We start from the raw sequence: 56,951 nt of genomic DNA, 5'->3' as shown, positions 1-56,951 counted from the left end.
TGTTGACCTCACCCGACCCACCGTATGCCGACCATCCGCCGTCTACGAATAGCTCTGCGCCGGTGATGTAGGAGGCCCAGTCGGAAAGCAAAAATGCGGCTGCCTGAGCAATTTCTTCAGGTCGCGCCATGCGTCCCAATGGTGTTCTGTTCACGATGCGCATCACGTCAGTTGCACCGCTATTGATGATACCTTGAGCCATCGGTGTGAGAACATATCCCGGGCCAATCGCATTGACACGAATTCCCGATTTGCCCCACTCCGTTGCGAAAGACCGGGCGAGATGGCCGACGGCGGCCTTGGATGTGCCGTAGGCACTGCGCCGTGGCTGCCCGTTATAGCCTGCGATGGATGTTACAACGACCATAGCGCCCGAACCCTGAACTTCCATGTGCCGTGCGGCGAGGCTGCAGACAAGCTGGGTTCCGCGCACATTCACGTCCATCACACGTTGCCAGATATTAATGTCCTGCTCTGTCGCTTTGCCGATATGATGGATGCCCGCACAGTGGAAAAGCCCATCCAGGCCGCCAAGCTCGGCAACTGTTTCGCTGATTAGCCTTTCCGCCTGATCAGGGACAGAGACGTCAGCGGCGACATGGGCCCGGGCTCCAGTTTCTGCGGCGGCTTCCACTATTGCATCGGCTTTGACGTCCGAAAGACAAACGTTTGCTCCGAGATCGGTAAAGATTTTACAAGCAGCTTTTCCGATGCCGCTTGCGCCGCCGGTAACGAGTATTCGCTTTCCGGACAGTCCGAATGATGGTCCTGATGAAATTCCTTGCATGTCCTTGAATCCCTTTGCAGAACAAGTCCGTCTCTGACGGATTGCCCTGTCCGTTTTCTGGCGTGAACTGATTTGCCACGCCCTCCCAGGCAATCATAAGCCTTGCGATGGCGGTTCGGCCTAATTTCGGTTGATGTTGATCGTCAGCGAAGGTGAATGACTGGGATGACAGACGTGGCGGGGGCGTCTTCTTCCCTTCATCAGTTTTTCTGAAGTCAGGAGTCAGGCGATCTTGCTACCCTTTCATCTTTTGCTTCCCTACCTTGTACCTCAGATCACAAGCGCCGAAGAGACCGCTCTGAACCTGAAGTCAGGCCAGGAGCGGCCGAGAGAGCATCATGGTCCGGGTGGAAATTCCGATCTGGGGAGAGAAATATGCGCGATATTAAATTTTCCGCGAACCGCAGGCGTGCAATTAAGGCCGCTGGCGCGACCGCAGCTTTGGGCGTTTACGGTTTATTGGGTGCGCCGGCGATCGCGCAGACCACTCCGTTGCGAATAGGAATTCTTGCTCCTCGCGGAGGTATGGCTGGAACGGCCGGGGAGGGGGGAATTCGCGCTGTCGAGTGGTCTGTGGAGCAGCTGAATGCGGCCGACGGAATCGGAGGCCGGAAGGTCGAGCTCGTCTTTCAGGAAGAAACGACGCCAAAGGAAACCATCGACCGTTATCGAAAGCTGGTGTTGCAGGACAAGGTCGATGCCGTCCACGGCATAATCTCCTCCGCTGTGAGTCTCGCACTGGCGCCTGCAGCTGAGCAGTCGAAGATGCTGACGATGTTGTGGGATGGCACGACACAGGACGGCGTCAAGGAGATGATGCCCAATCCGCAGTATGTTTTCCGCTCCATCGACAATGAAGTCGATGCCGTAATGGCGTCGCTGCTCGCGATCCGGCATTTCAAAGGCAAATTTGCACGGATCGCTGGTATCAATCCCGACTATACGTACGGCCGTAACACCTGGACAACATTTACCGCGCTTCTCAAGAAGTTCGGTATTGAGCACACCGTTGTTGCCGAGCAATGGATAAAGCCCGGAACGATGGATCTAACATCCAACGTGGCGGCTTTGAAGGCGGCGGCGCCGGATTTGATCTTCACTTCGATGGTATTTGCCGATTTGCCTGTGTTCATGCGTCAGGCCCACAATATGGGACTAACGGATGGCGTAAAGTTTGTCATGCCGGCGGCGGGGTGGCAGCAAACCTCGCTCAAGAAGGAGTTCACGCCTGAGAACATCGTATTCGGTCACAGCACATTGTACTTCGCCAACCCGGCAGCTTCCCCACTGCAAAAAAGCTTTGTGAAGTGGTACTTTGATAAATACACAGACTATCCCCATTGGGAATGTGACCGCGCGTACTACTGCCTTCATCTGTATAAGGCAGCCGTCGAGAAGGCGATGGCGGCGAAGTCCGGATCGTGGCCGACGTCCCTTGAGATCGCGGAGGCCATGCCTGGTCTCACGGTGGAATCACTAGGTGGTCCTGCCTCCATGCGGCGCGATCACATTTCCGATCAGATCATTTTCCAGGGTCTTACGACTCATAAAAATGATTATGATTTCGTCACGCTCGCCACGACCGAGTCGATGTCGACGAAGGAAATTCAGAAGCCGCCCGGCGCGGATTTCTGGGAATGGCTGCAGACAGCTGACCTAAAAATCTAGTCGCGTACAGAGAAGGGGCGCCGACCGCATGTCGTGGCGGCGATATCATCTATGGCTACAGCGGCTAGCATACTAATCGCAGGGCTCTTTCACGGAGCCGCGCTTTTCTTGCTGACATCCGGACTGCAACTCAGTTTCGGTGTTCAAAGAATCGTCAATCTCGCATGCGGCTCGATATATGCCCTAGGTGCGTATCTGGGCGTATCCGTGACCACATGGGCGCTGGCGCAGGGGCTTCCGGTCCCGCTGTTTCCCCTTGTTTTGTTGGCGTCCGGGCTGGTGGCGGGATTGATAGGATTGCCACTGGAGCGTGTTTTGAGCACGATTTATCGTCGTCCTGAGTCATTCCAGTTGCTTTTGACTTTCTCGCTCATCCTGATTTTCCAGGATGTGCTTCGCTTCTTTTGGGGTGCGTATCCTCGCCAACTGCCGAACGTATCGATGGTCTACGGTTCGATCAACGTGGGTGGCGTGCAGATGCCTATGTACAATCTCTTTGTCATTCTTGCCGCCGTCGTTATCGGTGTGGGTCTGACGTGGTTCTTGAGTCATACGACTTCGGGGAAAGTATTGCGTGCTACCGCCGAGAATCGCGAGACGAGCGCCGCAATGGGAGTGAACGTTCGGCTGGTATATTTGCTGGTCTTCACATTAGGGACAACATTAAGCACGGTCGGTGGAGCGCTTGTTGTGCCGACGGCCGCGGCATCGCTACAAATGGGCGTCGAACTGGTCGTCGATGCATTTGCGGTCATAGTCATTGGCGGTCTCGGCAGCATGAAAGGCGCCGCAGTAGGTGCGGTTATCGTTGGTCTGATCCGCGCCGCAGCACTCTTCATCTATCCTGAAGTCGATATCCTGGCGACCTACGCGGTCGTGCTGATCGTTTTGATCTGGTGGCCGACCGGCCTATTTGGAAAGGCGTTGTAATGAAGCAAACCGCATCAGCGCTGGATATGTCGGTGGAATCGGACGGTACCCGCAGTCGATCCGGAATCACCGTGAAGGTGATGTTGTTTGTCGCCGTCGTGGCGCTTGCCGCGGCGCCTCACGTTACGAATATCTATTACGTCAGCCTCGGTATCCCGTTCATGGCATACGCAGTTGCCTTGCTCGGGTTCAACCTGCTGTTTGGATATGGCGGCCAATTGTCTTTCGGTCACGCGCTGTTTCTGGCCATCGGCGCATATTCGTCTGCTTTGGCAGTTCGGCTCACCGGCAACGCGGCATTCGAATTGATGCTGCTGTTCGCCGTGGCGGCTGCGTTAGCGATCTCCATCCCGTTGGCATGGATCGCAAGCCGGTTCTCCGGCATTTTTTTCGGCATGCTGACGCTTTCGTTTGGCATGCTATTCTATTCGTTCCTCAACAAATTTTATGATTTGACGGGCGGGGACAGCGGAATGAATGTTCCGCAGCCATCGCTTCTTGGCATCGACTTCTCGCAAGTTGACAAGATGGGATTTCTGACAGGCCCGTTCTACTATTATTGCCTGGCTTTGCTGATCGTGAGTGCGTGGATTATGTGGCGTATAGTCCGATCGCCTTACGGGCTACATCTTCAGGCCTCACGCGATAATGAAGTGAAAGCAAGTTATCTCGGAGTGAAGGTTCGCCAAGTACGCGCGGTCGCCTTTGTCATCTCCGCGATCTATGGTTCCGTTGGGGGTGCGATGCTTGCGATAAGCACCGGGCTCGCCGATCCCGAACTATCGTACTGGCAGCAATCCGGTCATCTCGTTTTCATGGCGATTCTTGGTGGCTATCAGGAGCTCATAGGACCTATCGCAGGAGCTTTGATATTCATTCTGCTTCAGGACGAGTTACAGGCTGCCACCCAGTATTGGCGATTTTTTCTGGGCGTCGTGCTGGCGCTGCTCGTGATCGGAATGCCGGGAGGTCTTTTGGGTACTGCGAAGCAGATTCTGGCCAGATGGAGGCGTTGATGTCCAGTGACCATCTGCTCGTCGCGCAGAACATCTCCAAATCGTACGGGAGTTTCGTCGCCATGCAGGGCGTCGATCTCAATCTGGCTAACGGCGAGTTTGTGTCCGTGGTCGGACCAAATGGTGCTGGCAAGACGACGCTCGTCAATGTTCTCACTGGATTGCATTCACCCACGGAGGGGAGCGTGCGATTTATGGGGCGCGACATAGCGGGACTTAGTCCCGTAGATCTTTCGACGCGAGGTCTCGCGCGCGCGTTTCAGCTGGTGAGCGTATTTCCCGATCTCACCGTAAGGCAAGCGCTCACCGTCGCATCCTGCTCACGTCTTGGTTTGCGATGGAAAATGTTCGCGGACGCTTCGCGCTATCGTGAAGTGCGAGAAGCCGTCGCGGCGATTGCCGCAGCATTTCGACTGACAGATTCGCTTGAAAGTTCTGCAAATTCGTTGCCGCATGGCAAGCGTAAGTTGCTTGACGTTGCTAGCGCTTTTGCATTGCGTCCGAAAGTAATTCTGCTGGACGAGCCAACGGCTGGCGTTTCAACGGCTGACAAGCATGGTGTGATGGAAACTTTGTTGTCTGCTGCGAGCCAGATGGGAATTGGTGCAATTCTCCTGATTGAGCATGATATGGATCTCGTGCGGCGTTATTCGTCCCGGATCATTGCCATGCAGGGCGGACGAAAGATCGCTGATCTACCTACTGAGAAGTTCTTTGCTGATGAAGCCGTTCTCTCTGTCGTGATCGGCAAGGAGGCACATGCATGACGCTTCAAATCGAGGGGCTGAATGTATCGATCATGAGAAACCGCGTACTGCACGGTGTCTCACTGCGTGTGTCTCCTGGAGAGTTGGTGTGTCTTGTCGGGCGCAATGGCGCGGGGAAGACTACCACGTTCAGGGCGATCATGGGATTCGAAGCGATCGGAGGTGGGCAAATCTTGTGGCGCGGTAAAGATTTGAACAAGCTCGCGACGCACCGCATTGCTGCGGCCGGACTAGGCTACACGCCGGAGGGTAGCGATGTGTTCGGAGATCTGACCGTTGAGGATAATATCGCGTTGCCGACCTGGACACGCAAATCAACCAAATCGGCGGATGAGCGGATCGAAGCGGCCTACGCGATATTTCCGAAGCTGAGATCATATGCGCACCGGGGAGGGCAGCAGCTATCCGGGGGGGAGCGCAAAATGGTTTCAATCGCCCGCGCACTTGCGCTGGATCCCGAGCTTCTTTTACTGGATGAAGCATTTGAAGGTCTTTCGCCCGCGATCTTGCCTACCATCAGCAATGGCCTGCGAAGCATTCTTGACCAGGGTCGCTCCGTATTGCTCGCTGAGTCGAACTTTTACCACCTGCCTCGTTTTGCGGACCGGCTCTACGTGATCGAACGTGGAGCGATTATTTTCGAGGGGACGCGGGAGCAAGTGGAGGCCGATGGGGCAACTATGAAAGTGATAAAGGGAGTTGAGTAGCCGGATGGAACATCCACCGCAGCCCACTCTTGACTCGTTGGCAGAGATCGACCGGTTACTCGCACCAAATGTTGTGCCGGTTATTGAAGCCATCCGTGCCGCGAACCAGTCAACGATGGATCCGGCGACTTTGCCACTCGCCGAGGCTCGTGCCCGGTATGAGGACGTTCAAAGGGGATGGCGGCCGACGCTTCCCTCCGACGTCGCTATCGAACGCTTTTCTATCCCGTGCGCACCGTCGGATCTGTCCGCGGTAAGGATAGTTCCGGCTCAGACCAGAGAGTTGGTGGGCCAAATGCTCTATCTGCACGGCGGCGGATGGGTGTTCGGATCGATAGATACTCATCTTTCTCCCATGGCTCACCTCGCCGCGCGAACCGGATTGGAAGTGATTGGAATCAACTATCGGCTTGCTCCCGAATTTCCGTTTCCGGATGCTTTGAACGATTCCCTGGCGGCATGGCGCTCACTATCTTCGACGTGGCCGGGCGCGCCTTCGCTGCGATTTATCGGGGGCGATTCTGTGGGAGCGAACCTCGCGGTAGGGCTGATGCTCAGCTTGCGAAACGCCGGATCGACGCTGCCGGACGCGGCCCTGCTATTTTACGGTGCCTATGCGGCCGACGAGGAGACGCTGTCTCATCGCACATTCGGCGATGGAAGCTACGGACTCTCCAGCAGCCGCATGGCATGGTTTCGGAAGCTGTATCTCGAGCGTTCGCTCCCGCCAGTTGCGGTCACCGATCCCCTTGTGGCTCCGCTGCACGCGGATCTTCGAGGTTTGCCTCCTCTCTTTGTGTTGTCCGCGCAGTGTGATGTTCTGTGCACCGAAGGCGATCTGTTTGCACAACGAGCGAAAGAAGCTGGTGTCTCGGTCCAGGATTCGATTCAGCCGGGTCTTATCCACGGCTTCCTTCAGATGGTGGGAATCGTACCTGAGGTCATGACTGCTATAGATGAGGCAGCTGCATTTGTGCGTTCGCAGCGGCGAGCGCCTAGTCATTCCGGTTGACGCGCGTGAGCGATCTTGCTGAGGCGTTACTCACGGTCTCTGCTGTTCAACCTTTGCGGCATCCGCCTTTTCAGCTCGGATGGGTCGACGCACCGCATTACTCGGTCAGCCTTGGTGACTTCCCGCTGGATTCCGGCGGTGTTATCGAGGATTTCTCGATATCTTTTGCCGTGCACGGTGATTCGCGCGACGACCGGCTGCCGATCGCACTTGCATTATGTGCGATTGGAAGCACGCACCATAGAATGGATTTTATGATTGGCACCGGGCAGGCACTCGACCCCTCCCGTCTGCGCATACTTGCTATTGACGCAATCGGAAATGGTCTGACGACGTCACCCTCCACATCGCGTAGCCAGCCCGGATATTTGTTCCCGCAATTTACAATTGGCGACATGGTGCGCAGCCAAGCGTCTCTGGTGAAGCGGCTGGGTATTGAAAAACTTGATCTCGTTGCCGGTGCATCGATGGGCGGTATGCAATCGCTCGCTTGGGGTGTCATGTATCCGGAGGCTATGCGTCGGATCGTGGCTCTGACCCCTATGGCGAAAACGACACCCTGGGCCCGCCTCGTAAATCTATTGGCGCGCTCGACATTGGAGCGGGGGATGTGCCACGAATTGGGTGGCGAGCCGGCCACCGATCCCTGGTATGATTGGGTACCTCTCATGCTCGCCCTGTCGATGCGCACTCCGAGTCAATTCGATGCCGAGATTCTGGATTTCTGTCGAAGCCCGGGAAAATCTGATCCCTGCCCATGGCTTGACCTCCGAAGATCTTGGTGGCGATCCCAGGGCTTCGAGTCGATAGACTGGATCTATCAGTCAAGAGCTTACGACCTTCATGATGTGGGGAAACTGGGTTCATTCAACGGAGACACGGTCGCTGCCCTGAACTCAGTGCGTGCCCCGACCTTTATAGCTGCGCCGTCGTTGGATCTTTATAATCCAGCAGATGCAGCGGTTTGGGCGTCGCGCCATATTCCGGAATGCCATTACATGGAGATCAACAGCGTGTATGGCCACATGGCCGCGAGTGGCCTTGATCAAAGCGCATCTCGTGCTTTGAATGATGCTGTCGCCAGATTCATAGCGTAGAATCTCGCGCGATAGAGCGCCCATAGAACGAGGCGTGAAAGTTTCAAGGGTGGAGGATCTGAATGGATATCCGTCTCATACACTATTTTATGAGTGTCTATGAGGAGCGCAGCTTTGTTAAGGCTGCTGAGCGCATGCATGTCGTGCCATCGGCCCTAAGCATGCAGATTCGCAATCTCGAAGAAGAACTGGGCACGTCCGTATTCGACCGGACAAAAAAGGGCGTTGAGGCGACTGTAGCTGGGCGGCGATTCTATGAACTTTGTCAGCCGATAGCTCGTACCCTGGCTTTCGCAAAGCAGGAGATGCGCGACCTGGTTCAGGGCAATAGCGTATCCGGTTCACTTCGCGTGGGGATGCCTTCGGCAACCAGCTTCGGGATCCTTGGCGACTTGCTGCAAGAATTCACAAGTTTGTATCCTAACGTTGATCTGACCGTCGTTGAAGCATTTAGCCGCTATGTCACCGAACAAGTACAATCCGGCTTTCTCGATGTCGCGCTGGGTGCGCTGCCTGTCGATCATAGCGGATTAGCCTGTAGGCCAGCTTATCGAGATCACTTTGTGCTGATCTCGGGACGACCTATCAACGGTCCCCAATTCAGTCCCATTGATCTGTCGGCAATGAAAGAACTCAAACTTGTCGTGCCGTCAGAGCGTCATTTAATGGGCGCAACCCTGCTTGACTACATCACTGGTGGTCAAATCGTTGCAAGCCGCGTCATGAAGGTGGACGGGTTTGTGGGAACTATCGAGAGTATCAGGCGCTCAGATTGGGGCGCAGTATGTCAGGCTATCGGTGTCATGCAGTACCTGGACAGAAAGGATCTATTTATTTATCCGATCTTTAAGCCAGTCATGCATCTTGAGTCGTATTTCTTACATCATCCTAGTCGCCCACTGACGTTAGCGGCGCGCTGCTTTGTCGAAATGCTCGAACGAAGATTGCTCGATGTATGTACCGCATGGGAGAGGATTTATTGTTGGAAATAAAACGGCGCTAAGTCTCGTTTGTTTTCCTTCACAAGCCGTCTTTCACCATAGGCTCTGTACTACGAAGACGAATCTCAGAGGCTGCGCAGAAACTCGTGTCGGCGTAAGCTTGATGCGAAAACAGCAACTCCGGGAACGGCATGCCGAGGCCGTTCACACGTCATTACTTCCATCGCTGCTACCGCCTAGAGTGTTGGAAAGCCGCTGGCTGAGCTTGGAATACAAGTTCAGAATGGGCTAGCTCAGTCGTCAGCAAGTGTTCGCCGTCATCACCCTTGAGACAAAATGAGGCTTCACGAAGAGAGGGTTTCTAATTCATCGTAGCCGCAAGGAGCGAGGAGGAAGCAGAAGTCCTTACTCGGCAAAGCGCCCGCAATGCAGGCACTGACTTTAAACTTCGGACCTGGCGTAAACCTTCCCGCTCCAGCAGAGGTCAAGTTACCAGACAGAAATGGAAAGGAATTTGCGGAAGGCGGTTGCGTGACGTGTCATGGGCTTCACCGTGTCGTTGCTGCGAAGCGATCGCCGCAGGAGTGGAGAAGTGTCGTTCATCGGATGGTTTTTCTGGGTTCCGCACTCCCGGACGATGACGTTGCCGCTGCGATGGATTACTTAAACGTCAATTACGGTTCCCCAGAGGCCACTTCTCTAGGGCAGAGGCCTTAATGACGCGCCGCTAGCGTGAACATGCACGGCCTATATCAGTGATCTAATGTATGTTCGCGAGGGGCTGCATTGAGCGCGGGCTAGATCATAGGCCGCCACCGTCGGGCGTGCCTACTCGGATTTCAGGAATACCGTACGTTCACGCAGAATATCAGCCGCGTTTCGATTTATCAGACGCTTGTCGCGGCAGCTCGGTGCCGTGGAAAATGCGCTATTAGGCTATATAGCATATCCCTGTTAGCGTCCGCACTTTCCCTGATGTCTTGAAGATATTTCCCTGTTAGTTCCGTAAGCGATTGTTCAAGAAGTACCTGCGGCGCAGTCGTTTTACTTGGAATTTTGGCTTGTCAAAATCAGTGATTGCAAATTTTCCTTGTAAAATTCCCTGTTTGCAGGGAATTGACGCAGAGACTGGTGCTATTAGCACTGTATCGCCAGCCAGCCAGTGTGCGTTTTTGGAGAATATTACCGTTTCGATCTTGAAAGGCCCGCCAATGGCGGGGTTTTCAAGACGCATTCATTCTCCAATTGCGTACCTAAAGAAATTCTGAGGCGAAAAAACCCCAGAATCTCCAGCCAATTCAAAGGAAACTCCCGCTCACAAAAGCTCCGCGATAGCATCGTTACGGTCGCAGAAAATGGAGGAAAGCGGAGAGGATTCGAACTTTCGACACGGTCTTCCGTGTGCCGTTTCCGCGGTGCCATAAGCCACTCGGCCACCTTTTCGAACTCGAAACATTGGAGGCCCAGCCTGGATTTGAACCAGGATATGAAACGTTTGCAGCGCTTCCGCGTAACATTCCGCCACCGGGCCGCTTGTCTTTATTTCCGTATCAGACGGTCGCGTCGAGCACTTTCATAGCGCAGCGTTAACTCTCGGCCGGTTGCGGTTCTCTTTCGCGCTAACTCGCACCGAGCCAAAGCTAACTAAATTGTTAAGTCCATCTCAAGAACCGAAAGCCATCTTGTCCCAATCGGGGCAACTAGGCATTTGATTCAAATGGTTACTATTACGGCTACTCCGCGCAGCCGCATTAAAATGTCGGATAATGAAATCGTTGAGCACTTCAACAGATTGGGATTTGTCTCAGACATTGGGAGCATCGTTTTTACCACCGAAGCAGTTGAGGATTTCTGGATCGCGAGGCAGAAACTCTGGCACCATCCGGGCGAGGTTGAGCGATACGAAGAGCACGGCCTGCTCATTCTAAAAAATGCACAACCGCGACCCAATCAGCCATCAAGAGACATCGCTGTGGTAAGTTTGGGGTTTGCGCGAGCCGTGGTGGGGGTACTTCCGGGCTCAGATATCGATCCCCTTTATCCGCGATACGCAGTCAAGATGGGTTAACGATAGCTGGATCACGCGTCAGGGCGACGAAAATGTCGGGGCGAGAATAGCCAATATTGGTTTTGTTCAATGAATCTTGTCCATCAGAATGCCTTATGCTCCGACGAAGCGTAGAGGCAACGGCACCTAAACCTAATCCGAAGCTCTGCAAAGAGCTCCTCCTCGCCGAGCAACTGCCTGCGCCTCCAACGCGCGTTCCTTTCGGATAAGACCGACACCGACAATGGCAGCAACAAGGACACGCATCAATTGTGTATGATCCGCCTCGGATTGCCTATGGTGGTTTGCGAGCGGGCGCACAGCATCAGCCGTCTCAAAACAAATGCATCAGAAGTCTGTGTCTTCTTCTTCCGCGTCGGCTAGCTGATAGCGCTCCCGGCGATGTTGCCAGATGGCAAAAACGATCGAGGCGATTGAAGCGGCCAACAGCAGCCCGGAGATTGGCCGCGTGACAAACAACCATGGGTCCGGCTCCGTGGAGACGGCGCGGATCAGATTCGACTCGATCGCATCGCCAAGCACCACGCCCAGGATCAGCGGCGCGAGCGGAATATGCGCCTTCACCATGGCATAGCCGATGGCGCAGAACAGTCCGAGGACATAGACGTCGTTCATGCTGTTGCCGAGCGCATAGGCGCCGATGACCGAGAGCACAAGAATGACTGGGATCAGGATCGACTTTGGCATCATGATCACGCGCAGCCATGTGCGCGATCCGATCCAGATCACCAACACCATCAGCGGCAATGAAACGATGTAGGCACCGTATATTCCATAGGCGACATCAGGATGCTGCGAGATGAACAACGGGCCCGGCTGGATGCCGTGGATAGTCAGTGCGCCCAACATGACCGCAGTGACCGCATCGCCGGGAATCCCGAACGCCATGATCATCATCAGGGATCCGGCGACATTGGCGTTGTTGGAGGATTCCGAGGCGATAACGCCTTCTGGAATGCCGGTGCCGAATTTCTCCGGATGGCGAGAGAACTTCTTCGCCTGGTCGTAGGCCATGATGTTGGCGGCGCTGCCGCCGATCGCCGGCAGGATGCCGATGAGGACGCCGATCAGAGTCGACCACACCAGCAGAAAAGGCCGGCTGAGAATTTCCCATAGTGCGGCAAACTTCGATACCTTGAGGTCCAGCGGACGCGAAGCGCGCTCCTCAGTCGTCTCCAGTCCGATTCGCTCGACATCCGGCATCAGTTGCGCAAAAGCGAAAATGCCGATCAGCACCGGCAGGAAGTCGAGTCCGCCTTCGAGAAAATTCAAATTCATTGTCAGCCGCTGCGTGCCGAGAATGGGATCCGGGCCGACCACCGTGACAACGAGGCCAATCGCTCCCGACAGCAGCCCTTTGGTGACCGACTTGCCCACCAGCCCGGCCACCATCGTCAGCGCGAAGATGAAGAGCGAGAAGAATTCCCAAGGCCCGAACTGCAGTGCGATCGACGCAAAGGGTCCCGTAAGCTCGATTAGGAAAAGACCGCCGATCGCACCACCGAGAAATGCCGCCCAGACGCCGATCCAAACCGCTCGTCCCGGCTGACCGTTTCGCGTCATCGGATAGCCATCAAAGGTGGTGGCAACGGCGGACGGTGTGCCGGGAATGCCAATCAGGCTCGCGGTGATCGAACCGCCCGCCGATCCGCCGGTGTAGACGCCGATCATCGCCGCCAGTCCCTGCAGCGGATCGAGCCCGAATGTGAAGGGTAACACCATGATCACTGTCATGGTGATGGTAACGCCCGGCAGGGCGCCGCCGATCACGCCGGCCACAGTACCTGCGATCAGGGGCACCAGATACTTCAGATGCAGAATGGTCCCGATATGGGTGAGGAGCAATTCGTAATGATTCACAGCCCGCTCCACGATCCGCGTGGCAGGATGACCGACAGATAATTCTCGAACACCAGATGGCAGACGAGTGCGGTCGCGACGGCGACGCTCACGGCGAGCGCCCATCGCTTCCACGAATGAGGCCATTCGAGTGTGAGTTGCAGCGCCAGGACGAACAGGAAGGTTGCGATGCGAAAGCCGAGTGCCGGCAAGATCGCGATGTAGAGGCCGAACTCGACGAAGGTGGCGAGGACGAGCAGGTAGTTGGATTGCGGCGCGGCGACCTCAGGTGTTGCGGCTGGCGCGGCGCGACGCCGCGCGCCAGCGAGGATGTCGAGCACGATGAGAATGAGACTCAACACGGCAAGAATCAGCAGCACCACGCGCGGATAGAACGCTGGGCCGATCGGCACCATGATCGTCGGCGGCAATCCGCGCGTGAGCAGTAGAAACCAGATGCTGACCGCGAGGCAGACCAGCCCCGCAATGCCATCGCGTGTGAGCATTATTCGCGCTTCAGCAGGCCGAGATCTTTGGTGATCTCTTTAGTGACCCCGTCTTCTTTTTGCAGAAATGCGGTGTAGTCCTTGCTGTCGAGGTAACGGACATTGGTCCCTTGCAGCTTCATCGCCTCGGCGAAAGAAGGATCTTTCGCCGCCGTAGCGCAAGCCGACTCAAGCTTTGCCCGGATCTCCGCCGGCACGCCCTTCGGCACCATGAGGCCGCGATTGACAGCATACTCCACGTCGTAGCCGAGTTCTTTCAGGGTCGGTACGTCTGGCAGCTCCGGGCTCCGCTTCTCGCTCATGATGGCGAGGAATTTGAGCAGACCGGCGTCAACCTTCGCCTTTTGCGTGAGATTCGAGTCGGCAAGGTCGATATGACCGCCGAGCAGCGCGTTCATGCGCTTGGCTGTGCCGTCATAAGGAACGTACTTGAGCTTGAGCTGCGCAGCTTTCGCCATCAGTGCGATGGAGTATTGGCTGGTCGAGCCGAGCGAAGCGCCGACGGTAATTGTGTCGGGATGGGCTTTGGCAGCAGCAACCATCTCCTTGAATGTCTTCCACGATGTCTTCGGACTCGCGGTAATCACCGACGGCGTCGAAGCTACAAGACAGATCGTATCGAAGGCCTTGTCGTACTTAATGTCTGTCAATCCGGCGAAATAGACCGAATGGATAAAGTCGTGCGGTGCAAAGACCGTGTAGCCATCCGGCGCAGCCTTGGAGGCCTCGCGCTCACCCACGGTCCCCGACGCGCCGCCCACATTGGCGACGATCACCGGCTGGCCGAGTTGCTTCTGCAAGAGCGGGACGAAAACGCGATAGATACTGTCGGTATCGCCGCCGGCCGCCCATGGCACGATCAACTTGATGGGGCGCTCGGGGTAGGACGCCGCGAAGGCGTTACCCGCTGCGACCAGCCAAAAGGAACTTGCGAAGATGATGGCGGCACGGAACGCGCCGCCCGGACATGCCCGGCGTTTGGACGACATCGTTTTCTCCCTATGGATATCTCTCCTTGGATAGCCGGCTCTTCTTGAGTTAGCGTTTGGCCGGTCTCGTCGAACTATAGGTTGCCGGTTCAGGATGCCAAGAGGATTGATTAGGATGAGCGGTATTGGAGAACTCCCCCTGCGAATTGGTCTTGCTGGTCTTGGTGCGGTCGGACTTGAGGTGGGCCGTCGCCTCCAGGCGGGGATTCCAGGTCTCGCTCTTGCTGCAGTATCGGTTCACGATCCTGCAAAGGCACGCGATGGTTTGGCGCTGGGACCAGCCGTTCCCGTTGTGAGGCTGGAAAAGCTCCCGGAGCTCTGCGACGTCGTCGTGGAAGGCCTACCGCCCGCTTTGTTTTCGACGATCGCCGCCGCCACCATCGCGCAGGCGCGCCTGTTCATGCCGCTGAGCGTTGGGCAATTGCTCTCGAACTGGGAATTGGTCGAGCAAGCGCGCAAGTGCGGCGCGCGCATTCTAGTGCCGACAGGTGCACTGATCGGTCTCGACGCCGTCCGTGCGGCGGCTGAAGGCGAGATCTATTCAGTGACGATGGTGACCCGCAAGCCGCCCGCTGGCCTCGATGGTTCGCCTTATCTGGTCGAGCAGGGCATTTCAGTGCGCGATCTGAGCGCGCCGGTGAAGGTCTTCGACGGCTCCGCGCGCGATGGCGCCCGCGGATTTCCCGCCAACGTCAACGTCGCCGCAGCGCTTAGCCTTGCCGGCATCGGACCGGACCGTACGCGTCTCGAGATCTGGGCCGATCCGTCGCTCAGCCGAAACACTCATCGGATTGATGTGGACTCCGACACCGCACGATTCAGCATGGCGATCGAGAACATTCCCTCGGAGAATCCGCGCACCGGGCGGATCGTTGCATTGAGCACGATCGCAGCGTTGCGCGGACTGGTCTCGGAACTCAGGGTGGGGACTTGATAGCTATCGCGGCCGCAAGCGTCCTGCTCCGTAAACGTTGCCCCAACTGGGCGCGAAAGCGTCTGTCGCTTCAGGCGATCAGGTCGCTTTCGAAGTGCCGCGAGTGCACTTCGTTGCCGCGGTCAGGAACATGCCCCGCTGTGAACAGGACGGGAGCCAAAGCGTATGCCGACCTCGTTTGATACCAGCTTCACGACACGGCCCGAAATCACGGGTTCGTTCGGCGTCGTTGCAACGACGCATTGGATCGCGACCGCGGTCGGCATGGGCATCCTCGAACGCGGGGGCAACGCATTGGATGCGGGAGTCGCCATCGCCTTCGTGCTGCAAGTGGTCGAGCCTCATCTCAACGGGCCGGGCGGCGACGTGCCGATTCTGATTTACGATGTGCAGAAGGGGAAGCCGCAGGTGATCTGCGGTCAGGGTCCGGCACCCGCCGCCGCAACCATTGATCGCTTCCGTGACATGGAGCTTGATCTTGTTCCAGGCTCTGGCCTGCTTGCTGCGTGTATTCCCGGTTCGTTCGATGCCTACATGCTGCTGCTGCGCGATTACGGCACGATGTCGGTCGAGGATGTGCTCGCGCCGGCGATTTCCTATGCGAGAAACGGCTACCCGCTGGTGCCGCGTATTTGCGACACCATCGCGACGGTCGAAAATCTCTTCCGCGAGCACTGGCTCACGTCGGCAGCCCTTTATCTGCCGAACGGCGAGATTCCGAAGGCGGGAGAGATTTTCCGCAACGTGACTCTCGCCGATACCTATGCGCGCGTGCTCAGCGAGGCAAAATCCGCCGGTGGCACTCGCCAAGCGCAGATCGAGCGCGCACGCAAGATGTGGTCTCAAGGGTTTATCGCCGAAGCGGTCGATGCGTTCTGCCGAAAGAATGCCGTCATGGATTCCTCCGGCACGCCACATCATGGCTTGCTCACCGGGCAGGACATGGCGGGATGGAGCGCGTCCATTGAGGCTCCGATCAGCTACGGTTATCACAACTACACCGTATTCAAGGCGGGGACTTGGACACAGGGATTGGCATTGCTTCAGCAACTGGCCTTGCTCAAGGGATACAATCTCGACGAACTCGATCCGTGCGGCGCTGAATTCATTCATTTGCAGGTGGAGTGCGCGAAACTGGCTTTCGCGGATCGTGATGTTTTCTATGGCGATCCCAAATTTAGCGATATTCCGGTCGCACGGCTTTTGTCGGATTCCTATAACGTCGAGCGGCGCAAGCTGATCACCCATAAGGCATCGATGGAGCTGATGCCCGGCACCATTCCCGGATTCGGCAAGGCCATCGGTATGCGGGCAGGCGGCTCGCGCGAGGCAGTTTCGGCCATCGGCACCGGCGAGCCGACCGTGGGGCGGATCAGTGCCGAGCGTGGTGACACGGTGCATTTCGATATCATCGACCGCGACGGCAACATGATCTCGGTAACGCCGTCGGGCGGATGGCTGCAATCGTCGCCGATCATTCCGGAACTGGGCTTCTGTCTCGGCACGCGTGCGCAGATGTTCTGGCTGGACGAAGAGCATCCGGCGTCGCTCCAGCCGGGCAAGCGGCCGCGTTCGACTCTCTCGCCGACCCTCGCGATGCGTGAAGGCGAGCCCTACCTTGCCTGGGGTACGCCGGGCGGGGATCAGCAGGATCAATGGGCAACCCAGCTTCTGCTCCGTCACATTCACGCGGGATACAACCTCCAGCAGGCGATCGATGCGCCTGCGTGGCACACTGAACATTTCCCGGCGTCGTTCTGGCCGCGTCTGGCGCGGCCCGGTGTTCTTGTCCTTGAAAGCCGGATCGCGCCCGAAGTTGTCAAGGATCTGCGCGGTCGCGGCCATATCGTCGAGGTGGGCGAGAACTGGTCAGAGGGTCGTCTGACTGCAGCGTCCCGCGAAGATGGATGGCTCAGAGCAGCCGCAAACCCGCGTGGAATGCAGGCTTATGCTGCCGGGCGTTAGGGCGCGCCGCGTCCATCAAGGTGATAATGACGGCATAGAAGCGCGTGGCGCGCTCGGGTAGCGAAAATCGAGCGTCGGCCGATCTCATGATCGAGGGCAAGCTTTTTCATGCAGATGCAATGGACGGCATGGTCACGGTGTGATCGATATTCGTCGAGCATGCCGCCGGCCATAGCGTTATTACGGTGAAATTCGGCTCCAGCCCATCGAGTTCGAGGAGGGCTAGGCTGGTAACCCAGTCGCCTCGAAGGTTAAGGTCCCGACTCTCACATATCTGATCGAAGCGGTGCGAGCGGTCGAGCTGGACGATCTGTTCAGTCAAGCTTCCAAGTCGCAACCCCGGGCCCATCAAACGGGCAGCCCGTCCACCCCTTCAGAAAGTGTGGAGCGTCCGATTTTCATTGGATCGATGAGGACGACCGCATGAGAATGTAGTAAAATACGTGTCGCCCTCGGCAGGTATGTTGTGCGCGGGGCAAACTGACTAACGCTGGTTAGCTAGTATGCCCTGGGTCGATGTGTCTGGGAGTTTTCTTCTCGCGTTGCGGAGTCATTTTTGCCGGATCGCGCTCTCCAGGCACACCTCGAGGCCCAAGCTGCTCGCGTTGAATATCATCCGCGCTTTGGCGGGCTTCGCCATCGTCAGTCTGACGCTGATGCGGGTTGCGCGCTGATAACTTTTCGGTGCTGCTATTCTGCGGGCCGCTTCCCAGTATATTCTTTGAGCTGGAGTCTTGCGCGCGCTTTTTGTCGGTCGGCTGTTCCTGGTTCTTTTTGTCCAGACTGATGCCGTGATTTGTCTTTGCCATGGTCGGGTCCCTCACGAAAAGTGGTTTATCGAAGCCTTGGGGCTACTGTTTGGCCAGCCAAGTTTTAACGTCTTCGGCCATTACGCCGACGGCATCCACTGCCTGCTTCAATTTGATCTCTGAGCAACCCAGTTCTTTGGTCCAATAACGGACCTCATGTCCCTCTTGAAGGTTGATTCGCTCGCGGTCTCGTGGCCCGCGGTCGGTAAGATCATCAGCCATTGGCGGTCTCTCCATTGTTGCGGAGGCCTAACGAGCTTTCGGGCGACGTGTTCCACGGAACATTGCGATCGCGGCTAATCATTGGGGATTCAGAGCTAGACGCCTAACGCTCTGCGTTTCTGGCCAATCGGCGGATGGCTGACCACGAGCAAGCGCATGCAGACTGAAATCAGAGAACTGGGCAAAGTGCTGATCAAAATCGCTGGGTTCGATGAGAAGATTTGCAGCCTCAAAGCGGGTGACTGTGCACGACAAGTGAGGGCATGGGCGTAGCTTCGTTCGCGGACCTCGCGGCATCGACCGGGAGTACGTTTAGAAGTCAGCCCGGCCGGCTACAGAGCAAGTTCACACCGGCCGGGCCTTAGCCGCCCGCTGCGTCCCCCAGACGGCTTGAACCAATAGCCGCAACGCCCGTCCAGTTGCATCACACGAAAGGATAGTCATGATCCGCACTGCCATTCTGGCAGCAGTGCATCTGCGCACTGTCGTCGCTGTCGGATGCCGGCACGATCCGCTCGAAGTCCGCCGCAACCGCTCATGTTGCCGACCGCGCTGTTCATGCCCTCCGGTGCCTTGTCGATAAGCTGGATTCGTCCGGGTACCGCATTAAGTTCATGGGCGGCTGGCGTAAGCATGGCTCTGTACGCAACTCCCTGCACCCGTCAGGCATGGCGCTGGATATCAATCAGTTCTCTCGCAACGTCACGCGGCCACGCATCCCGGCCTCTGCCACGGCGATAGCGCGGGCATGTGGCCTGATCCATGGCGCGGTCTGGGGCTGGGCTGACGCCGGGCATTTCCAGCCAGGCGGCTGGGCAGGGCGGTCGAAACATCACCGACAACGTTACGCGCGGAAGCGTCACCGCAAGCATCTGGCGAACGCGCCATGACCGGAGCCAAGGCATCGCGAGGGCAGGAGCTGTAAGCCAGGTTAAGACACGCCAGTTACGGCGCAGCAAATTCGCGCCAAGGCGGTTTAAGCCGATGATGGCGCGGGGCCCCAGCAATGCTGGGGCCTTCGTAAGCTTCTAATGTTTGCGAGAATTTGCACCTGATTTCTGATCGGCATGACCTGGCGCGTAGCCAGAGGCGCCCGTGGTGCCCTTGACCGATCCCTTGTCCTGCATCTTATGACCAGGTGTATATCCGGACGCGCCGGTGGTGCCCTTGACACTGCCCTTATCCTGCATTTGCTGGCCGGGGGCTTTCGTCTGCTGCGCTCCCGCTGGAACGGCTACAAGCATGGCGGCGGATGCTAGCACGGCTAAAACTGACTTTTTCATTCTGAACCTCTCCAAGTGTTATTGACCAGCATCAACGTCTCAGTTGCTTGAAGTTTCCGCTGCGCCCGGGATTGTGCAGCGGAATCGCCTGATACAGCGATCTATGCGGGCTGGGGAACCTGGTTAGCCCCGCGGCTAGTTGCGTGGGGAACCGACCCTCATTTGTTGAGCTTGGTGTGGGGTGTGCATACGACCGCGGCGTAGCCTTCGAGCAGGTGGAAGTGGCGGTAATTTTTCGCCACGTAGTGCGCGGAGTAAGTCGGAAAGAAACCGAAGCCGACTTTGAATGACCTGTCTGTCTTGTACCGACATTGCAATCTCTCAAGCCAAATGAACTGAGAAAGAGTGAACTCGGGCCGCAGCTCCGTCTGTCCGGCCTCAGACATTGGAACCTGGATTCGGAGGAGTAGGCCCTTTTTCTACGCGTCAGCAAAGCTGTCGCATGACGAGCCTCACGATTTAAATTCTTTCGGCTTTGGCTCTTTTGCCATTTCATCCCGGATCAATTCGAGCAGCGATTTGCGCTTGCTCTCGTCGGTCGTCTCATCAAGCACCTTTCGGTAAAGCTTGAGGTTCTCCGTATGGATGAATGTGTTCATTGCGGCCTCCTTGAGGGGCCAGAGTATGATGATGGGACGCTGCGCCTAATCAAAAACTGAGTCCAGCACTCAAATCAGGCCACTGCGAAATTCAAAATAGGACACTAGGGGTTAAAACAAGCCAGTACCTGAGCGGGAGATTGAATATCAGAACCACATTCAGCGTAGCGCATCGCATGGCGCGCGCATTTGGCATGGGCTTGCGGAACAATCAGCACGTCGGCCTGTTATTTGGCTCCCAACTATCGCCGTGCGCAGGCATTGCGAGTGAGATCATGGAACAGGAACCAATAATGAAAAGCCAAAGAATAGCGACGGCCACGGCAGTAGCTGCCTTACTCTTCTCAACCGCTGCTTTCGCTCAGACACCGGCGGCACAACCAGGGCCGAACAACAACGCGGTCAACTCGTCTGGGCAGAACAACTCCAACGCTCCAGTCGAAGGCCGAAACAGCTTCACAGAAAGTCAGGCCAAAAGCCGTATCGAGAAAGCGGGCTACACGAACGTCACCGCTCTAAAAAAGGACAAAGACGGAATTTGGCGAGGTAAGGCCGCCAAGGGCGGTACCACCACCAACGTCACCGTCGACTTCCAAGGCAACGTCAACGCGGCCAATTAATCGGCAACAAGGAACAACATATGACAGTCACTATTTCGCGGCTATACGACAACTACAACGACGCTCAGCGGGCGGTGAACGAATTGGAAGCGGCGGGCGTACCGCACTCCGACATCAGCATTATCGCGAATAATTCGGATAACTGGTACGGACAGGATGGCAAGGTTGATCGCGATCGCGATGGCGTGGACGACCGGGCGGAAGGAGCGGGCGCCGGCGCGGGCGTCGGTGCCGGGCTTGGTGGTGCCGCCGGGTTGCTCGCAGGCCTCGGTCTACTCGCGATACCCGGTCTCGGTCCTGTTGTGGCCGCCGGTTGGCTGGCTGCAACCGCAGTCGGCGCGGCGGCCGGTGCTGCGGCCGGAGGGATTGTTGGGGCCCTGACCCAAGCAGGTATCTCAGAGGATGACGCGGATGCCTACGCCGAGGGAGTACGCCGAGGCGGCACGTTGGTTACCGCTCGCGTAGCCGATGCCGATCAGGCGCGTTTCGACGATATTCTTGATCGTTCCGCGGTTGATCTAAAGAGCCGACGCGCGGATTGGCAAAAATCGGGTTGGGGTTCTTATAACCCCGCGGCCGATCCCTATTCGGCTGAGCAGGTTCGTCAGGAGCGCTCGCGTTACACAAGTCGTTCAGTCTGAATGAGGAGCCCGGCCATCGGCCGGGCTTCGTTTTCCCGCTGCCGGTATCGTTCGCACAAGCGTTGGCGCTCTCTCTTGCTGGGAACGATTTCGCCTCTTCGACATTCAATTGATTCGTCAGGCGGTACACGCAAACTCAGCCCGGTTCAGCCTTGCGCTGGATCGGGCTTTTTTCTGGCGGCACCGTCAGCCGCTGCGCCGCGCGGGCGACCCCTTAGTTTCGAGTCTTGCTAACGCTGCGCTCGCATCAGAATCTTGTCGAGCTCCTTTTGCCGCGCTGGCACTTCGCTTGCTGTCGTCGCGCAGCAGTGGACAGGAGATCGCACAAGCAGACCATGCCTCTCAGCTGGCGCGATCAGCAGCTACTTTCAACGAGCAATTAAGGGCCGTCGTTCCGCAGGCTCGCACCTATAATGATGGGAGGCGGCACACGAACTTTGCTCGCAATCCTGATGGTCGATTTATCGATGGGGATATGCGCAGCTTGGTAAACGGGTCGCGGAAGATAAGCATCCGTTAGAAACAGCAAGGCCAAAAGGCCCGCACCGACAACGATGAAGTATCGAAGAATTGGCATTGTTCTAGCTCACAGACGTCTGACAATCCAAAGAGCGAACAATGGTTCCTGCGGTTGAGTGCTTACGAGTCGGAACAAAACGAAGCGGCTTGGGTTGAAATCCGCGCACCTAACCTAATGGAGGAACTTATGAAAAAAGCACTTGTCGCAGTCTTAGCACTTTCATTTTCTGCGAGTGCATTTGCACAGACCGCGGTCGTCAGCGAGTATTACGTCGTCCGCGACCCGGCAACCAAGAAATGCACGGTCGTTGACAAGAGGCCCACGACCACGACAACGACTATTGTCGATAATGGCATTTTCAAAACCCGTGCCGAAGCTGAAACTGGCATGAAGACCATCAAGGTCTGTACTGAAAATTAGGTCCTCGCGGGAAGGTGCAAAAAGCGCCTTCCCGCTTTCCTCTAGACGCGCGGCGGGGCTAACCATATTTGTCGGTTTTGCCGTTCGGGCTCCCATCGCCTCCGCCGTTACCCACGTTGTTGCCTTTGCCGTTTCCGCCACCGCTGGAATGAGCGATCGCATCCGAGGTAAGGCTCGTACCCGAGTCACGTCTGCCGGTTATTGCCGCGATGGTGGGGGTGGGGGCTCGTAGCAACCGACCGTAAGCTTCGGCTTCTGCATCGCAACTCTCGAAACCCATTGCTCTCCAGCGCGCGCGCCCCGATCGCAGCGCGTGGCCAAAAGCGGCGATCTCGTCATCGGTCAACCCTCGGAATGTCGGCTTTTTACTCATAGCGATAACGACTCTCCGCCATGTGTGGCGGGGACCGAACGCGTGCGCGCCCGATATCCACGGCCCAAGATTCGACCCAAGGTCCCGCCCAGCCTACGGGTGCTTAACGGTCGTGATAGGCTTAGGGGATTGCGCTTCCATCGAGCCTCACAGTGAACAATTCCTTTCGAAATCACCCGAAGCCTTCCTAGACACGTGCTGTGCTCAACTGGCGCAAGGCTGCCTCCTCAGTTATCAGCCGTGCATCCAACCGTTCGCGCTATTCGCTGCCAGCCGCAGCATCCCAAGCCCAAGACGCCAAGACGGACCGCTTTTCTGCCGGAGTTAGCGTTTGGTCGGACAGCACATCGCGAGGATGATCGCAAACCGATCCAGGGTGAAGGATTGAGTTGAGATCATAGACGTTGTCGTCGAGAACACGGCCAAGACTGGGTCATGTCCTCCTGTCTCCTTTCAACGTTCGGACGAGTTACGGCGGCCCGGAATAGCCCGAGCCGCCTATTGCTGGTTAGGCAGCTTTCGAGTCGATCTGGCGGATGTTGGAATCGGAAGAACCAGCGTTGATCGCAATCGTGCGCGGCTTCATCGCTTCCGGAATTTCTCGGACGAGCTCGACGCGCAGAAGGCCGTTGTCAAAGGACGCGGTTCTTACCTGAACATAGTCCGCGAGGTTGAACTGGCGACGGAATTGGCGTTCGGAAATACCTTGGTAGAGGTATTCACGCTTTTCATCCGTCTTACGTCCTTCGATCGTGAGCACATTCTGCTCGGCCGTGACGTTAATCTCGTCAGGTCGGAAGCCCGCCAGTGCCAGGGAGATCTGATACTGATCCTCGCCCAGCCTCTCAATATTGTACGGCGGATAGTGACCTTCAGTCTGCTGCTGCGCCGCATCCAGGAGATCAACGAGACGGTCGAAGCCGATCGACGACCGCCAGAACGGGGTAAAGTCATAAGAAGTTCTCATAGCCAAATCCTCCACTGAGCAAGTTGGGTACGAGCGGACACCGGACACCTCCGGCGCCCGTCTCACTTCCGGGCCCCAAGGGCACCCGGGCCGTTTCCGGCGGAGAAAAAATAGAAAACCGAGAATAAGTTTCAAGCCCCCGTACAATTTTTTTGGCAGACGTTTGAACGAGAAACCACGCGCCCTGGCTCCGGGGTCGAGAAGGTTCGCTGATCTTTGTTCTACTGGCGACAGCCTAGTGGAACGACTGCACAGCCATTGAATTAGCTCTGCAACATGACCCAAAAAGATAAAGACGAAAACGATCTGCCTGGCGCCCAGGATCAAGGTGGAAAGCACGGCGGATCGAAGGATGGTCCCGGGCCGACGCCGCAGCCGCCTGATCAGGTTTGGGATGAAAAGAAAGGGCATCCCGCGCGACCCGATCACGTCAGCGAAAAATTACCCGGCTGATACCAGCGGTCCAAACAGCGCTCCGCCGCCTCAGGTTCTGTTGGAAAGGGAAGGCATGAACTGCAAAGTGTATCAGAGTACTCGGCTCGCTCTGTTTGCCGCCCGATCTGCTTTCCGGTCCGTCTGCTGAACGGCGATTTCGCCAGCATCCCCAGCTTTGGCGCGCTCCTCGCATTTGGTGCGGATTTCTTCCAACTCGTCGTCGGTCAGATGTTCAATGCCAACGAAAGAATTGTGCGCCACGCTCACCCGAATAAGTTCGTCGAGTTTTACTTGAATGGCAGCGCTGTCTCGGTTCTGAGAATTTTGGATCAGGAAGACCATCAAGAAGGTAACGATCGTCGTTCCAGTATTAATGACCAGCTGCCATGTATCCGAAAATCCGAACAGTGGTCCAGAAACCGCCCAGACGATAACAATGCCGACGGCAACGAGAAAGGTCAGTGCGCGGCCGGCAGCTTGCGATGTACGATTGGCTATTTCGCCAAATAGTTTGGAAGCAGAACTCGGGCCGTCGTTTTCATTACGCTGCAATTGTCGGCTCTCCCGAGTGAGTTCCTGCGGCAAATGAACGCGCTTACTGCTCTGAAGTTCCGTAGTGCCAGTTGGTTCTGCTGTCGAGTGCAGCGCGCCGGACCGAGGTCAGTTGGCAAAGCCAATTTCGACTGTTCGCCAATCTGGCCGATGTACCGCACCAGTTTCGCACCGGAAATGCCACTCATTACAGTCTGGTTGCAGGTTCAGGTCCTGCCGGGGCCGCACCGCACCAGTTGCCGCACCACAAACGTCCTTCCTCTGTTCGGCTTTCGGCAGCTTCTGGCTGTACTCCGCGGCGTCGCGTAGGGTCTTCAGCGGCTTGCCATCCGGCGCGACTTGGATCTTCAAACGGGCGGTCCCATCACACCAAACTCAGTGCAAGCTGTCGGCTCGATCCGATCTGGACTTCGACGAATCTGGAAAGATGCGAGGGCACGTCCTCGGCGATGATATCGTGGCGGCGCTGGATCTCGCGCGCGACGTCCTCGGACACGTCCTGTGACCAGCCCTCGACGGTGTTAAACGCCACGACCCGAATGGGATCGTTGTACTGCCCTGAGATCAGGTCTTGGATTGTCGCCTCGAGATCAGCCTTTTCGGAATCGGTCTCGCGGTAGCAGCGACCAATCTTCCCGAAATCGTCTTCCACCAAGTAGACCGTCACGTCGCCGACGCTCGGCACTATGGATGGTGTCCACGCGGTACGCATCACACAACCTCAACGCAACTGAACAACTCGACTCAATTGCGGTGAGGTCGTTTGGTTCCGGTTACTCCGGAGCCGGCTTTTCCGGCTTCCATCGGTTTCACGGCTTGGATCAGCTTCTGGACGTTCAGAGAAGTCAGCGGATCATGATCGCAACTCAAGCAAAGGAGCGTCTGCTTGCGACCGTTAGGTACGGACGTCATCGGCTGCTTGCATTTGGCGCAATAAGGTACTGAGCTTCCCATGCTGACCTCCGCGCATCGGCAACCTCCGCTCCGGAGGATGGTTCCCGGCCGGAAACTTATGCCGGCCCGGCTACCCAGATGGTAATCCGCGAGCCGCCTTCGTCAACGTTGAGCATTCTCTTCGCGATCCCATGCGCGCAATGGCGCAAGCACTACAACACGAGCGGGCCGCACTCATCGCTGAATTACCGGCCACCGGCGCCGCAGACATCGTCGCCGAAATGGCTGCATCTAGATCGGAGCGTGGCTGTGCAGTAGTCTCAACCCCGCTGGTCAAAAATATCCGTCAGGTCAATCAGCCAGCGGTCTAGCGGGGCCTTCGTGTAGGGGCAGCGAGCATTGTGCTGCTGCGCATAATCAACTCTGTACCAATAATCTGGCTCTTGACCGGAATGTTCTTACGGGATGCGTCGATTAGAGCGTCGGCTGCGGCATGCCCCATACGCTTCGCGGGGACGTGAACGCTCGATAGGGGAGGACTGACGACCCTCGTGATCGGAAGATCATCGAATCCGATAATGGAAATGTCATTAGGTACACGGATTTTGAGTCGTTGGCAGGCAAACAACGCGCCAAGCGCCTGAATGTCATTCGCGCAAAACAGGGCTGTCGGTGGATTCGTCAGTGAGACGATCCGACTTGCCGCTTCTGCAGACATCTCGATTTCAAAGGGTTGCTCCGACACAATCTCCGCATCGAAAGGAATTTTGTAACGGGAGAGAACCGAACGATAGGCTTCAAGCCGTTGCGCAGCGCGGTCGTTGATACTCGTCATCCCGCAAATCAAACCGATGCGCTGATGCCCTAGCTTGATGAGCATCTCGGTGGCTTCAGCCGCCGCTAGGCGGTTGTCGAAAGAGATCGAAGGAATTGACGCCTTGGGGCTCGTGGACCACGTCACAACAAACGGAATGTTATAGTGGCGCAAAAGCTTATACAGTTCTGGATCGCGCTTGTATCCGGTGAGGATCACGCCTTCGACGCGGCTTTCGATCAGCTTGCGGATGATGTCACGTTCAATTTCAGCTGAATAGTTTGCGTTAGCAATCAAGAGGCTGAGATCGGCAGCTTGCAGCCTGCTCTGGATCGCCTCGGTGAACTCTGCGTAAATTGAGTTAGAAATAGTCGGAACGATCAGCCCGACGACGCCAGTGCGTTTCGATGAAAACGTCGCAGCGCGTCCATCGGGTACAAATTGGTGACGATTGACGAGCTTGAGAATTCGCTCACGGGTTTGCGGTGCAACAGCGTCTGGATGACGTAGTGCCCTGCTGATGGTGGCGACCGAAACGCCGGCCTGTTGCGCAAGCCAGCGGATCGTCACCGATTTCTGTGTGTCTTTCATCTGAGCAACTGAAGGCAAAGACCAGATGTTGACAAGGGGTATCGGACGATGTCTATTTATGTAACCGGTTACATTTCAAGTCGCTTACGTTGAGGCAAGAACTTATGGTCGATTACCTAAAGCGTGCAGAGCAGCAGTCCCGGCAAGATAGCCACGATCTAGTCGATCGCGTGCGGACGATGATTGCCGACATTGAACAAGGCGGCGATGATGCTGTTCGACGCTATGCCCGGGATCTTGATGGCTGGCAGAACCCCGATTTTCGCGTGTCTAATGACGATATTGCTTCAGCCCGCAAGGCGATGAGCACTGTCTTCAAGGAGGACTTTGCCTTTTGCAAAAAGCAGGTGACGGATTTTGCCAAGCGTCAACGGGACTCACTTTCTGAGTTTGAGGCGCAGTTCGGTAACGGAATCACGCTCGGTCAGAAGATCATCCCGGTCGATGTCATTGGTTGCTATATTCCAGGCGGCAAATATCCGCTGATCTCTGCCGCGATCATGAGCGTCGCGACGGCAAAGGTGGCGGGTGTCAACCACGTTATCGGCGCTGCGCCACCGCGAGAAGGGCAGGGCATTTTCCCGCCGACGCTTTATGCGCTTGCCGAGTCGGGAGCTACCGAAATCTATTCTATTGGAGGCGTGCAGGCTCTCGCCGCGATGGCTTACGGCCGCGTGGGAATGCGGCCGGTTGATATGATCACCGGACCAGGAAATGCGTATGTTGCCGAAGCGAAGCGTCAGCTCTTTGGACTGGTGGGCATCGATCTTCCGGCCGGCCCCACGGAAATCCTTGTGATAGCCGATGAGAGTGCCGATCCGGCCCTGGTGGCCACTGATCTCCTGGGGCAGGCGGAGCACGGGTCAGACAGCCCCGCATGGTTGATCACAACATCCGCGAAGTTGGGGCGTGAGGTTGTCGCGGAGATCGAGCGGCAATTGCTGACTCTGCCGACGGCTGCCATTGCGGGCGCAGCCTGGCAGCGCTGGGGTGAGGTTGCGGTTGTCGATGATGACGCAGCGGCGATCGCGCTGAGCGATCAGTACGCGCCGGAACATCTTGAAGTGCTGACGCAGCGTAACGACTACTATCTCGAGAATCTCAAGAACTACGGCAGCCTTTTCGTCGGCGAAGAGAGCACAGTAGCTTACGGCGACAAGGGTGTGGGTACCAACCATACCCTTCCGACCGGCCGTGCGGCGCGGTACACCGGCGGTCTATGGGTCGGTAAGTTTCTGAAAACTGTGACCTACCAGCGACTGACACCGGAAGCGAGCGAGCGCATCGCTCCGATCATGGGGCGTATGTGCGCGAGCGAAGGAATGTTGGCGCATGAGATTACGGCGACCGTTCGTCAGCAACGGTATGCGCAACGTCGCCGCGAGGGGAGTGCTTCCTGATGTCCAGTCACGATGCCAGATGGAAAGTTACGCCGGACGCCGCTGTAGCTGCCGTGCGTGATGTCTTCTCTGGGCATGGCAAGCTGGAAGTGGTGCCTAAAGTTCACGTCGGGTCCCTGCGCGATGTTGCCACGCTCTATACGCCGGGCGTCGGAACGCTGGTCCAGAGAATCGTCGCAGATCCGGCGCAAGCGGATACTTTGACCAATCGCGCGAATACAATTGCCGTGGTGACCGATGGCACCGCAGTGCTGGGGTTCGGCCGAACCGGCCCGCTTGCGGCGATGCCGGTCATGGAAGGCAAGGCAATTATGTTCAAGTTGCTCGCCGGTCTTGATGCGGTGCCGATCTGTCTGGATGTGCGGGATCCTGCAAGGCTCGTTGACCACATCGCCGCGCTTGAGCCTTCGTTCGCCGGCTTCAATCTGGAAGACGTTGCTGCTCCTCACTGTTTCGCAACTGTCGAAGAATTGACTCGTCGTCTGTCGGTGCCGGTTTTCCATGACGATCAATACGGAACTGCAACGGTGATCGTTGCCGGCCTGATGAATGCGCTAAGGGTTGTCGGCAAGAAGAAAGAAGATGTCCGTATTGTGGTGAACGGCGCGGGAGCTGCCGGTACCGCTGCGGCGAGGCTTTGTCTTGCATGGGGTGTCGGCGATGTTGTTGTGTGTGACCGCCATGGCCCTCTTTGCGAGGGCGAAGCGCAGCCTTCGCCACATATGACAGCCCTCGCGTCTATGACTAACCGATCGCGGATCAAGGGCGCACTTGCCGATGCGCTTAAGGGTGCTGATGCGTTTGTCGGTTTGAGTACCGGCCCTCTCCTCGATGCCCGACATGTTCAGTCGATGGCACAATCTGCGATCGTCTTCGCTTGCGCTAACCCCGAGCCAGAGATAATGCCGCACGAAGCGATTGCAGCGGGAGCGGCGATTGCCGGAAGTGGTCGCTTCGACGCGCCAAATCAATGCAACAACGTGCTGGCATTTCCTGGGATCATGCGTGGCGCAGTCGATGTGTCCGTAAGAAGCATCACGGAAACGATGTGCCTCGCGGCGTCGCGAGTGATCGCGGAACACGTGACGGAAGTTGAACTCGGACCCGAGAATGTGTTGCCCAATCCACTCGATCCGGAACTCTGCCCAGCGGTGGCTGAAGCCGTCGCGGCGCAGGCGGTAGCGGAAGGACTTGCGAGAAAACCCTATATCCGAGGCGCCATCGCGGCGCGCGTTCGTGCACTAAACCATGTTTCTGGTCGTCAGCAGGAGTTTCTGCGGGCGTTCAAAGAAAAATCTTCCGAAACAACGGAAGTGTAACTGGTATTAAAAATCTAGGGAGGAATCGATGACAAATGTAGATAAGACGCCATCCCAGCTATTGTTAGATCGGCGCGGCTTTCTTGGCGGAGCGGCTGCAGTTGGTATTGGTGCAAAGAGCCTGTTCAATGCCGGCAGCGCATCCGCTCAAAGCACAAAAACCGGAACGGTACGGGTCTGGGGAGAGCCAGGGCCATATGGCGGCGTTGGCATCGCTGCGATGAATGAATGGGCGCAGAAGAATGCGCCCGGTCTGAAATTCGAAATTGAAACCATTCCGTGGGACGGCGTCTACGTCAAGTTGATGACGGACCTCGCGGCTCGCCGGCCGCCCTCGCTGATCAGCGTTGAGTCGCCGATTGCGATGCAGATGATGGCGGAAGGTTTGCTTCTTCCGGTCGACGATATGGTCGACAAGATTGGACGCGACCGTCTCGTCGATGGCGTCAAGTGGGACTATTGGGGTAGCTGGAAGGGCAAGCAGTATGTCATCCCAGCACATCATCAACCGCATTTGCTGCTTGTTCGCACTGATATCGTGAAGGAGCTTGGACTGAAAGATCCAGATACCTGGGATTGGAATGATCTGCTGAATGCTGCCAAAACTATTACACAAAAGAAGCAGAGCATGGCCGGTTTCTGCATGGCGCTCGGGCGGAATCTCTGCACTGACTATCACTTCGCAGCGCTTCTGCATGCCGCCGGCGGACGGATGTTTGACACCTCGAACAAATTCGAAGTGGCGTTCGACAGCCCCGAAACTGTCGAGGCACTGACCTTCGTGAAAGAATTGCTGCCGTATATGCCGAAGGGTGCGGTCGAATACAGTTTCCTTCAGGTGGTCGATGCGCATGTCACCGGCCAGACGGCAATGAGCTTCTATTGGGGGCGTACGCTGGGTCGTGCCGCAGAAGAGGCTAAGCCGATCTTCGAGGCAACCGAGGCGTTCAATCACGCGCGCAATCCCCGAACCAATCGACGCAGCAACTGGAATGATTTCCAGGGCTGGTCCATTCCGGCGCAGAACAATCCGTATATTGAGGAGGTCAAGCAGGCCTTGGTATATCAGCAGACCAGCAAGGAGTGGCTCGTGAAGTACTGTCATTCGCTGATGCCGAACGTCGCGCCGACTTACAAGGATGTCGCTAACTCCGAAGAACTCAAGAACCATCCATTCTACAAGTCGAAACCGAAGACCGTGGATACCTATTTCAAGGGCTCGCTTGCGCACTCCAGCAGTACTGCAAATGAGCTCTTGCAGGGAGGCAACCCGCTTTCAGGGTACGTCCATGGTCGTTCTATCTTGGCGCAGACGGTGCAGAAGGTCGTCATCGACAACCAGACGCCTCAGCAAGCCGCTAAGTGGGGCGCGCGGGAACTGGAAGCCATTCGCCGCGAGAATATTCGATTGCTCGGATGACTGATCCAGCCGGGCAGCGTTGGCTGCCCGGCCCTGTCTTGGAACGGAAAGATAATGCGTCGTCTCGATTTCCTGCAATCCGATCGGTTCGTGGGGTTGTTCTTCATCACGCCGTTCGTCGTTACGGCCATTGTGTTTATGGTGTACCCGATCGCGGAAGCGGTTCGGATGGCTTTCTTCAGCTACAATCCGCTGCGCCCTGATCTCATCTCCTATGTCGGGCTGGCTAACTTTGAATTCATTTTTTCAGACCCGCTGTTTTGGAGCTCGTTCAGTCAGGGAACGATATGGACGCTTCTCTCGATCCTGTTTCAGACGATCTTTGGGGTCGGTATTGCGCTGCTGCTTCATCGTAAGCTATTCGGCATGGCGATCTTTCGCGGTCTGTTGCTGTTTCCCTATATCGTACCGACCGTCGTTATTGCGCTGATCTGGCGATGGATATTCAATCCTGAAATTGGGGTTATTAACTACAGCCTCCAGTGGGTCGGCCTGATCAGTGAACCGATTTACTGGTTATCTACGCCGACGATGGCGATGGCTTCCACAATCATGCTGAATGTGTGGAAGTACACGCCGTTCGTTGTCATCTGCGTACTGGCAAGGCTGCAGGCGGTGCCGCTGGAGCTTTATGACGCTGCCAAGGTGGATGGCGCAGGTGCGTTCCGACGTTTCATGGACGTCACGCTGCCGCAACTTCGTGAGGTTCTGATCGTCGTCATTGTATTCCGCACGATCTGGACCTTCAACAAGTTCGAAGAAATCTACCTTCTGACAAAAGGCGGGCCTGGAACGTCGACGTTTAATCTCGCGATCTATTCATTTGAACAATCGATGGCGAGCCTCAGGCTGGGCGTTGGCGCGGCAACCGGCGTCGTGATGATGGTTATGCTCATGATCGGAAGCGTCGTGTACTTGCGTGTTGCAGGCTTCGGCAACGAGGAGAAATCAACGTGATCGCCGATAAATTCCGGCCCGCAACGAAAACGGCAGCCCTTTATCTGCTTCTCTGCATCGTCACATTTGCGGTGTGCTTCCCGCTGATTTGGGCGCTATCCACGTCGCTGAAGCCAAAATCGGAAATCTTCGCCACGCCTCCCACGTTGATTCCTCATTCCATAACATTCGAGAACTATGAAGCTCTGCTGAGTGGCCGTCCGCAGTACTATCAATCTGGTGGAACAAGTCAGGCAACCGGACCTTCACCGGCCCAGTTCTTTACGCGGTGGTTCATCAACAGTGTGATCGTGACGCTGGGATCTACCCTCATCAGCATCGTTGTATCTACGCTGGCAGCTTACAGTCTTACGCGCTTCAGATACTGGGGCCGCAGTATGATTCCATATTTCAGTCTGCTCGGCTACATGGTGCCGTCGATCATCTTTGTCTTTCCATTATTCCTGATGATGGTACGGCTCGATCTTACTGACAATTTGCTCAGCCTGGTCTTTGGTTACGTCTGTATCACGCTGCCGTTTTGCATGTGGTTGATGTGGGCCTTCATGCGTTCGATACCGATTGAGATCGAGGAGGCGGCTCTCATCGATGGAGCATCGAGATATCAGGTTTTTGTCAACGTCGTCCTGCCGACCGCGATGCCCGGAATTATTGCCGCATCCATATTCTCCATGATCGTTTCCTGGAACGATTATCTGTTTGGTCGTGTCTTCATCAACTCACTGGATAATCTGACACTCACGGTCGGCGTCATGCTGTTCTTCGAAGGTACACATGTGGACTGGGGGTTGTTGATGGCTGCCTCCGTACTGATGACGGTTCCGATGGCGATTCTATTTATGGCTCTACAGCGCCATCTGGTTGCGGGCTTCGGTGCAGGCGCGGTCAAAGGCTGATCTAAAGAAAGATTGAATGAAATGGACGTCAAGTTACAGCGCATCAACAAAAGCTTCGGCAGTATTTCGATTCTGAAAGACGTGGATCTCGTCTTTCCGAGCCGAAGATTCGTTACCCTTCTGGGACCATCGGGTTGCGGAAAGACGACGCTGCTCCGCATGATAGCCGGCCTTGAGGACATTACTGCCGGCAGTATCCATTTTGGCAATCGCGAGGTGAACAAGCTTGCGCCGCGAGACCGAAATATTGCAATGGTGTTTCAGTCCTACGCGCTTTACCCGCAGATGACGGTCCGAAAAAATCTCGGCTATGGGCTGCGGGTTCGTAAGACGCCTGAAGTGGAAATCGATAGTGCGGTTGTACGCGTCGCCCGCATTCTCGAGATTGATCACCTTCTCGACAGAAAGCCTGCGCAATTGTCCGGTGGCCAGCGGCAGCGCGTGGCCCTGGGTCGCGCTATGGTACGTAAGCCAGATATTTTTCTGATGGATGAGCCACTCTCAAATCTTGATGCAAAGCTGCGTGTGACCATGCGCGGGGAGTTGCGCCGCTTTCATCTCGATCTCAATGCGACCACCGTATATGTAACCCATGATCAGCTCGAAGCGATGACCATGTCGGATTTGATCGCCGTCATGCACAAGGGGGTCGTGCAGCAATTCGGCACGCCCGAAGAGGTCTACAGCAGGCCGGCTAATCTTTTCGTTGCGGGGTTCATTGGCAGCCCGCCGATGAATTTCCTTGAAGGCACGATCGATTCCGGGCGATTCAGAATTGGAGAGGCGGCACTGCCGCTTCCTCCGCTGGCTAGCGGGATAGCTCCCGGGCTCGATGCCGTGATCGGGGTCCGCCCTCAGGATTTGAATTTGGTCGCGTCGGCCGGCCCTGATGCGCTGGCGGGAAGAGTTTCGCTTGTAGAGCTATTGGGCTCGGAAAAGCTCATTGAAGTACAGGTATCGGACCGCAAGCGGATCAGTGTGCAAGTCCGCGCTGAATCACAAGTTGGTCTTGGCGAGAATGTCCATGTCGGGTTTGATGCGCAAAGTGTCCATGTCTTTGACAAGCGGACCGAGCAGTCATTGCTGGCAGAAGCTACGTTCTGCAACATCAATCATGCTTGAGCCTATGGTCGCCGAGTAGTCAGCACGTCGCGCGTGCCGTTGATGCGTTATGCAACGAGATAATCGTTTGTGCTGCGTCTGCGGTGCGGACGTAGACTCCCGCCGTGGCCGATAGGCCTGCGCGCTGATCGTGCGTCGCCGATCAAACGGCCGCTCACCTAAGGGATATTTTAGATCAGCAAGATAGAGATTTGGTCCACTCGAATTCGCTGTTTCCTACATACGCCTCCGTAAATCCCTGTTATGCGCGCGAAGGTTCCCTGTTCTTCGAAATTTATTCCCTGTTAATTCTCTAGGGATTGTCGCAGAAATCGCTGTGGCACCGCGCTTTCTTGTCTCCCAAGCCCTCTGCGGAGGCCTAAATTTTCCAATTTCCCTGTAATATTCCCTGTTAGCAGGGAATTCTCGCTGGAGACGGGTGCGATCACAACTGCGTCGCCAGCCAGGCAGTCTGGTTTAAGGCCGCGTCGCGAGAAAGCGCCTCTCGCCGCAAAAATGGCGTCGATCAAGTCAGTCTGCCCGGCGACGGCTGCGATTTCTGGTGTCCTACACCTGCATCGCCGGAACACGCAACATCACCCTGCAGGCAGGCACTCGGATTATAAAAAGCCCAAAGGGTCAGCAACGCACCGATGATGGCCGGCATAGTAAGGGCGGGAAAGTCACGGACAAGATCTGCCGGACCACAGATGCCAACAGCAACCTCCCAGAAGTGGAAGAACGCATGGCTTGTCAGCCACAATGTCGGCATCAGCCAGAGCAAAACGCGGAAGCGAGGTTGCATCGCTCCTGTTAGCAGAGATGTTCCTATAAAGAGGTAGATCAGCCCAATGTCTCGGATAAAGTGCTGATTGAATGGTCCAGTCGTGGTCACTCCCGGAACGACAACGTACCATTCTGCCGGCGAGACCAACATGAAGGCGCTATTGAGTATGGCCATGATGCCGAGCAAAACTGCGACGGCAAGACAAATTGGTTTGAGCATTGTCATCTCATTTTTCTGAAGTTCGTTAAATCTTGAATGACGTAGAGTTTCGCGGTCGCGCTTTTCGCGACCGCGGTGCTTACTTCTTTGGCGGTGGGACGTGCGTCAGCCACCAGTCGAATTTGGTTGAGCCGAGTTTTGCGGATTTTCCAGGGATCAGAAAATTGTCCGTTAACTTGACGCCAAAATAGCGCGCCTCGGGATCGAGGATTACTATTCGGGGATCTTTGTCGTGGGCCAGCACGCGACCCACTAATTCGTCGATATGAAATATGTCGGGGCCGCCCACTTCGACAGTGCCGTTGCAGGGCGGCGCTAAAGCAGCATCGACAACCGCAGACGCCACATCTTCGGCTGCCATCGGTTGGATCAACGAATGCGGAAGACGAACAGTTTCTCCTTCGGTCGCGGACTGCGCGATGCTGCGTACAAACTCGAAAAACTGCGTGGCGTGCAATATCGTGTGCGGTATTGGCGAGCTTTTGACCAACTTTTCTTGCGCCAGTTTGGCCCGGAAGTAGCCGCTCTCCTGCATCAGCTCTGTTCCGACGACCGAAAGCACGACGTGCAACTTGACGCCAGCGGTGATCTCCGCAGCGACAAGATTTTTGCCAGCGGTCTGAAAAAAGTTCATTGCCGCCTGATCTTCGAATGACGGCGAGTTTGCCAAATCGACGACGACCTGCGCGCCGTCGAGCGCTTGGTCGAGTCCTTCACCGGTCAGCGTGTTAACACCGGTGCTTGGCGCTGCTGCAATGGCCTGGTGGCCGAGTGCGGAAAGTTTGCTGACAACTTTCGATCCAATGAGGCCCGTTCCTCCGATAACGATGATCTTCATAGTATGACCTTTCAAGGTCGTTGAGTAATCTCGCGCTCATAGAAGCATAAGCAGGACGAATGCCGTGAACGATTGTGATTGAGTGCTGTCAAGAAACTAGGGCGTGAGCCCACTAGCGCCATAATTGCACGCCCTAGTTCGGACCTAACCCAACAGGTGGTCAGTAGTCCCAAAAGACCGGCACCCAACGAAAGGCGTCGCCGGCGACCGCCACATGGCCGACGGATGGGAACGGCAGGTGAGTGGCGACCAGCAGTTCGCCGGTCTCAGCAGCTCCCGCAAAAGACGAACCCGAACGCGCGCCGCTTCCTCGGGGTCGTGCTCGAAACCGTTGTGCCAATCGGGTTGGTCGAACCCGACCGCGAACACCGCGTCGCCGGCGAACGTCAGCGCGTCGCCGCCGGACGCCAGGCGGACCACGCTGTGCCCGGGGGGTATGGCCGCCGGTGCGACGAACCATGACGCCCGGCGCAACCTGGTGCTCCTCGTCGAACTGCCGCAGATGGCTGCCGTAATCTTTCACGAACCGCTTGGCGGTCGACCGAAGTGCGTCCGGGAAGCCCGGAGGCATGACGACGCGGGAGAAATCGGGCGACTCCCAGAATTTGACCTCGGCAGCCGCCACATGGATCAGCAAGTCCGGACGCAGTTTGTCCTTCACCCCATCGACGAGCAGCCCGCCAACGTGATCCATGTGCATGTGGGTCAGCACCACGTCGGTCACGGACGCAAGATCGATGCCTGCAGCCTCCAGTCGCTTGATCAACTGCCCGGCCCGCGGCAAGTGCAAGTCCGGGTCTAACCCAAGCCCGGCGTCGATGAGGATGGTCCGACCACCGCTACGTACTACGACCACGTTCAGCGCCCAATCGAAAGCGTCCGGCGGCAGGAACATGTCGTCCAACCAGGCCGCCCGGGCGGCCGGGTCGACGTTGTGTCCTAACATTTTGGTTGGCAGTGGCAGCACGCCATCGCTTATCACCAGCACTTCAATGTCGCCGATCTGCACCGCGTAGCGCGACGGAACCAGTTCGTCGGGTCTCGATCTGACGGAATGTGAGGTTTTGTCTAGGGTGATGTCTGTGTTCATCGTCATGCTTGTCTCCTGCTTCATGTTAAAAACTCCTGGCTGGTCTTGGTTGAACAGGCCGCACTACCAGTGCAGAGACGCTGCCGTCTTTGCTTGGGCATCTAGAGGTCAATCACGCGTTCTGGATCGGCCGCCGCGAGCGCCGCTGCGCGATGAGGTTTTGGCGGGTAGATCCAGGCGGTGTTGATTTCCTGCTTGGTCTTCTTGGCGACGTCGCCCACCATCTCCACCTTCGGCTCGCAGCCGCGCGTGAACAGAGCGCCCGCCTCGAGATCGAGACAGGTGACGTAGGCCTTCTGGTGGTACGGCTTGGTCGGAATGCCCAGCAGTTCGGCTGCGGCATTGTTGCCGGCGAAAGCACCCATCCTTGTGGCGTGCTGGCACGACATCAAAGAGTAGTTACCCTTGTTGTCACAGGCGGCACGGGCAGCATCGCCCGTGGCGAATACGCCTTGAACGCCGGGCACGCGCAGGTCGCTGTCGACCATCAGACGGCCGAAACTGTCACGCTCGGCGGGAATCTGTGCGGTCAGGGGAGCGGCGCGAATGCCGGCTGCCCAAATCACGGTCGACGCCTCGAAGCGCTCGCCACTCGACAGCGTGACACTTGATTGGTCCATTACCTCGACGCCGGCGCCCAGTCTGTTTGGAGAGGGCGATGGACAGGAGCCGAATTTTATCGATCTCACCAGATGAAGCCGCTTGCAAAATCGTTTCTGCGATTTTGACCTGAGCAAGCTGGGTGCGCTCCTGAAGGGGCAAACAGGCTATCGCAGTTCGATGAATGTCTTGGAGAAATTTTTCCCGTGCACGAACAAGCGCTGGTTTCAAGGCGGCCTCCCTTGGTTAGCTCCCTTTCGTCGCCAAAATTATATCGAATGACGCTCCTTTGCTGCTCACTTTGAGAGACGCCGGGATCACTCAAATGGGTTATCTCAAATCATAGGGATGACTAGTTGATCCAGCCGCTCAACGGCGAACAGTGAGAAGGCCGGGCTTAGTCCCTGTGACCTCGCGCTCTCGTTAAAAACTGGGCTCCTCGGATTCTGGCTGCGTGATTCGAACGAGTGATCCGGCGCGCATGCCTTCCACCCGATAATACTCCATCACTCTAGAGAGTGACGGCGCCGACCAAGATCGTGGCCTCGTCTTTGGCACCTCTTGGACGGCATTTCGGATTACCGCTTTGATCAGCCTTAAACTGAGCGCTCGAGGAGACTTTACGATGCCGGCGTGTGGAAGGAAGAAAGCTAATTCTCCGGACTCCGAGCCGAATGGCTGCCGGTGGTCACGGTCGGATTCGCAGAACAAAGCGTTATTGAATGTCCACTCACATTGGGGCAGGTCAGTTGAAAGAGCACCTCCGCCCTGACTAAGGGCGTACTCTTAGCGGTCAACGATTTTCGCCTCTCGTGCCTGTAAAGTAGCCAGAGGAACATCGAGTTCGTACTCAATGCCCTCGGGCTCATATCGCAATCGGACACTGCCATTAAGCTGATCGGCAAGGCGCTTGATGAGATTTGTCCCGAAACCGCGTCGAGTTAGCTCTTGGACGAGCGGGCCTCCTCTCTCGGTCCATTTCAGCTTTAACAGATGTGCGGGCTCATCGACTGCCGAAGTGATGTGGACACGTCCTGTGGCGTTGGACAGCGCACCGTATTTAACGGCATTCGTGCAAAGCTCGTTGAGGGACATAATGAGTGGAAGGACCGCACCCGAAGCAATATCGATGTTACTATCTCGAACGACAAACCGTCGAACCTCCAGATCATCGAATGGCTCGATAGCAAGCAACCGACCTTCGATGGCCAATCGTCCTTCCTCCAAGTTCTGCGCAGATTTCAGGCTCTGGGAGGTAATCGCAGCAACGATTGCAATCATATTTTTCACTCGATGATGCAACTCTTTCAACAGTAAATCCTGAAATCGCCTAGCAACTTCCACATCTCGTATAGCGGTTACTATGACGAGCCCGTTGGGGGTTTGATGTGGGCTCAGGCTAATCTCAACCGGGATTTCGCTGCCGTCCTTATGAAGAGCGTGTAACTGTAGCCCCGTGCCCATCATGCGTGGTGTAGGGTCGTTCATGAAGCGTTTTAAATGCTCCGCGTGGAGATCCCGACTCCGTTCGGGAACAAGAATGCTAAGCGGTTTTCGAAGGAGCTCGTCTATTGAGTAGCCGAACATCGCCTCGGCGCGCTTGCTCGCGAAGCTAATGCAGGCGCTCTGGTCGACGATAATAATGGTATCCGGGCTTTCCTCTAAGAAGTCGTGAAAGCCATCATCGTTACCAACCTCGACAGTCGCAACGGCCCACGAATCGGCCCGATCGCTGTGCCGCGCAGGATTATCAGCGATGGAGCGCCGCCTTTTTGCCGGAGTTGTCGTCCTTGTCGTCCTCAAGGTCAACTCGCTTTGCCAACGGTCGTGAGCGTTCTCTATTTCAAGACCCGTACATCCATCTTATCAAAGCTTGGGCGGTAGCCTTGAGGCAGATCAACGAAGATCAAGTTTTTCGCAAGCTGCGGAGCGCACGTCGTAACACCGGTCTATGCTCGGTTTTGGGGGCGAGTGAATGTTAATCCGACTTTCGCAACGGCATGGCGCAAATAGCTCATAAGCGCGACTACGCGTGCAATTACTCGAGCCGATCAACGATCGGTTCGCAGTGTCGCGAAACAACTGCAGAATTGCGTTGCCGATCATTCACGTTCAACTTCACCCTCCATGTTCGGTCATCCGACGGGAGGTTACCTTCAAGGTAATCCAAAGAAATGAGTGATGAAGCAACGCGGTTGGCGGATGCAGCTCACTCGGCGAGCCGGCCGTAACTATCCGTGAACCAACGAAATGCGCCCTGAACGATAACAAAAGCCGCAGCTGTCTGGATGACCTCACCGAGCGTCATTCCGCCCGAGAGATATTTGGGAGAGCAAATGAGTAGCGCCACACGGGCGTAAGCAAAGCGTTGGTCTGTGATACGAGCGTCATTCGCATTGGCTGCCAGCAATATTTCCTCCCGATTTGCAGCGCTTCGCTCCGGCGACCGCGTATTCAGAGAAAGGAGATTATTTTTGCTTGCCATGAATTCGTATACATGATTATTGTTCTTTGAAATAAGACAAATCGAACGACTTGCTATGTGAGAATGAATACGATTTCACAAAATTTGCCTTTAACGAGCAAGGACATAGCTCGCGTTGCGAAGGTGTCGCAGGCGACCGTGTCACGGGTGCTGTCGGGAAATCCGAACGTGCAGGCTGAGACGCGTGAGCGTGTTCTCGCTGTTATGCGGCAGATGAACTATCGACCGAACGGCATGGCCCGTGCGATGCGGACGAACCGCACGGGCAATATCGGGGTTGTGGTATCGCGTTTGGCGAACCCTCTTTATCCGGAGATGCTGCAAATTCTCGGCCAGCAACTGACCGAAGCCGGTCTGCGTATGATGGTCTGGAATACCGACGAGACCGACGAAGGCGCTGCAGCTTCCGCCGTGCGGGAAAGTCTGGTCGACGGCGTCATCATGACGACTGCCACAGCGTTTTCCACGCCACTCTACGAGGCGGTGATGATGAACGCGCCGGTCGTTCTCATCCACCGTGTTGTCGAAGGCTGGCCCTGCGATCAAGTGAGTAGCGACAACGCCCAGGGTGCGATTAGTGTTGCCGATTACGTGGTGAAATCCGGCCGCAAGCGCATCGGGTTGATCGACGGACCGCCGCTGGCAAGTACCATTCGCGCGCGACAAACCGCTTTCCGCTCGCGGCTTAATGAACTGGGCCGGCCACTGGATCCGTCGCTGGCGATACGGGTCGATTCGTTCTCGCACAAAACCGGCTTTGACGCAGCATCGTATCTGCTCGATCTCGCGCAGCCGCCAGATGTGATCTTCTGCGTCAACGATGTGATTGCGCTGGGTGCGCGTGATGCCGCGCGTGCGCGTGGCGTCGATGTTCCCGGACAGCTTTGGTTGATCGGATACGACGACATCGAGATGGCGGCGTGGCCAGCTTTTGATCTCACCACTGTCCGGCAACCGCTGAAGCAAATGGCTCACGAGGCTGTCGCACTGTTGCGTGATCGGATCGGCGGCGCGGGCCGGGATCACACAACGATTTGTCTTCCGACAGAGCTCGTCATCCGTGGTTCGACCGGCGGACATCGCACCAACAGATGATCGGGATACGCGCCATGCAAACCATCACGGAGGCCGCTCGCCAAACACCGGTTCGAAGAACGGTGGATGTTCTGGTTGTAGGCGGCGGCTCGGCAGGACTCGCGGCCGCCACTTCTGCGGCCCGTCTCGGTGCCGATGTGCTCCTCGTTGAAAAGAACGGTTATCTTGGCGGCACGCTGGCCATGGTGACCCTTGGCAGTATTTGCGGTCTGTACACAGTCACGGAATCCGAAGTCATTCCGGTCGTGAAGGGGTTTGCGGGCGAGTTGATCGAGCGCATGGATCGGCTCGGATCTATCAAGGGCCCGATGCGCTGGCTGGAAACAGCCTCACTGCTGTACGACCCGACCACGATCAAGCTGGTTGCCGATGACATGGTTGCCGAAGCTGGCGTTAATGTCGCGCTTCATAGTCTTGCAGTCGGCGTGGTGAAGGATGGCGCGCGCGTCAAGGGAGTGGTCTTCGAAGGACGAGATGGCCGCTGGGCATGCATGGCAACGACCGTGGTCGACTGCACAGGCGATGCCAACATTGCTTCGCTGTGCGATGCCGAGTTTGAGCACGATCCCTCCATTATTCAGGCTCCGACGACCATGTTCCGCTTCGGCGGCGTGGATACGGCGCGTGCCACGGCTATGACGCGTGACGAACTCCGCAATCATCTTGAAAAGGCAGTCGCTGCGGGCTTGTCTTTGCCGCGCACGGCCGGAGGCATGTTCAGCCTTCGCGAAGGCGCGATGCATCTGAATATTACGCGTGTACTTCGCGGGAATCGCTCGCCGGATCCGCTGAATACCGAAGAAGTGACCGCTGCCGAGATCGATGGCCGGCGGCAGCTCAAGACCTATCTGGAAGCATTCCGCCGTTTCGTGCCGGGCTATGAGAATGCCTTCATCGCGGATATTGGGTCGGAAATCGGCGTACGCGAAAGCCGTCGAATCAAGGGCGACTACTGGCTTACGCTTGACGATGTACTCAATGAGGCTCGCTTCGAGGATTCGATTGCATGCAGCGCGTGGCCTGTGGAGGAGCATGGTGCGGGCCGCGCAACCAAGTGGGTTTTCCTGAAGCCGGGCACTTACTACGAATTGCCATTCCGGATGCTGCTGCCAGTCGGACTCGATGGCCTTCTTGTGGCCGGCCGTTGCTCGTCTGCTTCGCACGATGCTCATGCGTCGATGCGGATTGCGGCAGTGTGCATGGCGATGGGCGAAGCCGCCGGTGTCGCCGCTGCGCAAGCGGGCGCTGGCGATATCCGCAAGATCGACATCGGCGGCCTCCGTCGCCAACTGGAGAAGCAGGGGGCCATCGTTGGGCCGCTGCCGAACGCGGGGCATCACACCAAAGCTGAGCAAGTAACCACAGCATGAATAAGCGTGAATATCGATCCAATTTCGAACCGGGGACGACGCGATGGGCCATCCGCCGTGCACAATGGCGCGCGCTCGGTTTGACTGACGAGGACATGCAGAAGCCCAAGATCGCTGTCATCAATTCGTCGTCGGAAATCTCGATCTGCTTCAGTCATCTCGATGAAGTTGCCAGAATCGTGAAGGAGGGTATCCGCGAAGCGGGTGGTCTGCCGTTCGAGATCAAGACGACGGCGCCGAGCGATTTCATCACCGGAGCAGGACGTGGCGGCCGCTATTTGATGCCGTCGCGCGATCTTCTCGTGAACGACATTGAGGTGGCGATTGAAGGCGCGGTGCTCGATGGCATGGTTTGCCTGTCGAGCTGCGATAAGACCGCGCCGGCGCACCTGATGGCGGCGGCGCGGCTCAACATTCCCAGCATTCTGGTGATCGGCGGCTATCAGGCCTGCGGACGCCTGCATAACAAGCCTGTTGATATTGAAGATGTATTCGAATCGGTCGGTGAACTGGCGACCGGTCACATCACCACCAAGGACATCGAGGAGATGTGCGAGGTCGCCGTTCGCAGCCCCGGTGTCTGCGCGGGCATGGGCACAGCCAATACAATGCACATCATGGCGGAAGCGCTCGGCATGACCTTGCCCGGCAGCGCTCCGGTTGCGGCGTCCGGCCAGCGGATGCGCGATTTTGCCAGAGAGGCGGGTCGCCGCATTGTCGGTCTTGTCAACGAGGATTTGCGCCCGAGGGACATCATGACGCCGAATGCTTTCGCGAACGCGATGGCGGTCGGTCTCGCGGTGAGCGGCTCCATCAATATGCTGCGTCATCTTCAGGCTGTAGCGTCCGAGGGTGAAATCGGCGCCAATGTTTATGAACTGATCCACAAGCTCGGCAGCAAGGTGCCGCTGTTGTGCGCAATCAAGCCAAACGGAAGCGGTCGTATCGAAGAACTGGAAGCGGCTGGTGGCGCCCGGGCCGTGATGAAGCAGCTGGAGACGTTGCTGCAGCGTGACGTGATGACCGTCACGGGGCGGACGGTTGGCGAGAATCTTTCCGATGTCACGGTTGGCGATGGCGTTATCGGAAGCCTTGCACAGCCGGCCGGCCCTGGGCCGTCCGTTGTCATTCTGCAGGGATCGCTGGCGCCGCAAGGATCGATCATGAAGCTCGGCACCGGCAAGGCGGCGGCGTTCCGTGGCAAGTGTCGGGTCTTCGAATCCCAGGAATCCGCCATGGAGGCGCTTGCGCGCGGCGAGATCAAGGGTGGAGAGGTGATCGTGCTGCGGGGGCTCGGGGCGCGTGGTGGGCCGGGTGTTGCTTCGGCATCCTGGTTCGTCGCGGCCGTCAATGGAGCGCATCTCGGTGAAGAAATTGCGGTGATTACGGATGGTCAGCTTTCCGGCCTTAACCGCGGCTTCACGATCGGACAGGTGATGCCGGAGGCCGCCGACGGCGGTCCGATTGCGCTCGTAAAAGATGGCGACACCATCTCGATCGATGTCGGCGCACGAAAGATCGATCTTGAGCTGAGCGACAGCGAACTCAACGCCCGTCGCGCGGCACTCGTGCCGTTCGTAAATGCCGAGAAGACGGGCTGGCTAGCCATTTATCAGGACCGCGTGCAGCCGCTGACGCAGGGCGGAACGCTAAAGCCCGGCGCACGCGCGGATCAACCGGCTTCGGCCCAACAACAAAAATCGCAGTAAGCGCTACCCATCAAAGCTTGTCAGTAACCGAGGGAGTGATGAAATGAATGTAACGCGCGCGGAATTCTTGAAGCTGGCGCTTGGCGCTGGTGCCGGAGCGGCTCTTGGCGTGCCGCTCAAAGCCTTTGCCGCCGGAATGACCGGCACTATCAGCTATCTCACCTATGAATCGCTGCCGACCACCAAAAAAGTGACCGGCGACCTGATCGCTGCGCTCGAAGCAGCAAATCCAGGTCTTAAAATCAATCCGTTGTTCACGTCGCCCGAAGCCGTGCGCAAGCAGGTGGCGTCGATGCTTCAGAGCGGAACGGCCCCCGATATCGTCAATCTCGACATCGAAGATGCCACGCTTTATGCGAACGCCAAGCTGCTGGAGCCGGTTTCTGATGTCGTCAGCGGGATCAAAAACCTGCCGGATCGCTGGCGCGCAAAAATCGACGGGCAAGACTACTTTGTGCCGATGGGCGTCAAGTTCACCTACAGCTGGTACCGCTCTGATCTGTTCGAGAAGGCCGGTCTTCAGCCGCCGAAGACATGGAGTGAATTCGAGGTTGCTGCAAAGAAGCTCACCGGCAATGGACAGTATGGTTATGCCGTCAGTTCAAACGAAACCGGTGACAACCCGGTGTCGTCGCTGTTCAGCTACGCCTTCTCCAACGGCGTCAACTTCGTCGATGACGACGGCAACGTTCTCTTTGACCAGGGCGCAAACAAGGTGGCTCTGGCCGAGACGCTGGCATTTGTTGCCCGGATGTCGAAGTTCTCGCCTAGCGGTACGAATTTCGGTTGGGGTGAGATCATCAACTCATTCGCGTCCGGCAAAGTCGCGATGGCCGACTACATCGGTTCACGCCTTTTCGCGGTGACCGCCCAGAATAACCCGCAACTTGCCGAGGTCACCAAACCTATGCTGCAGCCCTACGGCAAGTCGGCAGCGAATCGTCTTTCCGCTGAAGGCTTCATGGTGTTCCAAGGGTCAAAGAACAAGGAAGTGGCGAAGCAGATCATCACCTATCTGCGTGAAGGGCAGCGCTATTTCGACTACCTGTGGTCGATCCCGCTTCATGTTCTCCCGACCACCAAGGAGGATTTTCATGGCGGTTATCAAAAGAACGACTTCGTCCAGAAGCATCAGGATATCGTCGAGGTGATCAATACCGCGTGGGATCAGGCGCGGAATCCTGTCTATGACCTGAACGGCAAGAAGCCGAGTTGGCAGCGCGCGAAGATCTACACCAGCACTATTTACAACAAGATGCTGGCCAGCGTGGTGCAGGGTGGTGCCGATCCGACAGCCGCGATCGATCAGGCCGCAAAGGCTGCCCGTTCGCTCGTCAAGAACGCCTGAACGGACGGATATCGGCTGTGACGGGAACGAGCATACTTCGCAAACTGGATTTTTCGGGCATCGCATTGCTGCTCGTGGCGAGTCTGTTTATCGCGGTGATGATCGTACCCGTCACTTGGGCCATCGTACTTGGCTTCACCAACAGTGGACCGTTTCAGGCCCACATGACGTTCGCTGGTCTCGACAATTATCGCGAGATCCTGAGCGATTCCGCATTCTGGCGTGCACTCCTGATCGGAACGATCTATGCGGTGATCTCAACGATGCTTGAGGTCGTTCTGGGCGTCGGCATTGCGATCCTGGTCTTCCGGCACGGCAGTCCGCTCGTCACCAGCTTCGTGCTGATGCCCTACATGATTCCGACTGTCACCACTGCATTGGTGTGGCGATGGATGACGGACAGCCTCAACGGCATTTTCAATCAGCTCATGGTCCAGTCGGGTTTGTTGGGGTCGGCGGTCGAGTTCACCAGCACCGGCGTGCTGGCGATGTCGCTGGTCACGGCGGCGAGTGTCTGGCAGTTCACGCCGTTTGTCGTTCTGGTCGTCCTCGCCAATCTCGGAACGATCCCTCCGAGTGTTTACGAAGCCGCGCGCGTTGACGGCGTCAACTGGTGGCAAGAGCTGATCTATATCACCATTCCGATGCTCCGCGCACCGATCCTGCTGGTCATCCTGTTGCGCGGAATCTGGATGTTCAATCGCTTCGACATCATCTGGCTTTTGACGTCGGGCGGGCCGATCGGTGGAACGACGACGCTGCCGCTGTATGCCTATGTGCAGGCATTCGGCAACAACAACTACGGTGTCGGCGGCGCAGCATCGACAGTAATTTTCATGATTCTGCTGGTGTTCGGCATTATCTACATCCGCACGTTCCATCCCGAGAAGGAGGTGGCCCGTGGTTGAGCGCCGGAATGTTCTGCCCAAGGTGCTGATCGGAATCTATCTTGTCCCGGTGCTGTTCCCATTTTACTGGATGCTGAAATCCGCTCTGGAAACGCCGGCGGACGTTTACAAGCCTCGATTGCTGCTCAGTAGCTTCACGTTCGAGAACTTCAGCACACTTTTGAAGACGACGAATTTCCTCGTCACTGCATCCAACAGTCTACAGGCAGCGCTGATCAGCAGTGTCATCGTTGTGGTATGCAGCGGGCTCGGTGGTTATGCGCTCGCGCGGACCAATATCCCGCGCAAGACCTTGATCGCGCAGATCGTGCTGTTTTCGTACATGTTCCCCGAGGTACTTCTGGGTATCCCATTCTTTGCACTTTTCCAGAAACTTGGTCTTCTGAATTCGATCGGAGGGCTGGCCATCGCGCATGTGACGCTGAGCTTGCCGTTCGGCCTGTGGCTGATGTGGCAATTCTATCAGGCGCTGCCAAAATCTTATGAAGAAGCAGCTGAGATCGATGGCGCGAGCAAGTTTCAGACGTTTCTCCTGGTGATGGTGCCGCTATCGATTCCTGCACTGACGGCGGTCTTTATCTTCGCGTTCGCCGCATCATGGAACGATTTCGTTCTCGGGCTGATGCTGATCCGTGACGACCAGAAATTTACATTGCCGATCGCGATGAGCCTTTTCGTGCAGCAGATGGAATTGAACTGGGCCGTGATCCAGGCTGCGAACTTCCTGCTGGCGCTTCCGGGCCTTCTGCTTGTGCTGTTCGGGCGCAAGTATCTGGTGCGCGGTTTCCAGACCAGCGGCCTTGCGAACTGAGAACGAGAGAGATGCACAAGCAGGCTTACGATTACATTATCATCGGTGCCGGATCGGCCGGTTGCGTAATGGCGGACCGGCTGTCGCAGAGCGGCGAGCATTCGGTTCTCCTGCTGGAAGCAGGGGGGCAGGATCGAAATATCTGGATTCATGTCCCGCTGGGATATGGCCGAACCTTTTTCAATCGCACCGTCAACTGGATGTTCGAGACAGAACCGCAAGGGGGCCTCAACGGCCGCCGCATCGCACAGCCGCGCGGGAAGGGCCTCGGCGGATCCAGTTCGATCAACGGTCTTCTTTATGTGCGCGGCCAACGCGAGGACTATGACGGGTGGCGCGATCTCGGCAATCGCGGGTGGGGCTATGACGATGTGCTGCCGATGTTCAAGCGAAGCGAGGACCAGCAGCGCGGCAGCGATCCTTGGCACGGAACGGGCGGTCCTCTGCCGGTGACGGATCTTCCCGAGAAACATCCGATCGCGGAGGCTTTCATCGCCGCCGGCGTGAAGGCGGGGATTCCTCACAATCCGGATTTCAACGGCGAACGGCAGGAAGGCATCGGCCCCTTCCAGGCAACGGCAAAGCGAGGGCTGCGCTTCAGTACGGCGAAGGCGTTTCTCCGCCGCGCGTTGAAGCGGCCCAACCTCGATTTGTTGACGCATGCGCAGGTCACCAAAATCTTGTTCGATGGCATCCGGGCATCCGGGGTGGCTTTCGTTCACGACGGGAAGCCAATGCAGGTGGCCGCGCACCGCGAAATCATCCTTTCGGCCGGTGCAATTCAGTCGCCGCACATTCTTCAGTTGTCCGGAATCGGACCGGGAGGACTTCTTCGTCAATTTGGCGTTCCGGTCGTGAAGGAATTGCCCGGCGTCGGCGAGAATATGCAGGACCACATCCAGGCTCGCTTCATTCTCGAGACCAAGAAAAAGATCACGCTGAACGATGACATGGCGAATCCGCTGCGCCAGATTCGCATGGGCCTTAGCTACTTATTTCAGCGAAAAGGGCCGTTGGGCTGGTGGGCCGGGATTGCGGGGGCTTTCATCAAGACCCGGCCGGAGCTTGATCGGCCGGATGTTCAATTTCATCTCTATCCGTTCAGCACCGATCGCAAAGACCGGCCCGTGCTGCACCCATTCTCGGCATTCACGCTGACCGTGTGCCAGTTGCGGCCTTACTCGCGAGGCTACGTCCGCATGAAGAGTGCCGATCCATTGGTGCCGCCGGCGATCTCGCCGAACTATTTGGGGGATCCACGCGATGCTGAGGTGCTGGCCGCCGGTATGCAGGTCGCACGAAAGGTCATTGCCACCGAGCCGCTTGCCGGCATCATCAGATCGGAAAAAGAACCGGGGCCGGGCGTGAGCAGCGATGACGAACTTCTTGCGTTCCTTCGCGCGAAGGCGATGTCAGTCTACCACCCGATTGGAACGTGCCGGATGGGGCACGACGCCGACGCCGTCGTCGACGATGAGTTGAAGGTCCATGGCGTGTTTGGGCTTCGGGTGATCGATGCGTCCATTATGCCCACGCTGATTTCCGGCAATACCAATGCACCCTCGATCATGATCGGGGAAATGGGCGCCGAGCTGGTACTGCGCGATGCCACGCTGCGAAATTCAAAAGCCGCGTAAGGAACAGGGAGTCGGTCGTGTATCCGCAGCTCGGACTTTATATTGACGGAAAATGGCTCCGCGCCGAAGGGCGCGCTTCCGAGCCCGTGATCAATCCGGCGACAGAGCAGCCAATCGCGGATTTGTGGCATGCAACCGATGAAGATCTCGGAGCAGCGCTCGAAGCGGCGAAGCGCGCATTTCCGCTCTGGCGCAAGGTATCGCCTTACGAACGGGCGAAACTGCTGCGGAAGGCGGCCGACCTGCTGCGCGAGCGGCGTGACGATATCGCTCTGACATTGACGCTTGAGCAGGGCAAGATTCTTGCAGAATCGCGTGGCGAGGTGGACGCCGCGGCTGACATTATCGAATGGGCCGCGGACGAAGGCCGGCGGACTTATGGCCGTCTGATCGCCGGACGAACATCGGACATCAGGCAGATGGTGATACCGGAGCCCGTGGGGCCAGCGGCGGCATTCACTCCATGGAATTTTCCAGCGACGACCCCCGCCCGAAAAATCGCAACTGCACTAGCGGCGGGATGCCCGATCATTATCAAGGCTGCCGAGGAAACTCCCGGGACCTGCATCGAGATTGTGAAGGCTTTCGATGAAGCCGGCGTGCCGCCCGGCGTGCTTAGCCTTGTTTTCGGCAAGCCGGCTCATGTCTCCGAGACGCTGATTGCCAACCCGATCATCCGCAAGATTTCGTTTACGGGCTCCGTGCCCGTCGGCAAACACCTGACGCGTCTTGCGGCGGATGGGATGAAGCGCGTGACCATGGAGCTTGGCGGACATTCGCCCGCAATCGTTTTCCCGGATGTGGATCCGGCCCAAGCCGCGAAGACCCTCGTCGGCGGAAAATATCGTAATGCTGGTCAGGTGTGCATCGCGCCAAGCCGCTTTTATGTCCACTCCAAGATCGAAGATGCCTTCGTTTCTGCGTTTGTGTCGGAAGCCAGAAAGCTGAAGCTGGGCGATGGCGTGGAGTCGTCGAGCACCATGGGTCCAATGGCGAATCCACGTCGTCTGGAGGCCATGGACGGCTTCATGGCCGATTCAGCCTTGGGTGGGGAAACCTTGCTTGGCGGTGCAAGAACCGGAAATCGCGGATACTTTTTTGAGCCCACGGTGATCCGCAACGCATCAGAGAGCGCGAGATTGATGCGCGAGGAGCCGTTCGGCCCGATAGCCCCCATTGCAGCGTTCGATGACTTCGACGAGGTGATCGCCAAGGCCAATGCGCTCCCGTACGGGCTTGCAGCCTATGTTTTTACATCGTCGACCAAAACCGCGCTTGCAGTCTCGGACGAAATCGAGTCCGGCATGGTTGCAGTCAACAGCTTGTCGATGACGTTAACTGAAACACCAATGGGCGGCGTCAAGGACAGCGGCCAGGGCTACGAAGGCGGCGTTGAGGGGGTCGAAGGATACCTCAACCGCAAGTTCGTCAGTCTGATGTGATCCTTCACCAGTTCAATCCGTTCCTTTGGCAGATGCAGCGAGGCTAAAGCTGTATCCGGAGAATCAAGCATGGTATCCGTTGCAATCGAAAACGTTCGGAAGGCATACGGCCCTCTGGAGGTCATTCACGGCGCATCGATCGAGATCGACGAGGGCGAGTTCATCGTTCTGGTCGGGCCGTCCGGATGCGGTAAATCGACATTGTTGCGGATGATCGCGGGTTTGGAAAACATTACAGACGGACAAATCCGGATTGGCGGCCGGGTGATCAACGATGTCGCACCAAAGGATCGCGATATCGCGATGGTTTTCCAGAATTATGCGCTGTATCCGCATATGACCGTTCGCGCGAACATGGCATTCTCGCTCAGATTGCGGAAAACCTCACCGGACGAAATCGAGCAGCGGGTCAAGCGAGCTGCCGATATCCTTGGCCTTAACTCCTATCTGGCGCGATACCCCCGTGAGCTATCCGGCGGGCAACGTCAGCGCGTCGCGATGGGGCGTGCCATTGTCCGAAATCCGGAGGTGTTTCTGTTCGATGAGCCGCTGTCGAATCTGGATGCAAAACTCCGCGTAGCGATGCGGACCGAGCTCAAGGAACTTCATCAGCGGCTGAAGACCACGATCGTCTATGTGACTCATGATCAGATTGAAGCCATGACGATGGCTGACAAGATTGTTGTGATGCAGGGCGGAGTGGTGGAGCAATTCGGTCGCCCACTCGATGTATACGATCGGCCCGCCAATATATTCGTCGCAGGCTTTATCGGCTCACCGGCGATGAACTTGATCAAGGGGCACATTCGGGGTTCGCAATTTGTTGCGGACGAGGGACCGACGTTTAGTCTTAGCGAAAGATATTCGATAGAAAGCGGCAAGCGTGTCGTATGCGGCATCCGTCCCGAGGATATTGTCTTTGCCGATGACGGGACCCCAGCGCGCGTGGTAACCGTCGAGCCGACCGGCTCGGAAACCCACGTTATTCTAAGGGCTGGGCAAGTGGATATTTCGGTTGTTTGCAGGGAAAGGGTGAGCGCCAAACCGGGCGATGCTCTTCACATTGTCTCTTGTCATGCCAAGATGCATCTCTTTGACGAAGCAACTGGCGTCAGGCTGACGACGGTCTAACCGCGATCTGGAACTCCTCGCCGGGGGCCGGATCGGGATCGCAGCGGTTCGATCTGGATTGGATCCTTTTCACGATAGAAACTTTGCTGTGAAATTTGGCTTTCCGATAGGCTGCCGGGCGCTGCCTTGCTCCGCGACATCAATACCTTAATCCGGCAAGCAGAATCCGCTGGCAGCCCGTCTGTTCCGTCCTGTGCTAGTTAATGCACGACCGGGCCAGCTTCAGGCCTGGTGATCATGCCATCGGTGTACTGGAAGTATCGCGCCGCTGCACTTCGGCGATTACGGCGGCTTACCCATGAAGATTATCTGGGTGCTGCTCGATCTCGTGAGTATCGCTATCCTTGGCAGCGGGTTTTACCTTGGGCGTTTGCGTCGTTCCTCGGCCGCTCGGCAGGCAGAGCATCATTCGCTGATGCTTTTGTAGGGAGCGGTCAGGAATGCCCAGTTCATGAGACCTTTGTAAATATCGGGCTCCCGGTAAGTCTGATTCTGGAGGATTTCCCTGCACTGCGCCGCCAGCCAGATTCCATAAAATAGAATCCGCGGCGAAGCTCAAGCGGCAGTCGGCCCGTCATCAGGGCCTACGGGCGGTCCGAATGTCTGTCCCTTTCTTCGGCGCGTCGATAATAGCGCGGGCGTATCAGGCTGTGCACCGATGCATTCAACGGTGACAACGGCTCGATTACCCTTGAAGTTGAGAAATTGGAGTCGATCGCCAGCACGCAGTCCAAGGACGGCGGCACCCGGTAAAGACAATACGGACAGATGGATGAGCTCGTTGCTAAAATCTTGCGGTAACACCAATATCTTGCTCTCGCACCGCGGATCGTCGTCTATGCGATAAGTCACCCAGTCGTTAAGCCGGACAACATCGGGTGGCACTTCCGTGTCATTGCACACATGGGCACGATCGAGCTCGGACATCAAAAACGAACTCACCGGATGTCGATCCCTCAATGCGTCGGCGACGAGTTCTTCGAGACGCAGGTGATCCTGTGATGGCAGGATGATCGGGGGAAGAATTTCGCGCATGGATGGCTCCTGTATCTCTCTTTTGAGGGAAGTCAAAGGACGACGCTACACGGCAGGATCGCTTTGGTTCTAAATGGCTCAGCAGCCAGAAGAGCGATCTCGTAAAGAAAGTCGGTGGCACAGCTCGCATGGTCGTTGAGGATGTCCATCTGCGCCTGACAGCAGTCAAGCGACAGTTTCATGGCTTCAGAATGTGTTTTTGCGTGCAAGAGGCGAGTTACATGTTCAGCAGATCGCAGCGTGCTATTAGCCGCTAGGTTCACGTGGCGAAAGCTGTAAGGAAGCAGCCGGGTGGAAAGATCATGCACAAAGGCGCCAGATTTCGGTTGCGTGTCCGACGTGAAATATACGGGCTCAATCATTTTGCCTCCTCACTGCCCAAATAGATGGCAGTCCAACATCCTCGGTAACTATCTCGGGCTGGCGTTTTTGGAACAACAAACTGCTCCCCGACCCGCTGAGCGATCGGCGGATGCAGATTTTACGCGCTTAGAGACATGGGAAGGTGGTTTGGTCCCGGACGGCTCAGGGCCGGCCGGGATAACGGGGCTGTTTGCAGGTGATCCCGGAGGCAAAGCCAGTTCGGTGAATCAAAAAGATTGCCATAAATAATAGTTGGCGGAGCTAGCCAACTATTCAAGCCTTGCGCAGGGAAGCGCGCGTTTTTGTCGCTGATCTTTGCATCTGAAGGGCGGGTGGATTCCATCATTCGTGCCAAAGCCAATATGGCACCAAAGCAAAAACAGCAGAAGCCGCTGCCGCGACAGCGCTGAGCAGTACGCAGTAAAGAAGCAGTCTGACAAGCTTCCAATCGCTCGTTCTGGCTTGGGACTTCTGCAATCGAAGAAGCCCGGATCTACCCTCAAACATGATGCGTCCTTTCGGGTCTTGGATCGGAGCACGTAACCAAGGCTGTCTCTGGTGACATGCTGACGTGGGCACGCGTAGCGTCGTCAATCAACGAGATGCATCGTGCGCAGCTGTGGATGTCGAATGCAGTCTATTGCTTCGAAACAACTATACCGGTGTCGCACAACATTCGGGATGGAGCGGTCATCGTGAATCTCATCGGCTCGCAACACATGATTGCAAATGCCTCCGCGGGCAATCGCGCCTCACGCAACGCCTCGCGCAAGAATCTATTGCGAAGCATCCTAGAGACGCTAGCCAAGGTTGGCAGGAATTGATGGGTGTCGCGTTCAGGCCAAAGCAACGCGAAAAGTAAATCAACTTGACTACCATCCGGCGCGTCAAAATCGATCGGAGTGGTCAACCGCGTCAAGGAAGCGACCGGATATGAGAGGTCCTTGAGCAGGGCATGAGGAACGGCGATGCCGTCACCGAAAGCAGTCGATCCGACTTGTTCTCGACCAAGAAGGCCGGAAAGAATTGTTTCTTTCGGCATACTGGTCCGTTGTGCCAAACCAGCAGCAATCTTCGTCAGGGCCGGCAGTTTATCTTTGACAATGACATTCAGTGCGATGTCATGTTCAGACAGCAAGTTTTCAATCATCGCAATTCTCGTTTTTCGACCATCCCGAGCGCGCTGCGCAACTTTACGCAGCACGGCCGGACAAAAGCGATACAATCAACGTGGCGCGTGCCTTGGACACGGCGATTTGTCAGATAGGATCTTCCTATCTGGATTGTATTTGCTGAATACGAATATCACCCAGGTTGCGAACACCAGTGCTGCACATAGCAAGGCACCCATTGTTGTCCCTTTCGTTTTTTACGGTTCAGTTGGTAAAGCTTCAATGTAAGCGCACAACGAACGAAGGCGCTCCTGATCTCGCGCGAATAAGCGCTGTGGCTGAAGCCACAAACGTTATCGCATTCTCAATTTTCAGTTGAATTTCCTGATTGTCCCGGACAGCACGTGTGAGAACGCTGCCGGGTCAGCTTCCTGATGGAAGCCGACCAGTGCGAAGATGTAATCGCCAGAATTGCAAATTGCGGATCATCTCCAGAAGCTATGATCTTGTTGCAAGAAGTCAATCTTGAGAACCGATCTGATTACGGAATGGCTACTTAGGTACCTGTTAGCGGACAGCGCAATGTTTGGGGCGAACTCCGCATGGCGTTCATCGAATCCGGAGCGTTCGGGATTGACGGCTGCGATCAGATTCAGAAGTCAACCTGGGGCGGCAAATCCGCGCGGTCCTCTCTGGTTGGCTTGATTTAGCAGCCAATCTCGCCGATTTAGAGTTATGCGCATTCTCATCTATTGCCAAAAGCTCATTTGTTGTGAGGGCGACCTCCAAATTGGCCGCTGACCCGGGCTGGCTTCGAGCCGCCCGGGTTGAAAACTTGCTTCGAATGGAGCGCTCGTTGAGTTGATTGGCGCGCTGGCATGACTGCATCTGCGTTCATGAAGTACGGCATCCGCAAGTCATGCGCCAACACACGCCGATGCTCACAAGAAACGTTGCCTCGGGATTCAGAGGTAGATGAGTGCTTGTCGCGAGCATCGTAACGGCGCTCGAACATCTAGCGCTGACTGTGCGCCGCGATTTCGCGGGCTCGGGAGGCGCTATGTAAGTCCAAACGTGATGGCATGGCGTCATAACTTGCGAAGTTAGACACCGATGATGCCAGCCGGTGCCAGTATATGCCCGCAACAGGCATCTGCGCATGACCTGCGCAAACAAAAGATGCTCGCACCAACCGATAATTTTGCAGGATCTGCAATCTGCAACGCAGACGAGCATGCATAGGCTAGATTGTTACAGGAGAGAGATGTGCAGGATACGCTGGACTTCACGGAACGCATTGGACTTGAAAGCCGGGAAAATCTGGGAGCAAAGGGCGTAACGCCGCCGTTTGATGCCGGTGCGCTGATCGTGCGCGACGGGTTCCGTTTTGCAGGGACGCATCTTCTGCTCGATCTATGGAATGCGCGCTGGCTGGACGATGTTGGGGGTATGGAGAAAGCTTTTCGATCTGCGGTAGAGGCCTCGGACGCATCGCTTCTCAATCTTCATTTTCATCGCTTCGGGCTCGGAGGAGGTCTATCCGGTTTGGCTTTACTCGCCGAGAGCCATATTTCGATTCATACATGGCCTGAGCATTCTTTCGCGGCCGCCGACATATTCATGTGTGGTGGCGCTCATCCCTACAAGGCGGCACGCGTCTTGAGAGATGCGCTGCAGCCCGAGTTTATGCTGATCAGTGAACATCGGCGAGGAGTTCGGGAATGAAGGCGTTTCATGAGCAACTCTATCCTGGATTCTCGCAGCTTCTCGATGTCACTGAATGCCTGATCGAGAAGCAGTCTCTGTTTCAGAGGATTCAGATTTTTGAAACGCCTGTTTTCGGAAGGGTATTGGCGCTTGACGGCGCCGTTCAGATCACTGAGCAGGATAATCACATCTATCATGAGATGCTTGTGCATGTTCCCATGTTCGCTCATGGCAACGTGAAGGATGTTCTCATCGTGGGAGGTGGGGATGGAGGCTCTCTGAAAGAGGCGCTCAAGCATCCGGTAGATTCGGTCACAATGGTGGAATTGGATGGCGAGGTCATCGATCTCGCGCGCCGTTTCTTTCCCGACGTGTCGGATAATGCCTTTCAGGACGATCGCGCAGATGTCCTTGTTGACGACGCGTACAGCTATTTGGCTGAGGAAAAACGGCACTTCGATCTCATACTGGTGGATTCAACGGATCCGGTTGGGGTCGCAGCCCCGTTGTTTACTCGCGAATTCTATCAGAGATGTTTCCGCCGGCTTCGCAGCTCTGGAATGATCGTCGTGCAGAGTGGTTTGCCTCCGTTTCGCACAGAGGCAACGGAGATTAAAGCTAAGCCTTTCATGTCCGTGTTCGGACAGTTGCAGAAATATGTCGCTCCCGTGCCCAGCTATCCGATGGGGATGATTGGGCTCAATGGAGCCTCCATGTCCGGCGATTCGCTTTCCCCGTGTGTCGATTCAATCCGCCACCGTATCGATAAGCAACCCATCACGACAAGGTATTATCGACCGGAGACACACAAGGCGGCTTTTGATTTGTTGCGGGGAGGCGAGCTGTAGATGCGAGCCAGCATCAGTCAGGCGAGGTTCCTGACGTCCAGTGGGAGAGGCGACGTGACATGCTTCAAAGCAAGCCAGATTGAAGCTGATCGAGACGACGCTCGACGTGTATCGGGCAACTGATATGGCCATAGAACGGGAAAATCTGGCGTGTATCGAGGAGATTGTTCAATGATCACCGGATCGCAATGCCGCGCCGGTCGTGCGCTTGTGGAGGTGTCGCGGGCCAAGCTGGCCGGTCGCGCCAGCGTTGATGCATCAACAATCGAGAAGTTCGAGCACAATCTTGAACAGCCCGCGCCTCACGAGATCGAAGTAATTCAAGGTGCACTTGAAGAACTGGGAGCCGTATTCCTG

55 protein-coding genes, 2 tRNA genes and 2 pseudogenes (2 of these 59 running past the window's edge) are annotated in these 56,951 nt (G+C 56.7%); 34 read left to right on the top strand and 25 right to left on the bottom strand.

Annotated elements, in window-relative coordinates:
• Positions 1–787, bottom strand: the 5' portion of a protein-coding gene (locus ASC80_RS10770) for an SDR family NAD(P)-dependent oxidoreductase (protein ID WP_056296619.1). 8 nt of this gene lie to the left of the window's left edge; only the first 787 of its 795 coding nucleotides appear in the window; it begins with the start codon at positions 785–787; its stop codon lies beyond the left edge, outside the window.
• 375 nt (positions 788–1,162) lie between these two features.
• Between ASC80_RS10770 and ASC80_RS10765 the strand changes: the two genes are divergently transcribed.
• From ASC80_RS10765 to ASC80_RS10730, 8 genes are all read left to right on the top strand, one after another.
• Positions 1,163–2,455: an ABC transporter substrate-binding protein gene (locus ASC80_RS10765; RefSeq protein WP_056296618.1), complete on the top strand. Its 1,293-nt coding sequence runs from the start codon at positions 1,163–1,165 to the stop codon at positions 2,453–2,455.
• Between the two features lie 51 nt (positions 2,456–2,506).
• Positions 2,507–3,385 (top strand): branched-chain amino acid ABC transporter permease, encoded by an 879-nt coding sequence (locus tag ASC80_RS10760; protein WP_056296615.1) that lies wholly within the window; start codon positions 2,507–2,509, stop codon positions 3,383–3,385.
• Positions 3,385–4,401, top strand: coding sequence for a branched-chain amino acid ABC transporter permease (locus ASC80_RS10755; protein WP_056296614.1), 1,017 nt, complete (start codon positions 3,385–3,387; stop codon positions 4,399–4,401). The genes ASC80_RS10760 and ASC80_RS10755 overlap by 1 nt, the downstream gene beginning before the upstream one ends.
• Positions 4,401–5,168: an ABC transporter ATP-binding protein gene (locus ASC80_RS10750; protein ID WP_244487248.1), complete on the top strand. Its 768-nt coding sequence runs from the start codon at positions 4,401–4,403 to the stop codon at positions 5,166–5,168. The genes ASC80_RS10755 and ASC80_RS10750 overlap by 1 nt, the downstream gene beginning before the upstream one ends.
• Positions 5,165–5,875 carry an ABC transporter ATP-binding protein gene (locus tag ASC80_RS10745; protein ID WP_056296612.1) on the top strand — a complete coding sequence of 237 codons (711 nt, stop codon included), beginning with the start codon at positions 5,165–5,167 and terminating at the stop codon, positions 5,873–5,875. The genes ASC80_RS10750 and ASC80_RS10745 overlap by 4 nt, the downstream gene beginning before the upstream one ends.
• A 4-nt stretch (positions 5,876–5,879) precedes the next feature.
• Positions 5,880–6,887 (top strand): alpha/beta hydrolase, encoded by a 1,008-nt coding sequence (locus ASC80_RS10740; RefSeq protein WP_082512523.1) that lies wholly within the window; start codon positions 5,880–5,882, stop codon positions 6,885–6,887.
• 5 nt (positions 6,888–6,892) lie between these two features.
• Positions 6,893–7,984 carry an alpha/beta fold hydrolase gene (locus tag ASC80_RS10735; RefSeq protein ID WP_200941184.1) on the top strand — a complete coding sequence of 364 codons (1,092 nt, stop codon included), beginning with the start codon at positions 6,893–6,895 and terminating at the stop codon, positions 7,982–7,984.
• Positions 7,985–8,046: 62 nt separating this feature from the next.
• Complete coding sequence (locus ASC80_RS10730; RefSeq protein WP_056296606.1) at positions 8,047–8,976, top strand: LysR family transcriptional regulator; 930 nt, start codon at positions 8,047–8,049, stop codon at positions 8,974–8,976.
• A 1,305-nt stretch (positions 8,977–10,281) separates the two neighbouring features.
• Here ASC80_RS10730 and ASC80_RS23690 read toward each other — a convergent pair.
• Together ASC80_RS23690 and ASC80_RS10725 are read right to left on the bottom strand one after the other, a co-directional pair.
• Positions 10,282–10,368: transfer RNA gene (locus ASC80_RS23690), tRNA-OTHER, on the bottom strand.
• A 13-nt stretch (positions 10,369–10,381) separates the two neighbouring features.
• Positions 10,382–10,456: transfer RNA gene (locus ASC80_RS10725), tRNA-Cys, on the bottom strand.
• A 186-nt stretch (positions 10,457–10,642) separates the two neighbouring features.
• Between ASC80_RS10725 and ASC80_RS10720 the strand changes: the two genes are divergently transcribed.
• A complete protein-coding gene (locus tag ASC80_RS10720; protein WP_056296603.1) occupies positions 10,643–10,993 on the top strand; it encodes a hypothetical protein in 351 nt (116 codons plus the stop codon).
• Between the two features lie 327 nt (positions 10,994–11,320).
• Here the strand turns inward: ASC80_RS10720 and ASC80_RS10715 are convergent, their stop codons facing one another.
• Genes ASC80_RS10715 through ASC80_RS10705 form a run of 3 tightly spaced genes read right to left on the bottom strand, consistent with a single transcriptional unit; the run spans position 11,321 to position 14,327 of the window.
• Positions 11,321–12,853, bottom strand: a complete 1,533-nt coding sequence (locus tag ASC80_RS10715) for a tripartite tricarboxylate transporter permease (protein ID WP_056296601.1) — start codon at positions 12,851–12,853, stop codon at positions 11,321–11,323.
• Positions 12,850–13,338, bottom strand: coding sequence for a tripartite tricarboxylate transporter TctB family protein (locus tag ASC80_RS10710; protein ID WP_056296598.1), 489 nt, complete (start codon positions 13,336–13,338; stop codon positions 12,850–12,852). Before ASC80_RS10710 ends, ASC80_RS10715 begins: the two co-directional genes overlap by 4 nt.
• Positions 13,338–14,327, bottom strand: a complete 990-nt coding sequence (locus ASC80_RS10705; RefSeq protein ID WP_056296595.1) for a Bug family tripartite tricarboxylate transporter substrate binding protein — start codon at positions 14,325–14,327, stop codon at positions 13,338–13,340. The genes ASC80_RS10710 and ASC80_RS10705 overlap by 1 nt, the downstream gene beginning before the upstream one ends.
• 115 nt (positions 14,328–14,442) lie before the next feature.
• Between ASC80_RS10705 and ASC80_RS10700 the strand changes: the two genes are divergently transcribed.
• On the top strand, positions 14,443–15,261 hold the full coding sequence (locus ASC80_RS10700) for an aspartate dehydrogenase (RefSeq protein WP_056296592.1): 819 nt from the start codon (positions 14,443–14,445) through the stop codon (positions 15,259–15,261).
• Positions 15,262–15,426: 165 nt separating this feature from the next.
• Positions 15,427–17,226, top strand: coding sequence for a gamma-glutamyltransferase family protein (locus ASC80_RS10695; RefSeq protein ID WP_056296590.1), 1,800 nt, complete (start codon positions 15,427–15,429; stop codon positions 17,224–17,226).
• 494 nt (positions 17,227–17,720) lie between these two features.
• On the opposite strand, the gene ASC80_RS23060 is transcribed toward ASC80_RS10695, so the two are convergent.
• The 4 genes from ASC80_RS23060 to ASC80_RS24165 all read right to left on the bottom strand — a co-directional run bounded on the left by ASC80_RS23060 (position 17,721) and on the right by ASC80_RS24165 (position 20,139).
• Positions 17,721–18,035, bottom strand: coding sequence for a hypothetical protein (locus ASC80_RS23060; protein ID WP_082512521.1), 315 nt, complete (start codon positions 18,033–18,035; stop codon positions 17,721–17,723).
• Positions 18,036–18,077: 42 nt separating this feature from the next.
• Positions 18,078–18,257 carry a DUF3606 domain-containing protein gene (locus tag ASC80_RS10690; RefSeq protein ID WP_056296588.1) on the bottom strand — a complete coding sequence of 60 codons (180 nt, stop codon included), beginning with the start codon at positions 18,255–18,257 and terminating at the stop codon, positions 18,078–18,080.
• 1,028 nt (positions 18,258–19,285) lie between these two features.
• Positions 19,286–19,540, bottom strand: coding sequence for a hypothetical protein (locus tag ASC80_RS23055; RefSeq protein ID WP_082512520.1), 255 nt, complete (start codon positions 19,538–19,540; stop codon positions 19,286–19,288).
• A 452-nt stretch (positions 19,541–19,992) separates the two neighbouring features.
• Positions 19,993–20,139, bottom strand: coding sequence for a hypothetical protein (locus tag ASC80_RS24165; protein WP_200941183.1), 147 nt, complete (start codon positions 20,137–20,139; stop codon positions 19,993–19,995).
• A 293-nt stretch (positions 20,140–20,432) separates the two neighbouring features.
• Between ASC80_RS24165 and ASC80_RS10680 the strand changes: the two genes are divergently transcribed.
• The 3 genes from ASC80_RS10680 (at position 20,433) to ASC80_RS10670 (ending at position 22,340) form a co-directional block, all read left to right on the top strand.
• The gene (locus ASC80_RS10680) at positions 20,433–20,759 is read left to right on the top strand and encodes a hypothetical protein (protein WP_056298708.1); all 327 of its coding nucleotides are present in this window, start codon (positions 20,433–20,435) and stop codon (positions 20,757–20,759) included.
• A gap of 20 nt (positions 20,760–20,779) precedes the next feature.
• Positions 20,780–21,400, top strand: coding sequence for a general stress protein (locus ASC80_RS10675; protein WP_056296582.1), 621 nt, complete (start codon positions 20,780–20,782; stop codon positions 21,398–21,400).
• A 706-nt stretch (positions 21,401–22,106) separates the two neighbouring features.
• Positions 22,107–22,340: a hypothetical protein gene (locus tag ASC80_RS10670; protein WP_056298705.1), complete on the top strand. Its 234-nt coding sequence runs from the start codon at positions 22,107–22,109 to the stop codon at positions 22,338–22,340.
• A 58-nt stretch (positions 22,341–22,398) separates the two neighbouring features.
• Here ASC80_RS10670 and ASC80_RS24245 read toward each other — a convergent pair whose 3' ends face one another.
• The 5 genes from ASC80_RS24245 to ASC80_RS10650 all read right to left on the bottom strand — a co-directional run bounded on the left by ASC80_RS24245 (position 22,399) and on the right by ASC80_RS10650 (position 25,379).
• Positions 22,399–22,713, bottom strand: a complete 315-nt coding sequence (locus tag ASC80_RS24245) for a hypothetical protein (protein ID WP_210168415.1) — start codon at positions 22,711–22,713, stop codon at positions 22,399–22,401.
• A 508-nt stretch (positions 22,714–23,221) separates the two neighbouring features.
• Positions 23,222–23,680, bottom strand: coding sequence for an Hsp20 family protein (locus ASC80_RS10665; RefSeq protein WP_056296578.1), 459 nt, complete (start codon positions 23,678–23,680; stop codon positions 23,222–23,224).
• 525 nt (positions 23,681–24,205) lie between these two features.
• Positions 24,206–24,700 (bottom strand): low affinity iron permease family protein, encoded by a 495-nt coding sequence (locus ASC80_RS10660; protein WP_082512519.1) that lies wholly within the window; start codon positions 24,698–24,700, stop codon positions 24,206–24,208.
• 75 nt (positions 24,701–24,775) lie between these two features.
• A complete protein-coding gene (locus ASC80_RS10655) occupies positions 24,776–25,018 on the bottom strand; it encodes a hypothetical protein (protein ID WP_056296576.1) in 243 nt (80 codons plus the stop codon).
• Positions 25,019–25,031: 13 nt separating this feature from the next.
• Positions 25,032–25,379 (bottom strand): hypothetical protein, encoded by a 348-nt coding sequence (locus ASC80_RS10650; protein ID WP_056296574.1) that lies wholly within the window; start codon positions 25,377–25,379, stop codon positions 25,032–25,034.
• A 320-nt stretch (positions 25,380–25,699) separates the two neighbouring features.
• Between ASC80_RS10650 and ASC80_RS24760 the strand changes: the two genes are divergently transcribed.
• Positions 25,700–25,879 carry an integrase core domain-containing protein gene (locus ASC80_RS24760; RefSeq protein WP_082512518.1) on the top strand — a complete coding sequence of 60 codons (180 nt, stop codon included), beginning with the start codon at positions 25,700–25,702 and terminating at the stop codon, positions 25,877–25,879.
• 49 nt (positions 25,880–25,928) lie between these two features.
• Here ASC80_RS24760 and ASC80_RS10640 read toward each other — a convergent pair whose 3' ends face one another.
• On the bottom strand, positions 25,929–26,966 hold the full coding sequence (locus ASC80_RS10640) for a LacI family DNA-binding transcriptional regulator (RefSeq protein WP_056296564.1): 1,038 nt from the start codon (positions 26,964–26,966) through the stop codon (positions 25,929–25,931).
• A 104-nt stretch (positions 26,967–27,070) separates the two neighbouring features.
• Here ASC80_RS10640 and hisD point away from each other — a divergent pair, with 104 nt between their 5' ends.
• From hisD to ASC80_RS10610, 6 genes are read left to right on the top strand one after another with little or no spacing between them, the layout of a single operon-like run.
• Positions 27,071–28,366 carry a histidinol dehydrogenase gene (hisD, locus tag ASC80_RS10635; protein ID WP_056296559.1) on the top strand — a complete coding sequence of 432 codons (1,296 nt, stop codon included), beginning with the start codon at positions 27,071–27,073 and terminating at the stop codon, positions 28,364–28,366.
• Entirely contained in the window at positions 28,366–29,685 is a 1,320-nt protein-coding gene (locus ASC80_RS10630) for an NAD(P)-dependent malic enzyme (RefSeq protein WP_082512517.1), read from the top strand. The genes hisD and ASC80_RS10630 overlap by 1 nt, the downstream gene beginning before the upstream one ends.
• Before the next feature lie 28 nt (positions 29,686–29,713).
• Positions 29,714–31,105 carry an ABC transporter substrate-binding protein gene (locus ASC80_RS10625; protein WP_082512516.1) on the top strand — a complete coding sequence of 464 codons (1,392 nt, stop codon included), beginning with the start codon at positions 29,714–29,716 and terminating at the stop codon, positions 31,103–31,105.
• A 54-nt stretch (positions 31,106–31,159) separates the two neighbouring features.
• Positions 31,160–32,062: a carbohydrate ABC transporter permease gene (locus ASC80_RS10620; RefSeq protein ID WP_056296553.1), complete on the top strand. Its 903-nt coding sequence runs from the start codon at positions 31,160–31,162 to the stop codon at positions 32,060–32,062.
• Positions 32,059–32,958 (top strand): carbohydrate ABC transporter permease, encoded by a 900-nt coding sequence (locus ASC80_RS10615; protein WP_082512515.1) that lies wholly within the window; start codon positions 32,059–32,061, stop codon positions 32,956–32,958. Before ASC80_RS10620 ends, ASC80_RS10615 begins: the two co-directional genes overlap by 4 nt.
• A gap of 21 nt (positions 32,959–32,979) precedes the next feature.
• On the top strand, positions 32,980–34,080 hold the full coding sequence (locus ASC80_RS10610; protein ID WP_056296550.1) for an ABC transporter ATP-binding protein: 1,101 nt from the start codon (positions 32,980–32,982) through the stop codon (positions 34,078–34,080).
• 505 nt (positions 34,081–34,585) lie between these two features.
• Here the strand turns inward: ASC80_RS10610 and ASC80_RS10605 are convergent.
• The 6 genes and pseudogenes from ASC80_RS10605 to ASC80_RS10580 all read right to left on the bottom strand — a co-directional run bounded on the left by ASC80_RS10605 (position 34,586) and on the right by ASC80_RS10580 (position 40,003).
• Complete coding sequence (locus ASC80_RS10605; RefSeq protein WP_200941181.1) at positions 34,586–35,065, bottom strand: hypothetical protein; 480 nt, start codon at positions 35,063–35,065, stop codon at positions 34,586–34,588.
• A gap of 79 nt (positions 35,066–35,144) precedes the next feature.
• Complete coding sequence (locus ASC80_RS10600; RefSeq protein ID WP_056296546.1) at positions 35,145–35,903, bottom strand: SDR family oxidoreductase; 759 nt, start codon at positions 35,901–35,903, stop codon at positions 35,145–35,147.
• Between the two features lie 160 nt (positions 35,904–36,063).
• Positions 36,064–36,999: pseudogene (locus ASC80_RS10595) on the bottom strand (MBL fold metallo-hydrolase).
• Between the two features lie 95 nt (positions 37,000–37,094).
• Positions 37,095–37,637 (bottom strand): annotated as a pseudogene (locus tag ASC80_RS10590) (FAD-dependent oxidoreductase); the annotation flags it as partial.
• Between the two features lie 742 nt (positions 37,638–38,379).
• Entirely contained in the window at positions 38,380–39,396 is a 1,017-nt protein-coding gene (locus ASC80_RS10585; RefSeq protein ID WP_156464354.1) for a sensor histidine kinase, read from the bottom strand.
• A gap of 406 nt (positions 39,397–39,802) precedes the next feature.
• Complete coding sequence (locus ASC80_RS10580; RefSeq protein WP_210168410.1) at positions 39,803–40,003, bottom strand: hypothetical protein; 201 nt, start codon at positions 40,001–40,003, stop codon at positions 39,803–39,805.
• Between the two features lie 138 nt (positions 40,004–40,141).
• Here ASC80_RS10580 and ASC80_RS10575 point away from each other — a divergent pair, with 138 nt between their 5' ends.
• The 10 genes from ASC80_RS10575 to ASC80_RS24550 all read left to right on the top strand — a co-directional run bounded on the left by ASC80_RS10575 (position 40,142) and on the right by ASC80_RS24550 (position 51,956).
• Positions 40,142–41,173, top strand: coding sequence for a LacI family DNA-binding transcriptional regulator (locus ASC80_RS10575; protein ID WP_056296540.1), 1,032 nt, complete (start codon positions 40,142–40,144; stop codon positions 41,171–41,173).
• A 14-nt stretch (positions 41,174–41,187) separates the two neighbouring features.
• A complete protein-coding gene (locus ASC80_RS10570) occupies positions 41,188–42,543 on the top strand; it encodes an FAD-dependent oxidoreductase (RefSeq protein ID WP_082512605.1) in 1,356 nt (451 codons plus the stop codon).
• Positions 42,540–44,252, top strand: a complete 1,713-nt coding sequence (ilvD, locus tag ASC80_RS10565) for a dihydroxy-acid dehydratase (protein WP_056296533.1) — start codon at positions 42,540–42,542, stop codon at positions 44,250–44,252. The genes ASC80_RS10570 and ilvD overlap by 4 nt, the downstream gene beginning before the upstream one ends.
• 43 nt (positions 44,253–44,295) lie before the next feature.
• Complete coding sequence (locus ASC80_RS10560; RefSeq protein WP_056296530.1) at positions 44,296–45,600, top strand: ABC transporter substrate-binding protein; 1,305 nt, start codon at positions 44,296–44,298, stop codon at positions 45,598–45,600.
• 17 nt (positions 45,601–45,617) lie between these two features.
• Entirely contained in the window at positions 45,618–46,508 is an 891-nt protein-coding gene (locus ASC80_RS10555; RefSeq protein ID WP_056296527.1) for a carbohydrate ABC transporter permease, read from the top strand.
• Positions 46,501–47,319, top strand: coding sequence for a carbohydrate ABC transporter permease (locus tag ASC80_RS10550; protein WP_056296524.1), 819 nt, complete (start codon positions 46,501–46,503; stop codon positions 47,317–47,319). The genes ASC80_RS10555 and ASC80_RS10550 overlap by 8 nt, the downstream gene beginning before the upstream one ends.
• Before the next feature lie 11 nt (positions 47,320–47,330).
• Positions 47,331–48,956 (top strand): GMC family oxidoreductase, encoded by a 1,626-nt coding sequence (locus ASC80_RS10545; RefSeq protein WP_056296520.1) that lies wholly within the window; start codon positions 47,331–47,333, stop codon positions 48,954–48,956.
• A gap of 17 nt (positions 48,957–48,973) precedes the next feature.
• Positions 48,974–50,398: an NAD-dependent succinate-semialdehyde dehydrogenase gene (locus tag ASC80_RS10540; RefSeq protein WP_056296516.1), complete on the top strand. Its 1,425-nt coding sequence runs from the start codon at positions 48,974–48,976 to the stop codon at positions 50,396–50,398.
• 69 nt (positions 50,399–50,467) lie between these two features.
• Entirely contained in the window at positions 50,468–51,529 is a 1,062-nt protein-coding gene (locus ASC80_RS10535; RefSeq protein ID WP_056296514.1) for an ABC transporter ATP-binding protein, read from the top strand.
• Between the two features lie 259 nt (positions 51,530–51,788).
• Positions 51,789–51,956: a PepSY domain-containing protein gene (locus tag ASC80_RS24550; protein ID WP_082512514.1), complete on the top strand. Its 168-nt coding sequence runs from the start codon at positions 51,789–51,791 to the stop codon at positions 51,954–51,956.
• A 128-nt stretch (positions 51,957–52,084) separates the two neighbouring features.
• Here ASC80_RS24550 and ASC80_RS23045 read toward each other — a convergent pair whose 3' ends face one another.
• From ASC80_RS23045 to ASC80_RS10530, 3 genes are all read right to left on the bottom strand, one after another.
• A complete protein-coding gene (locus ASC80_RS23045) occupies positions 52,085–52,564 on the bottom strand; it encodes a GreA/GreB family elongation factor (protein WP_156464353.1) in 480 nt (159 codons plus the stop codon).
• A gap of 32 nt (positions 52,565–52,596) precedes the next feature.
• Entirely contained in the window at positions 52,597–52,926 is a 330-nt protein-coding gene (locus tag ASC80_RS23685; RefSeq protein WP_156464352.1) for a hypothetical protein, read from the bottom strand.
• Positions 52,927–53,564: 638 nt separating this feature from the next.
• On the bottom strand, positions 53,565–54,077 hold the full coding sequence (locus ASC80_RS10530; protein WP_056296511.1) for a PTS sugar transporter subunit IIA: 513 nt from the start codon (positions 54,075–54,077) through the stop codon (positions 53,565–53,567).
• 1,228 nt (positions 54,078–55,305) lie between these two features.
• Between ASC80_RS10530 and speD the strand changes: the two genes are divergently transcribed.
• The 3 genes from speD to ASC80_RS23040 all read left to right on the top strand — a co-directional run.
• Positions 55,306–55,764 carry an adenosylmethionine decarboxylase gene (gene speD / locus ASC80_RS10525; protein ID WP_244487246.1) on the top strand — a complete coding sequence of 153 codons (459 nt, stop codon included), beginning with the start codon at positions 55,306–55,308 and terminating at the stop codon, positions 55,762–55,764.
• A complete protein-coding gene (gene speE, locus ASC80_RS10520) occupies positions 55,761–56,594 on the top strand; it encodes a polyamine aminopropyltransferase (protein ID WP_056296506.1) in 834 nt (277 codons plus the stop codon). Before speD ends, speE begins: the two co-directional genes overlap by 4 nt.
• A 171-nt stretch (positions 56,595–56,765) precedes the next feature.
• On the top strand, positions 56,766–56,951 hold the 5' portion of the coding sequence (locus ASC80_RS23040) for a hypothetical protein (protein ID WP_082512512.1). The gene runs 114 nt beyond the window's last position; the window shows 186 of its 300 coding nt (coding positions 1–186); the start codon lies at positions 56,766–56,768; its stop codon lies off the right edge, out of view.

Source organism: Afipia sp. Root123D2 (genome assembly GCF_001425835.1).
GTDB lineage: Bacteria > Pseudomonadota > Alphaproteobacteria > Rhizobiales > Xanthobacteraceae > Afipia.
The sequence above is the reverse complement of the archived record's forward strand: the minus strand, read 5'-3'. Positions and strand labels throughout refer to the sequence as shown.

What these genes read in the sequence shown, in the direction of transcription:
- ASC80_RS10765 (WP_056296618.1), top strand. Translation starts at nt 1,163, where the DNA reads ATGCGCGATATTAAATTTTCCGCGAACCGCAGGCGTGCAATTAAGGCC.
- ASC80_RS10760 (WP_056296615.1), top strand. Translation starts at nt 2,507, where the DNA reads ATGGCTACAGCGGCTAGCATACTAATCGCAGGGCTCTTTCACGGAGCC.
- ASC80_RS10755 (WP_056296614.1), top strand. Translation starts at nt 3,385, where the DNA reads ATGAAGCAAACCGCATCAGCGCTGGATATGTCGGTGGAATCGGACGGT.
- ASC80_RS10750 (WP_244487248.1), top strand. Translation starts at nt 4,401, where the DNA reads ATGTCCAGTGACCATCTGCTCGTCGCGCAGAACATCTCCAAATCGTAC.
- ASC80_RS10745 (WP_056296612.1), top strand. Translation starts at nt 5,165, where the DNA reads ATGACGCTTCAAATCGAGGGGCTGAATGTATCGATCATGAGAAACCGC.
- ASC80_RS10740 (WP_082512523.1), top strand. Translation starts at nt 5,880, where the DNA reads ATGGAACATCCACCGCAGCCCACTCTTGACTCGTTGGCAGAGATCGAC.
- ASC80_RS10730 (WP_056296606.1), top strand. Translation starts at nt 8,047, where the DNA reads ATGGATATCCGTCTCATACACTATTTTATGAGTGTCTATGAGGAGCGC.
- ASC80_RS10720 (WP_056296603.1), top strand. Translation starts at nt 10,643, where the DNA reads ATGGTTACTATTACGGCTACTCCGCGCAGCCGCATTAAAATGTCGGAT.
- ASC80_RS10710 (WP_056296598.1), bottom strand. Translation starts at nt 13,338, where the DNA reads ATGCTCACACGCGATGGCATTGCGGGGCTGGTCTGCCTCGCGGTCAGC.
- ASC80_RS10705 (WP_056296595.1), bottom strand. Translation starts at nt 14,327, where the DNA reads ATGTCGTCCAAACGCCGGGCATGTCCGGGCGGCGCGTTCCGTGCCGCC.
- ASC80_RS10700 (WP_056296592.1), top strand. Translation starts at nt 14,443, where the DNA reads ATGAGCGGTATTGGAGAACTCCCCCTGCGAATTGGTCTTGCTGGTCTT.
- ASC80_RS10695 (WP_056296590.1), top strand. Translation starts at nt 15,427, where the DNA reads ATGCCGACCTCGTTTGATACCAGCTTCACGACACGGCCCGAAATCACG.
- ASC80_RS23060 (WP_082512521.1), bottom strand. Translation starts at nt 18,035, where the DNA reads ATGGCAAAGACAAATCACGGCATCAGTCTGGACAAAAAGAACCAGGAA.
- ASC80_RS10690 (WP_056296588.1), bottom strand. Translation starts at nt 18,257, where the DNA reads ATGGCTGATGATCTTACCGACCGCGGGCCACGAGACCGCGAGCGAATC.
- ASC80_RS23055 (WP_082512520.1), bottom strand. Translation starts at nt 19,540, where the DNA reads ATGAAAAAGTCAGTTTTAGCCGTGCTAGCATCCGCCGCCATGCTTGTA.
- ASC80_RS24165 (WP_200941183.1), bottom strand. Translation starts at nt 20,139, where the DNA reads ATGAACACATTCATCCATACGGAGAACCTCAAGCTTTACCGAAAGGTG.
- ASC80_RS10680 (WP_056298708.1), top strand. Translation starts at nt 20,433, where the DNA reads ATGAAAAGCCAAAGAATAGCGACGGCCACGGCAGTAGCTGCCTTACTC.
- ASC80_RS10675 (WP_056296582.1), top strand. Translation starts at nt 20,780, where the DNA reads ATGACAGTCACTATTTCGCGGCTATACGACAACTACAACGACGCTCAG.
- ASC80_RS10670 (WP_056298705.1), top strand. Translation starts at nt 22,107, where the DNA reads ATGAAAAAAGCACTTGTCGCAGTCTTAGCACTTTCATTTTCTGCGAGT.
- ASC80_RS24245 (WP_210168415.1), bottom strand. Translation starts at nt 22,713, where the DNA reads ATGAGTAAAAAGCCGACATTCCGAGGGTTGACCGATGACGAGATCGCC.
- ASC80_RS10665 (WP_056296578.1), bottom strand. Translation starts at nt 23,680, where the DNA reads ATGAGAACTTCTTATGACTTTACCCCGTTCTGGCGGTCGTCGATCGGC.
- ASC80_RS10650 (WP_056296574.1), bottom strand. Translation starts at nt 25,379, where the DNA reads ATGCGTACCGCGTGGACACCATCCATAGTGCCGAGCGTCGGCGACGTG.
- ASC80_RS24760 (WP_082512518.1), top strand. Translation starts at nt 25,700, where the DNA reads ATGGTAATCCGCGAGCCGCCTTCGTCAACGTTGAGCATTCTCTTCGCG.
- ASC80_RS10640 (WP_056296564.1), bottom strand. Translation starts at nt 26,966, where the DNA reads ATGAAAGACACACAGAAATCGGTGACGATCCGCTGGCTTGCGCAACAG.
- hisD (WP_056296559.1), top strand. Translation starts at nt 27,071, where the DNA reads ATGGTCGATTACCTAAAGCGTGCAGAGCAGCAGTCCCGGCAAGATAGC.
- ASC80_RS10630 (WP_082512517.1), top strand. Translation starts at nt 28,366, where the DNA reads ATGTCCAGTCACGATGCCAGATGGAAAGTTACGCCGGACGCCGCTGTA.
- ASC80_RS10625 (WP_082512516.1), top strand. Translation starts at nt 29,714, where the DNA reads ATGACAAATGTAGATAAGACGCCATCCCAGCTATTGTTAGATCGGCGC.
- ASC80_RS10620 (WP_056296553.1), top strand. Translation starts at nt 31,160, where the DNA reads ATGCGTCGTCTCGATTTCCTGCAATCCGATCGGTTCGTGGGGTTGTTC.
- ASC80_RS10610 (WP_056296550.1), top strand. Translation starts at nt 32,980, where the DNA reads ATGGACGTCAAGTTACAGCGCATCAACAAAAGCTTCGGCAGTATTTCG.
- ASC80_RS10605 (WP_200941181.1), bottom strand. Translation starts at nt 35,065, where the DNA reads ATGCTCAAACCAATTTGTCTTGCCGTCGCAGTTTTGCTCGGCATCATG.
- ASC80_RS10600 (WP_056296546.1), bottom strand. Translation starts at nt 35,903, where the DNA reads ATGAAGATCATCGTTATCGGAGGAACGGGCCTCATTGGATCGAAAGTT.
- ASC80_RS10575 (WP_056296540.1), top strand. Translation starts at nt 40,142, where the DNA reads ATGAATACGATTTCACAAAATTTGCCTTTAACGAGCAAGGACATAGCT.
- ASC80_RS10570 (WP_082512605.1), top strand. Translation starts at nt 41,188, where the DNA reads ATGCAAACCATCACGGAGGCCGCTCGCCAAACACCGGTTCGAAGAACG.
- ilvD (WP_056296533.1), top strand. Translation starts at nt 42,540, where the DNA reads ATGAATAAGCGTGAATATCGATCCAATTTCGAACCGGGGACGACGCGA.
- ASC80_RS10560 (WP_056296530.1), top strand. Translation starts at nt 44,296, where the DNA reads ATGAATGTAACGCGCGCGGAATTCTTGAAGCTGGCGCTTGGCGCTGGT.
- ASC80_RS10545 (WP_056296520.1), top strand. Translation starts at nt 47,331, where the DNA reads ATGCACAAGCAGGCTTACGATTACATTATCATCGGTGCCGGATCGGCC.
- ASC80_RS10535 (WP_056296514.1), top strand. Translation starts at nt 50,468, where the DNA reads ATGGTATCCGTTGCAATCGAAAACGTTCGGAAGGCATACGGCCCTCTG.
- ASC80_RS23045 (WP_156464353.1), bottom strand. Translation starts at nt 52,564, where the DNA reads ATGCGCGAAATTCTTCCCCCGATCATCCTGCCATCACAGGATCACCTG.
- ASC80_RS23685 (WP_156464352.1), bottom strand. Translation starts at nt 52,926, where the DNA reads ATGATTGAGCCCGTATATTTCACGTCGGACACGCAACCGAAATCTGGC.
- ASC80_RS10530 (WP_056296511.1), bottom strand. Translation starts at nt 54,077, where the DNA reads ATGATTGAAAACTTGCTGTCTGAACATGACATCGCACTGAATGTCATT.
- speE (WP_056296506.1), top strand. Translation starts at nt 55,761, where the DNA reads ATGAAGGCGTTTCATGAGCAACTCTATCCTGGATTCTCGCAGCTTCTC.